Source organism: Streptomyces sp. SAI-127, assembly GCF_029894425.1.
Lineage (GTDB): Bacteria > Actinomycetota > Actinomycetes > Streptomycetales > Streptomycetaceae > Streptomyces.
Genome location: NZ_JARXYJ010000001.1, coordinates 9,195,451 through 9,253,121, shown reverse-complemented (window position 1 = coordinate 9,253,121; position 57,671 = coordinate 9,195,451). Strand labels below are relative to the sequence as shown.

General features: G+C 71.2%; 44 protein-coding genes and 2 pseudogenes. 19 read left to right on the top strand and 27 right to left on the bottom strand.

The genetic code is table 11. The features are described from left to right. Positions 1–1,096: 1,096 nt before the first annotated feature. Positions 1,097–2,014 (bottom strand): AraC family transcriptional regulator, encoded by a 918-nt coding sequence (locus M2157_RS42405; protein ID WP_280867832.1) that lies wholly within the window; start codon positions 2,012–2,014, stop codon positions 1,097–1,099. 87 nt (positions 2,015–2,101) lie between these two features. Here M2157_RS42405 and M2157_RS42400 point away from each other — a divergent pair, with 87 nt between their 5' ends. The 5 genes from M2157_RS42400 to M2157_RS42380 all read left to right on the top strand — a co-directional run bounded on the left by M2157_RS42400 (position 2,102) and on the right by M2157_RS42380 (position 9,116). Continuing rightward, the gene (locus tag M2157_RS42400) at positions 2,102–3,109 is read left to right on the top strand and encodes an aldo/keto reductase (RefSeq protein ID WP_280867831.1); all 1,008 of its coding nucleotides are present in this window, start codon (positions 2,102–2,104) and stop codon (positions 3,107–3,109) included. Positions 3,110–3,331: 222 nt separating this feature from the next. After that, the gene (locus tag M2157_RS42395; protein ID WP_280855832.1) at positions 3,332–5,503 is read left to right on the top strand and encodes an MMPL family transporter; all 2,172 of its coding nucleotides are present in this window, start codon (positions 3,332–3,334) and stop codon (positions 5,501–5,503) included. 108 nt (positions 5,504–5,611) lie between these two features. Further along, complete coding sequence (locus M2157_RS42390; RefSeq protein WP_280867830.1) at positions 5,612–6,373, top strand: DUF2071 domain-containing protein; 762 nt, start codon at positions 5,612–5,614, stop codon at positions 6,371–6,373. 560 nt (positions 6,374–6,933) lie between these two features. Continuing rightward, entirely contained in the window at positions 6,934–8,001 is a 1,068-nt protein-coding gene (locus M2157_RS42385) for a glycerophosphodiester phosphodiesterase family protein (protein ID WP_280867829.1), read from the top strand. A gap of 83 nt (positions 8,002–8,084) precedes the next feature. Continuing rightward, positions 8,085–9,116: a LacI family DNA-binding transcriptional regulator gene (locus M2157_RS42380; RefSeq protein ID WP_280867828.1), complete on the top strand. Its 1,032-nt coding sequence runs from the start codon at positions 8,085–8,087 to the stop codon at positions 9,114–9,116. Positions 9,117–9,350: 234 nt separating this feature from the next. On the opposite strand, the gene M2157_RS42375 is transcribed toward M2157_RS42380, so the two are convergent. Then, entirely contained in the window at positions 9,351–10,076 is a 726-nt protein-coding gene (locus tag M2157_RS42375) for an SDR family oxidoreductase (protein ID WP_280867827.1), read from the bottom strand. A gap of 83 nt (positions 10,077–10,159) precedes the next feature. Between M2157_RS42375 and M2157_RS42370 the strand changes: the two genes are divergently transcribed. Beyond that, the gene (locus tag M2157_RS42370; protein ID WP_280855837.1) at positions 10,160–11,023 is read left to right on the top strand and encodes a LysR family transcriptional regulator; all 864 of its coding nucleotides are present in this window, start codon (positions 10,160–10,162) and stop codon (positions 11,021–11,023) included. Between the two features lie 49 nt (positions 11,024–11,072). Here the strand turns inward: M2157_RS42370 and M2157_RS42365 are convergent, their stop codons facing one another. The 4 genes from M2157_RS42365 to M2157_RS42350 all read right to left on the bottom strand — a co-directional run bounded on the left by M2157_RS42365 (position 11,073) and on the right by M2157_RS42350 (position 17,820). Continuing rightward, the gene (locus M2157_RS42365; protein WP_280867826.1) at positions 11,073–11,720 is read right to left on the bottom strand and encodes a DUF6629 family protein; all 648 of its coding nucleotides are present in this window, start codon (positions 11,718–11,720) and stop codon (positions 11,073–11,075) included. Positions 11,721–11,792: 72 nt separating this feature from the next. After that, positions 11,793–13,082 (bottom strand): alpha-glucoside ABC transporter substrate-binding protein, encoded by a 1,290-nt coding sequence (locus M2157_RS42360; protein ID WP_280867825.1) that lies wholly within the window; start codon positions 13,080–13,082, stop codon positions 11,793–11,795. Further along, the gene (locus M2157_RS42355) at positions 13,079–14,296 is read right to left on the bottom strand and encodes a hypothetical protein (RefSeq protein WP_280867824.1); all 1,218 of its coding nucleotides are present in this window, start codon (positions 14,294–14,296) and stop codon (positions 13,079–13,081) included. The genes M2157_RS42360 and M2157_RS42355 overlap by 4 nt, the downstream gene beginning before the upstream one ends. Next, positions 14,200–17,820: a tetratricopeptide repeat protein gene (locus M2157_RS42350; protein WP_280867823.1), complete on the bottom strand. Its 3,621-nt coding sequence runs from the start codon at positions 17,818–17,820 to the stop codon at positions 14,200–14,202. The genes M2157_RS42355 and M2157_RS42350 overlap by 97 nt, the downstream gene beginning before the upstream one ends. Positions 17,821–18,016: 196 nt before the next feature. On the opposite strand from M2157_RS42350, the gene M2157_RS42345 reads away from it, so the two are divergent. Further along, positions 18,017–20,179: a serine/threonine-protein kinase gene (locus M2157_RS42345; protein WP_280855841.1), complete on the top strand. Its 2,163-nt coding sequence runs from the start codon at positions 18,017–18,019 to the stop codon at positions 20,177–20,179. Positions 20,180–20,227: 48 nt separating this feature from the next. Here M2157_RS42345 and M2157_RS42340 read toward each other — a convergent pair whose 3' ends face one another. Further along, entirely contained in the window at positions 20,228–21,370 is a 1,143-nt protein-coding gene (locus tag M2157_RS42340) for a S1 family peptidase (RefSeq protein WP_280855842.1), read from the bottom strand. Positions 21,371–21,586: 216 nt separating this feature from the next. On the opposite strand from M2157_RS42340, the gene M2157_RS42335 reads away from it, so the two are divergent. Beyond that, positions 21,587–22,297 carry a ThuA domain-containing protein gene (locus tag M2157_RS42335; protein ID WP_280855843.1) on the top strand — a complete coding sequence of 237 codons (711 nt, stop codon included), beginning with the start codon at positions 21,587–21,589 and terminating at the stop codon, positions 22,295–22,297. Next, positions 22,267–23,370, top strand: coding sequence for a Gfo/Idh/MocA family oxidoreductase (locus M2157_RS42330; protein WP_280855844.1), 1,104 nt, complete (start codon positions 22,267–22,269; stop codon positions 23,368–23,370). Before M2157_RS42335 ends, M2157_RS42330 begins: the two co-directional genes overlap by 31 nt. Here the strand turns inward: M2157_RS42330 and M2157_RS42325 are convergent, their stop codons facing one another. The 11 genes and pseudogenes from M2157_RS42325 to M2157_RS42275 form a co-directional block, all read right to left on the bottom strand. Next, a complete protein-coding gene (locus M2157_RS42325; protein WP_280855845.1) occupies positions 23,371–24,849 on the bottom strand; it encodes a glutamate-cysteine ligase family protein in 1,479 nt (492 codons plus the stop codon). It lies immediately after the preceding gene. A 109-nt stretch (positions 24,850–24,958) separates the two neighbouring features. Then, positions 24,959–26,974 (bottom strand): alpha-xylosidase, encoded by a 2,016-nt coding sequence (locus M2157_RS42320; protein ID WP_280867822.1) that lies wholly within the window; start codon positions 26,972–26,974, stop codon positions 24,959–24,961. Between the two features lie 5 nt (positions 26,975–26,979). Further along, complete coding sequence (locus M2157_RS42315) at positions 26,980–27,807, bottom strand: carbohydrate ABC transporter permease (protein WP_280855847.1); 828 nt, start codon at positions 27,805–27,807, stop codon at positions 26,980–26,982. Beyond that, complete coding sequence (locus tag M2157_RS42310) at positions 27,804–28,715, bottom strand: sugar ABC transporter permease (protein ID WP_280855848.1); 912 nt, start codon at positions 28,713–28,715, stop codon at positions 27,804–27,806. The genes M2157_RS42315 and M2157_RS42310 overlap by 4 nt, the downstream gene beginning before the upstream one ends. After that, positions 28,712–29,956, bottom strand: a complete 1,245-nt coding sequence (locus tag M2157_RS42305; protein ID WP_280867821.1) for a sugar ABC transporter substrate-binding protein — start codon at positions 29,954–29,956, stop codon at positions 28,712–28,714. The genes M2157_RS42310 and M2157_RS42305 overlap by 4 nt, the downstream gene beginning before the upstream one ends. A 45-nt stretch (positions 29,957–30,001) precedes the next feature. Continuing rightward, positions 30,002–30,946 carry a substrate-binding domain-containing protein gene (locus tag M2157_RS42300; RefSeq protein ID WP_280867820.1) on the bottom strand — a complete coding sequence of 315 codons (945 nt, stop codon included), beginning with the start codon at positions 30,944–30,946 and terminating at the stop codon, positions 30,002–30,004. A gap of 2 nt (positions 30,947–30,948) precedes the next feature. Next, the gene (locus M2157_RS42295; protein ID WP_280867819.1) at positions 30,949–33,555 is read right to left on the bottom strand and encodes a SpoIIE family protein phosphatase; all 2,607 of its coding nucleotides are present in this window, start codon (positions 33,553–33,555) and stop codon (positions 30,949–30,951) included. Positions 33,556–33,724: 169 nt separating this feature from the next. Beyond that, a complete protein-coding gene (locus M2157_RS42290; protein WP_280867818.1) occupies positions 33,725–36,919 on the bottom strand; it encodes an amidohydrolase family protein in 3,195 nt (1,064 codons plus the stop codon). 122 nt (positions 36,920–37,041) lie between these two features. Then, positions 37,042–37,642 (bottom strand): annotated as a pseudogene (locus tag M2157_RS42285) (hypothetical protein). 179 nt (positions 37,643–37,821) lie between these two features. Next, positions 37,822–39,150, bottom strand: coding sequence for an enolase C-terminal domain-like protein (locus tag M2157_RS42280; RefSeq protein ID WP_280855855.1), 1,329 nt, complete (start codon positions 39,148–39,150; stop codon positions 37,822–37,824). A 39-nt stretch (positions 39,151–39,189) separates the two neighbouring features. Beyond that, positions 39,190–40,527 (bottom strand): gluconate:H+ symporter, encoded by a 1,338-nt coding sequence (locus M2157_RS42275; RefSeq protein ID WP_280855856.1) that lies wholly within the window; start codon positions 40,525–40,527, stop codon positions 39,190–39,192. A 151-nt stretch (positions 40,528–40,678) separates the two neighbouring features. On the opposite strand from M2157_RS42275, the pseudogene M2157_RS42270 reads away from it, so the two are divergent. The 4 genes and pseudogenes from M2157_RS42270 to M2157_RS42255 form a co-directional block, all read left to right on the top strand. Then, positions 40,679–41,204, top strand: a pseudogene (locus M2157_RS42270) (IclR family transcriptional regulator C-terminal domain-containing protein); the annotation flags it as partial. A gap of 761 nt (positions 41,205–41,965) precedes the next feature. After that, positions 41,966–42,973, top strand: coding sequence for a substrate-binding domain-containing protein (locus M2157_RS42265; protein ID WP_280855857.1), 1,008 nt, complete (start codon positions 41,966–41,968; stop codon positions 42,971–42,973). Then, entirely contained in the window at positions 42,973–44,052 is a 1,080-nt protein-coding gene (locus tag M2157_RS42260) for an ABC transporter permease (protein ID WP_280855858.1), read from the top strand. The genes M2157_RS42265 and M2157_RS42260 overlap by 1 nt, the downstream gene beginning before the upstream one ends. 7 nt (positions 44,053–44,059) lie before the next feature. After that, positions 44,060–44,962, top strand: coding sequence for an ATP-binding cassette domain-containing protein (locus M2157_RS42255; RefSeq protein ID WP_280855859.1), 903 nt, complete (start codon positions 44,060–44,062; stop codon positions 44,960–44,962). A gap of 80 nt (positions 44,963–45,042) precedes the next feature. Here M2157_RS42255 and M2157_RS42250 read toward each other — a convergent pair whose 3' ends face one another. Both M2157_RS42250 and M2157_RS42245 read right to left on the bottom strand, forming a co-directional pair. Continuing rightward, on the bottom strand, positions 45,043–45,315 hold the full coding sequence (locus M2157_RS42250) for a hypothetical protein (protein WP_280855860.1): 273 nt from the start codon (positions 45,313–45,315) through the stop codon (positions 45,043–45,045). 129 nt (positions 45,316–45,444) lie between these two features. Beyond that, positions 45,445–46,362 (bottom strand): AraC family transcriptional regulator, encoded by a 918-nt coding sequence (locus M2157_RS42245; protein ID WP_280855861.1) that lies wholly within the window; start codon positions 46,360–46,362, stop codon positions 45,445–45,447. Between the two features lie 254 nt (positions 46,363–46,616). Here M2157_RS42245 and M2157_RS42240 point away from each other — a divergent pair, with 254 nt between their 5' ends. After that, positions 46,617–47,795 (top strand): MFS transporter, encoded by a 1,179-nt coding sequence (locus M2157_RS42240; protein WP_280867817.1) that lies wholly within the window; start codon positions 46,617–46,619, stop codon positions 47,793–47,795. A gap of 28 nt (positions 47,796–47,823) precedes the next feature. On the opposite strand, the gene M2157_RS42235 is transcribed toward M2157_RS42240, so the two are convergent. Together M2157_RS42235 and M2157_RS42230 are read right to left on the bottom strand one after the other, a co-directional pair. Then, complete coding sequence (locus M2157_RS42235; RefSeq protein WP_280867816.1) at positions 47,824–48,159, bottom strand: hypothetical protein; 336 nt, start codon at positions 48,157–48,159, stop codon at positions 47,824–47,826. Between the two features lie 107 nt (positions 48,160–48,266). Beyond that, positions 48,267–48,962: a type 1 glutamine amidotransferase domain-containing protein gene (locus M2157_RS42230; protein WP_266523954.1), complete on the bottom strand. Its 696-nt coding sequence runs from the start codon at positions 48,960–48,962 to the stop codon at positions 48,267–48,269. Between the two features lie 50 nt (positions 48,963–49,012). Between M2157_RS42230 and M2157_RS42225 the strand changes: the two genes are divergently transcribed. Together M2157_RS42225 and M2157_RS42220 are read left to right on the top strand one after the other, a co-directional pair. Beyond that, positions 49,013–49,963, top strand: a complete 951-nt coding sequence (locus M2157_RS42225; protein WP_280855864.1) for a LysR family transcriptional regulator — start codon at positions 49,013–49,015, stop codon at positions 49,961–49,963. A 77-nt stretch (positions 49,964–50,040) separates the two neighbouring features. After that, on the top strand, positions 50,041–50,775 hold the full coding sequence (locus M2157_RS42220; RefSeq protein WP_280855865.1) for a maleylpyruvate isomerase family mycothiol-dependent enzyme: 735 nt from the start codon (positions 50,041–50,043) through the stop codon (positions 50,773–50,775). Here the strand turns inward: M2157_RS42220 and M2157_RS42215 are convergent. Next, positions 50,772–51,152: a MarR family transcriptional regulator gene (locus M2157_RS42215; RefSeq protein ID WP_266523958.1), complete on the bottom strand. Its 381-nt coding sequence runs from the start codon at positions 51,150–51,152 to the stop codon at positions 50,772–50,774. The genes M2157_RS42220 and M2157_RS42215 overlap by 4 nt on opposite strands. A gap of 86 nt (positions 51,153–51,238) precedes the next feature. Here M2157_RS42215 and M2157_RS42210 point away from each other — a divergent pair, with 86 nt between their 5' ends. Beyond that, on the top strand, positions 51,239–52,726 hold the full coding sequence (locus tag M2157_RS42210; RefSeq protein ID WP_266523960.1) for an MFS transporter: 1,488 nt from the start codon (positions 51,239–51,241) through the stop codon (positions 52,724–52,726). A gap of 72 nt (positions 52,727–52,798) precedes the next feature. After that, a complete protein-coding gene (locus M2157_RS42205; RefSeq protein ID WP_280855866.1) occupies positions 52,799–53,086 on the top strand; it encodes a DUF6332 family protein in 288 nt (95 codons plus the stop codon). On the opposite strand, the gene M2157_RS42200 is transcribed toward M2157_RS42205, so the two are convergent. The 3 genes from M2157_RS42200 to M2157_RS42190 all read right to left on the bottom strand — a co-directional run bounded on the left by M2157_RS42200 (position 53,047) and on the right by M2157_RS42190 (position 55,760). Beyond that, positions 53,047–53,712 carry a response regulator transcription factor gene (locus tag M2157_RS42200; RefSeq protein ID WP_280855867.1) on the bottom strand — a complete coding sequence of 222 codons (666 nt, stop codon included), beginning with the start codon at positions 53,710–53,712 and terminating at the stop codon, positions 53,047–53,049. The two genes, M2157_RS42205 and M2157_RS42200, sit on opposite strands and share 40 nt — an antisense overlap. Next, complete coding sequence (locus M2157_RS42195) at positions 53,709–54,944, bottom strand: sensor histidine kinase (protein ID WP_280855868.1); 1,236 nt, start codon at positions 54,942–54,944, stop codon at positions 53,709–53,711. Before M2157_RS42195 ends, M2157_RS42200 begins: the two co-directional genes overlap by 4 nt. Before the next feature lie 123 nt (positions 54,945–55,067). Further along, complete coding sequence (locus tag M2157_RS42190) at positions 55,068–55,760, bottom strand: TetR/AcrR family transcriptional regulator (protein WP_280867815.1); 693 nt, start codon at positions 55,758–55,760, stop codon at positions 55,068–55,070. 132 nt (positions 55,761–55,892) lie between these two features. Here M2157_RS42190 and M2157_RS42185 point away from each other — a divergent pair, with 132 nt between their 5' ends. Beyond that, complete coding sequence (locus M2157_RS42185; protein WP_280867814.1) at positions 55,893–56,342, top strand: nitroreductase family deazaflavin-dependent oxidoreductase; 450 nt, start codon at positions 55,893–55,895, stop codon at positions 56,340–56,342. 34 nt (positions 56,343–56,376) lie between these two features. On the opposite strand, the gene M2157_RS42180 is transcribed toward M2157_RS42185, so the two are convergent. Next, complete coding sequence (locus M2157_RS42180; protein ID WP_280867813.1) at positions 56,377–57,648, bottom strand: geranylgeranyl reductase family protein; 1,272 nt, start codon at positions 57,646–57,648, stop codon at positions 56,377–56,379. Between the last annotated feature and the right edge of the window lie 23 nt (positions 57,649–57,671).

Genomic DNA, 57,671 nt, shown 5'->3' with positions numbered 1-57,671 from the left:
CGTCGAAAAACGCGGGTGAGAAAATAGTAGGACGTCCTAGTAAAATTGCGAGGCCGGGGTGAGGAGAAGCACACCAGGACGCTCCCAGAGCCCCTCGAACGGACGAAGCAGCCCTGCACGGCGGAGAGCCACACGCCGGTGCCGCAGGCGAAATCGTCGAGCCGGCGGGCGATACCGCAGCGGACGGGGGTCCAGGTCTCGGCGCGGCCGCATCGGCATTCGGCGCGTTGCCGGTCAGGGCGGCGACGGCCGCGGGTCCGCGGGCACGGCGCGAGGCGAGACGGCCGACGCGCCGTGAGGGGACGATGCCACAGCGGACGGGATCCAGGTCACCGCCACCGCGGCAGCACTCGACCGCCACACCGATCAGCACACCGACAGCCACGGCTCCCTGGGCACGGCGCGAGACCAGACAGCCGACGACCCTGAGCGCGCGACGCCCCAGCAGACGGGATCCAGGTCACCGCCACCGCGGCAGCACTCGACCGCCACACCGATCAGCACACCGACAGCGACGCCTCCGCGGGCACGGCGCGAGACCAGACAGCCGACGACCCTGAGCGCGCGACGCCCCAGCAGACGGGATCCAGGTCACCGCCACCGCGGCAGCACTCGACCGCCACACCGATCAGCACACCGACAGCGACGGCTCCCTGGGCACGGCGCGAGACCAGACAGCCGACGACCCTGAGCGCGCGACGCCCCAGCAGACGGGATCCAGGTCACCGCCACCGCGGCAGCACTCGACCGCCACACCGATCAGCACACCGACAGCGACGCCTCCGCGGGCACGGCGCGAGACCAGACAGCCGACGACCCTGAGCGCGCGACGCCCCAGCAGACGGGATCCAGGTCACCGCCACCGCGGCAGCACTCGACCGCCACACCGATCAGCACACCGACAGCCACGCCTCCGCGAACACAGCGCGAGACCAGAACGCACCGTGATGCGCCACCATTGCCGGGGCAGCAGGGCGGAGCTCTGGGCGAAAGCCGCGACAGTGTGCGACGCGGCGCTCACCGACGCCGACCCGCTGCGTGGGCAACGGCTGGATCTACGGGTACGACCCCGAGGCGGCACTCAGATGCACGACCCTCACGGCTTCGCGCCCGACCCGTCGTGCAGCAGGGGCACCTCCCGGGCCTCGACCAGCCGGGTGCGCAGCTGCGCCGCGTCCTGGCCGGGCGGCAGGCCGTAGGCGCGGCGGTACTCGCGGTTGAACTGGGTGGCGCTGACGTACCCGACCTCCTGGGCCACCTGAGCCGCCGTCACATCCCTGGTGAACAACAGCCGTCGGGCCTCCTGGAGCCGCAGATACTTCTGGAACCTCAGAGGGCTCATGCCGGTGGCCGCCTTGAAGTGCCGGTGCAGCGTGGCCGGGCTCATCCGGGCCACCTCGCTGATCTCGTCGATGCCGAGCGGTTCGGTGAAGTGGTCGCGGATCCAGCGGGCGGTCGTACGGATCCGTCCGGCGGTCGAGTCCGCGAGCGACCAGTGCCGCAGCACGGGTGCGAGCGGGCTGCGCAGCAGCCGGTAGAGGATCTCGGTCTCGATGCGGGACGCCAGCGGGCCGATGTCCTCCGGACTGTCGAGCAGCTGGACCCAGCGGGTGACCGCGTCGACGAGCTCCGGTGACATCGGCGCGGTCACCGCCGCGGCGACGGCGGCCGCCGGGGACTGCGGTCCGCTCTCCGCCAGCTCCAGCTGTACGGCGGCGAGGACCTCGCTGTCGATCCGCATGACGGCCGCGCGGTACGGCACCTTCTCGAAGGCGGCGGTGACCGGCAGGTCGAGGGTGAACAGGGCCATCTCGCCGCGTGGTGTGATCCAGCTGCGCTCGCCCACGGCGGTGCGCTTGGCACCGTCGGCGATGAAGCAGATCATCGGCTCGTACGTCACCTCGATCGGGTCCACGAACTCGTCGAGCGACACCAGAGTCAGCTTGGGCACCGCGGTCTGCGACCACAGCCCCGGGCAGTGCCGCGCGATGGCGTGGGCGAGCCGGTCCAGCATGAGAGCACCCTTCGGCTGAGAGGATCAGGCAATCCTATGCGACCGGTGCCCCATGACTCCCCGGCACCGCTTTCCTAGCGTTGAGGCATGACACAGCACGCCAGCAACCTCCCGCACCGCAGGCTCGGCACCCAGGGTCTGGAGGTCGGCGCCGTCGGCCTCGGCACCATGGGCATGACCATGGCCTACGGCACCTCGGACGAGCAGAGCAGCATCGCCACCCTCCGCCGCGCCTACGAACTCGGCGTCACCCTCTTCGACACCGCCGAGCTGTACGGCATGGGCACCGGCAGCAACGAGGAGCTCCTCGGGCGGGCCGTGAAGGACGTCCGCGACGACGTCGTCCTCGCCACCAAGTTCGGCTTCGACCTGAGCGGTGGGACGGTGGGCGGATTCGGCCTGAACAGCCGCCCCGAGCACATCCGCGAGGTCACCGAGAACAGCCTGCGCCATCTGGGCACCGACCACATCGACGTGCTCTACCAGCACCGGGTCGACCCGGACGTACCCATCGAGGACGTCGCCGGAGCGGTGGGCGAGCTGATCGCCGAAGGCAAGGTGCGCTACTTCGGCCTGAGCGAGGCCGGACCCGACATCATCCGCCGTGCCCACGCAGTGCACCCGGTGTCGGTGCTGCAGACCGAGTACTCGGTATTCGAGCGGGCCGTGGAGGCGGAGGTGCTGCCGGTCGTGCGCGAGCTGGGCATCGGTTTCGTCCCGTACTCGCCGCTGGGCCGCGGTTTCCTCACCGGCGCGGTGAAGCCGGCCGCCGAGTATCCGGCCGACGACATGCGCAGCTGGGACGAGCGCTGGCAGCCCGGGAACTACGAGAAGAACCTGGCCGCGGTGCGCGAGCTGACCGTTCTGGCGGAGTCCAAGGGCATCGCGGTGACCCAACTGGCCCTGGCCTGGCTGCTGGCGCAGGGCGAGGACATCGTGCCGATCCCGGGCACCCGCAGCCCGCGCCGCCTGGAGGAGAACGTCGCCTCTGCGTACGTCGACCTCACGCCCGAGGACCTCGCCCGCATCCAGGAGCTCCTCCCCCGCGGCTCGGCCGGCTCCCGTTACCCCGAGAGCATGATGCCGACCTGGTAGCCGCGGCCCACCCCGGTTCTCCGAGGGGCTCCCGCGAACGGCACGGCAGTTGAAGGTGCGGCACCTCCAGCGATCTTCACCGGTGATCCCTAGGATGAGAGCTCAAGACAACCATTCCGGCCGGTCCGACGGGGGACTGCCCAGAGGGACGGCCGGGGGTCGCCGATGCCAGGGACCGCTCCCCGGGTTGCGGTGATCTTCCTGTCCAGGAGGACCTTCCGCATGTTCCGAAGTATTGGCAACGCTGTCGTCCGGCATCCCGTCTGGACGATCGTTGCATGGTTATTCGCTGCGGTGGCGATCGTCGCCACCGCCCCGAGCCTGCCCTCGAACAGTGACGAGAGCAGTTTTCTCCCCAGAAGTTACGAGTCCATCAAAGCGGCGGAACTCCAGGAGAAGGCGTTCCCCAGCGCCTTCACCCCGTCCGCGATCGCGCTGTACCAGCGCACCGACGGCGGCAAGCTGACCGCCGCCGACCAGAAGGATGTCGCCCGGATCACCTCCGAGCTCGGCAAGAAGAAGATCGACCAGGTGCAGAAGGTCGTCCCCGGCCAGCCGTCCTCGGACGGCAGGTACGCCCTGACCCTGGTTCAGATGGACAGCAAGAACGCCGGTCAGCCCAAACAGGCCGACGCGGCCGAGGTGTTGCGCGAGGACGTCAAGCAACTCGCCAAGGGCACGGACCTCGACGTCAAGCTCGGCGGTTCCGCCGCGCAGGCCCTCGACCAGCAGGATTCGTCCAAGCGCGGCGAGGCGCTGATCGGCATCGGCACCTTCGTCATCATCCTGGTGACCCTGCTGATCATCTTCCGGGCTCCGATCCTGGCCTTCCTGCCCCTGATCACGATCGGGTTGGTGTCGGCGATCGCCAACGGGCTGATCGCCTACGCCACCAAGCTGTTCGACCTCCAGGCCAACAGCTCGATCTCGTCGATCCTGATCGTCGTGCTCTTCGGCGTGGGCACCGACTACTTCCTGTTCCTGATGTTCCGCTACCGCGAACGTCTGCGCCTCGGCGACGAACCGAAGCAGGCCATGATCAACGCGGTCGACCGGGTCGGCGAGGCCATCGCCTCCGCCGCCGGAGCGGTCATCATCGCCTTCCTCGCGCTGGTCCTGTCGACGCTGGGCTTCCTCAAGCAGATGGGCCCGGCCCTCGCGATCGCGGTCACCGTCACCCTGATCGCGGGCCTGACACTGATCCCGGCCGTCGTCTCCCTCATCGGCCCGAAGGTCTTCTGGCCGTCCAAGTCCTGGCAACGCGAGCCGGAGAACGCCCGGTTCGCCGCCCTGGGCCGCGGAGTGCAGAACCGCCCGGCGCTCACCGCCGCGCTCTCGGGACTCGTCCTGGTCGCGCTGTCGCTCGGGACGTTCGGCTACAACGCCACGTTCGACCTGGCGGCCGGCTCCATGCCGAAGACCAAGGAGTCGATGGTCGTCCAGGACGAGATGCAGAAGGCGTATTCGGCGGGTGCCGCCGCACCGACCGACGTCTATCTCTCCAGCACCGACGGCAAGCCGATCGACACGACGCTCTTCGACGCGTACGTGAAGAAGCTCGGGGCCGTGGACGGCGTGGCGAACGCCCGCCTGTCGCAGTTGAACAAGGACGGCACCACCATCGACTTCACCGTCACCCTCAAGTACGAGGCGTCGACGGACAAGGCCATCGAGGCGGTGGGCCGGGTCCGCGACGTCGCGCACTCCGACGCCCCGGACGGCACCGAGGCCGTGGTCGGCGGGATGTCCTCGATCTACAAGGACATCGGCACCGCGGTCAACCACGACTACAAGACGGTCTTCCCCGTCGCGGCCGTGCTGATCATGCTCATCCTGGGGCTGCTGCTGCGCAGCGTGGTCGCCCCCTGGTACCTGATCGCCTCGGTGGGCCTCGGTTTCGGCGCCACGCTCGGTGCCACCGTGTGGATCTTCCAGGAAGGACAGGGACACTCCGGCCTGATGTTCATGCTCCCGGTGATCATGTATCTCTTCGTGGTCGCCATCGGCACCGACTACAACATCCTCATGATCGCCCGGCTGAGGGAGGAGGCCCGTGAAGGCCGCGAGCCGCGCGAGGCGGCCAGTATGGCGCTACGGCATGCCGGTCCCACGGTGGCAGCGGCCGGCTTCATCCTGGCGGCGACCTTCGCCACGATGATGCTGGCCGGCAACGTCCTGCTCACGGAGATGGGGTTCGCGGTCTCCTTCGGCATCGCCGTCGCCGCGTTCGTCATGGCGATGTTCTTCACGCCCAGCCTCACGGCCCTCATGGGCCACGCGGCCTGGTGGCCGGGGCACGCGGACCGGGCGAAGGAATCACCGGCCGCCCCCGCACCGGTCTCCGGCGGCGGCCGGGACACGGTGGTTCAGGATCCGGCCGGTCGCCGCAACTGACGCCGAGGTCACGCAACGGCGTCCGCCGGGCCGCATGGCTCGGCGGACGCCGTCCGTCCCGGCACACCGCCGGGCCTGACGCGATCGGTGTCTGCCACCCTGGACCCCGTGCCGAACCCCGCTCCCGTCACCCCGGACGCTCCCGCCCTCATACGGACCCCGCTCCTCACCCAGCAGTGGCTCGACCTCGCCTTCATCCACTGGGCTGTCGAACCTGCGGTCGTGGCGGGGCTGCTGCCGCGCGGCACGGTCCCCGACACACACGACGGGCTGACGTACGTCGGGCTGGTCGCGTTCCGGATGCACCGGGTCGGCTGGCTGGGGATGCCGGGGGTGCCGTATCTCGGGACCTTCCCGGAGACCAACGTGCGGCTGTACTCGGTGGACGCGCACGGACGGCGTGGCGTGGTGTTCCGCTCGATGGACGCCTCCCGGCTGATCCCGGTGGTGATGGGACGCGTCGGCTTCCGGCTGCCGTATCTCTGGTCCCGGATGAGCGTCCGCACCGCCGGGGACACCGTCACCTACACCAGCTCACGCCGCTGGCCCGGACCGCGCGGCGCCCGCAGCCTCATCACGGTACGGACCGGCGAACCCATCGGGGAGCCGACCGACCTGGAGCATTTCCTCACCGCCCGCTGGGGCATGCACAACGCCTTCTTCGGCGGCCCCGAGTCACTGGCCTACCTGCCCAACGACCATCCGCGCTGGCCCCTGTACCGCGCCGAACTGCTCACGTGCGAGCAGGACCTCGTCACCGCGGCCGGCCTGCCCGCCCTCACCGACGCCCCGGTCAGCGTCCTGTACTCCCCCGGCGTCCCGGTCCGCCTCGGCCGCCCGGCACGCCCGGCGGGCATCCCTACGCCCTGACGACAGGGGAGGTGAGTTCGCGGGGCCAGGCCATCTCACCGTGCCCGGGGGACAAGAGGCGAGGCCGTATCCATGTCGATGAAGGGGCGGGTCTGCCGGAGCCCCTGGCGACCGGCGCGGTGATCTCCGGCAGAGCGCCCTCGAAACCAGCCGGACGGCGGCATGGCGGCCACTTGGACGTCGTACCCATCACCGTCCCGCCCCTTCACGTGCACGACGAAGACGTCCCGTCGGCCGCGCGCAGTCCGTCGCCGACGCAGAGGAGCGCGCCGAGCGGGCCCGGGCCACCCCGGGCGAGGGACTCGCCGGTGCGCACGGCAGGCATCTGCGCGTCCCGGTACGGCGCATCACCTGGGCGGGGCCGAGCTGTCGCGGGCGATGCGGCACAGGCGCCGCTGTGTGCCGGGCCACTCCACGCGAGGGAGCTCCACCTCGTCCCGTACCCCCGACAGGAACGTCGTTCCTCGGACATTCACGGCGGGATCACGTCCGAGAGGTTGAACCGGTCCGCGTCCTCACTAGCGTCTGTGGGCGTCCCGACCCATAGGAGTGAGGTGTCGATGTTCTCAAGACGTGTCCTCGCCGGGCTGGCGCTGGTGCCGGTGCTCGCGCTGTCGGCCGCCACGCCCGCGACGGCGTACGACGGCCACCAACCGCCGAAGGCCAAGCCGCACTTCGACCTCCAGGCCCACCGCGGCGGCATCGGCATGACGACCGAGGAGTCCCTGGAGGGCTTCGGCAAGGCGCTGCGCCTCGGGGTGTCCACGCTGGAGCTGGACACCCATGTCACCAGGGACCGGAAGGTCGTCGTCAACCACGACCGGCAGATCAGCGCGGTCAAGTGCCGTGACACGGGACCGGTGACGGCCGGCGACCCGATGTATCCGTATGTCGGCAAGTACATCAAGGATCTGACGCTTGCTCAGATCAAGACCATGGACTGCGGTTACCAGCAACTGCCCGGCTTCCCCGAGCAGGAGGTGGTCAAGGGCTTCCGGATGGTCGAGTTGAAGGACGTCCTGAACCTGGTCAAGAGCTACCGCGCCAAGCAGGTCAAGCTGAACATCGAGACGAAGGTCGAGGCGGGCGCGCCCGAACAGACCGCGCCGCGTGGGCTGTTCGTACGGCGGGTCTACGAGGAGATCCACCGCTCGGGCATCGAGAACCAGGTCACCATCCAGTCCTTCGACTGGGGCGCGCTGAGGGCGATGCACAAGCTGGCCCCGAAGTGGCCCCTCGTCGCGCTCACCAACTACGACTTCCTCCAGGTCGGCCTGCCGGGTGCCTCCCCGTGGCTCGGCGGGATCGACGCCGACGACTACGGCGGCGACTTCGTCAGAGCCGCCGCCACGATCCCCGGCGTCAGGGCCCTCTCCCCCAACTACGGCTTTCCGCAGAGCGGCAAGGTCGGCGACCCCGGCTTCCGCTTCTACGCCGACCGGACGATGGTCCGGGAGGCGCACGCCCGGGGCCTGAAGGTCATCCCGTGGACCTGCGACGACCCCGCCACCGTGGAGGCACTCATGGACATGGGCGTGGACGGCATCATCACCAACTACCCGAACCGCGTACGGCAGCTCATGGCCGACCGCGGCATGCCGCTGCCGAGGGCGTACCAGCCCCGCTGACGGAGTCGGGCCGCCGGAACATCACGGAGCCGCGCCCACGATGTTCTCTTGACGTTCCGCTGGTGACCGGCCACAATCCTGGGATGAATGTGACCGGTCACACCCGCAGTTCGGCGAGCATCCGGGACGTCGCCGCGGCCGCTGGTGTCTCCTACCAGACCGTCAGCCGGGTGATCAACGGCCACCCCAGCGTCAGGCAGTCGACGCGGGAGCGGGTTCTCGCCGCCATCGACGAGCTGGGCTTCCGGCGCAACGCCACCGCGCTCGCCCTGGCCAGGGGCCGCAGCAGGGCCGTTACCGTGCTCACCGCCAACACCACGCACTACGGCTACGCCTCGATCCTCCAGGGCGTCGAGGAGGCGGCCCGCGCGGCAGCCTACTCGGTGGGTGTGGGCGTCCTCGAATCGGCCGACGAGGCCGCCGTCACCGTGGAGGTGCAGCGTGCCGCCGACGCGGGTGGCGGGCTGATCGTGATCGCGTACGATCCCGCAGGCGTCCGGGCCCTGGAAGCGGTCCCGGCCGGGCTGCCGGTCGTCGGCGTGGTCGAGACCCCGACGAGCGCGCCCACCGGCGACCGGCCGTGGGTGTGGACCGACGACCGCGAGGCCGCCTACGAGGTGACCCGGCATCTGCTGTCCCTGGGCCACGAGACCGTGCACTACGTCGCCATTCCCTCCAGCACCCGTCGCACCAGCGCCCGCACCGGCGGCTGGCGCCAGGCACTGAAAGAGGCGGGCGCGCCGGAACCCCCTCCCGTGCAGGGCAGTTGGGGCCCCGCAGGCGGCCACGCGGCGGGCCTGGAGCTCGCCCGGGATCCCTCCGTCACCGCGGTCCTGTGCGGCAACGACGACCTCGCCCTCGGTGTGCTGCGCGCCCTGCACGAGGCCGGCCGCTCGGTGCCGGGCGAGGTCAGCGTGGCCGGGTTCGACGACGCCCCGCACTCCGCCTATCTGACGCCGTCCCTCACGACCGTACGTCTGGACTTCACGGGCCTCGGCCGAGCCGCGTTCGCCCTGCTGCACGGAGTACTGGAGGAGTCCGCGCCGATCGCCCCGCGTCCGGTCTCCGTGCCGGAACTGGTGGTCCGGGAGAGCTCGGGGCGGCCGCCCGCCTGAGCCGCCTGCGCTGATCGGCATCCGAACAAGGGGCAGGAGCCGGGCATGCGCGCCTACGTCCTCGACGCGCCCTGCTACCGGACCCGCCCGGCAGGCTCACTTCCTGCACCGCTTATCCCCCGGCCCGCCGCGACCGTCAGGAGCGCCACGGAGATGTTAGGGGTCGGCGACGCGACCCCGCGCCGGACGGGAGGGACGGCGGGGCGGGCACCGTCCCTGCCGTCCGTCCGGGGGTCACCAGGGGACGACGCCCCCGTCGTCGAAGAAGCCGCCACGCGGTCCGTCGTCCGGCAGGGTGGCGAGCCGGACTGCGATCGCCGCGCCCTGCTCGGGCGTCCGCGGCGCGTTGAAGCCGGTGAAGTCGGTCGCCACATAGCCGGGGCAGCAGGCGTTCACGATGACGTTGGTGTCGGCGAGTTGGCGGGCGTACTGCGCCGTGACGCTGTTGAGCATCGACTTCGACGGTGCGTACGCGGCCATGACCGGTCCGGTCTGCAGCGTCAACGAGCCCATGCTGCTCGACACGTTGACGATGCGCGGCGAGTTCGCGCGGCTGAGCAGCGGGAGCATCGCGTTCGTCACCCGGACGACCCCGAGGACATTGGTGTCGAGGACGGTGCGGACGACCTCGAGGTCGAGCGTCGTCGGGTCCTGTGTGCCGTTTTCGATGGCGCCGGAGATGCCCGCGTTGTTGACGAGCACGTCGAGCCGCCCTGCCGTCCGTTCCACGGTCGCCGCCGCCTCGGCGACGCTGTCGTCCGAGGTGACGTCGAGGGCGACCCCGAACGCGTCGACGCCCGCGGCCTGCAGTTCCTTGACGGCCTGCTCGCGCCTGTCGTCGTCGCGAGCTCCTACCGCGACCGTGAAGCCGAGGGCCCCGAGACCCTGGGCGATGGCGAAACCAATTCCCTTGTTCGCGCCGGTGACCAGCGCGGTCTTCATGTCGTTCACGCGATTCATGCTGGGCGAGCCGCTCATTCGCCGTCCAATATCGAACCGGTGCACTGTGATACTCGCCGGGTATCAGTCGGTAGGCTGTCCGTGTGGACGATCTCGAGACCCGCGAGCTCCGGTACTTCGTCGCCGTCGCGGAGGAACTGCACTTCGGACGCGCCGCCGGCCGGCTCGGGATCGCACAACCACCGCTCTCCCGCGCGATCGCGAGGCTGGAGCGGCGGCTCGGTGTCCGGCTCCTCGACCGGGACCGTCGCGGAGTGGCGCTCACGGATGCCGGCAGCGTGCTGCTTCGGGAGGCCGGAGCGGCTCTGGACGCGGTCGCGGCAGCCGCGCGTCGAACGCGGCGTGCCGGGGACCCGAAGCGGCCGCTGGTCCTCGCGACGAAGGCCGGGGCGTCCCACGAAGTGCTGCGGCAGCTCCTCGACACGGTGGCGAGCGAACCGGAGGCGCCACCGATCGAGATCCTCCTGTGCGAGGTCGGTGAGCAGGCACGGCTGCTCCGCGACGGGCACGCCGACGTGGCACTCATGCATCACCCCTACGACGACCTCGCCGGGTTCGACTCCGAAGACCTCCACGTCGAAGGCCAGGTCGCGATCGTGCCCGCCGGGCATGCGCTCGCGTCACGCGCCGAGCTCACGCTGGCGGACGTCCAGGATGTGCCGGACCTGCCGATCGCTCGCTGGCCCCGGCTCGACGGGTCCTACCCCGACGGGCCCGGACCCGAGGTCCGTACCCAGTCTCAGCTCGCCCAACTCGTGGCGCTCGGAAGGACGTTGCTCGTCATCCCTGCCTCCAGCCGTGCCTGGCAGTGGCCCGAACACGTCGCGGTGCCCGTCGTCGACGCGCCGGAGGTGACCACGGTGATCGCCTGGCCACCGAGCAGTCGCTCGCCGGCGGTCGCGTCACTGGTCGGCGTCGCGGCCGACATGATCATGTCGGCGACCTGACCCGGGCACCACGAACGAACGGCCCGCCCGGGACCGCCGCGCGCACTGATCAGTGCCGGGCGTCCCACGCGGGGAGTACCGGCCTCGGCGTGGGTCGTGTGCGCACCCATCCGTACAGGACCACCGAGCAGACCGCCGCCAGCGCGCACCAGGTCGACACGAACTCCAGCCGCCACAGCAGCCAGCACATCAGCGCACCCGCCCCGGTCAGGACTCCCAGTCCCGTCAGGCGGCGGTCGCCGGAGAGCAGCAGCGCGCCGACCGTGGCGATCAGGTAGCCCACGACGAGCAGTTCCGCGTGGGGCAGTCCGATGACGTAGGCCATGGTGTGGCCGCGGATCTCGGCCCGGACGGGGCGGGTGGCGAGGGCGTGCGCGAGGAAGGCGGCGGTCACGACGCCCACCGCCACGACCGCCGTCACCCGGCGTCCGGTTCGGCGTGGGACCGCGCACCACACGCCCACCGGCACCCACACCGCGAGCACGGGCAGGGCGATCACGGCCCAGGCGACGGTGGCCGCGCCGGTCCCTCCGCCGGTGTGCCAGATCTGGGCCTCCACCAGTTGATGGGCGCCGAGCAGCAGGGGCAGCGCGGCGAGGGGCAGATCTCCGGCGCGGCGGGTCCGGGCCACGCAGACCGCCCCGACGGAGGCGATGGCCGTGCCCGCCACGAGATCCGCTGTCGCACTCCAGCACATGACACCACCATGTCAGGCCAGGCCGTCGGCAGTGCGCTCCGCCACGACGCGGGCGGGGCCGGGGCGGGCGGCTCACTCGCAGATGGTCTGCGGTGGGCGGAACGTGCGGTCGGTGCCGGCGTCCGTGTTCACCTGCACGCGTACGGTCTCCAACTGCTCCAGCAGCGAATCGAGTTGCCGCTGGGTCGGGTCACGGAAGAACTCCAGGACCGCGCGGTGGAAGGCGTCCCGGAGTTCGGGCTGCATCACGTCGGAGGCGTCGAAGCAGAGGATGCGGGCGCGGGTGCCGAGCAGGGAGTCGATCTCCCGCTCGACCGGGCTCGCGGAATCCGGCGGCGACAGTCCGGCCGAGTCCGGGAACAGCGGCCGTACCGCGGGCTCCGCCTCCGCCCGCCAGAGCTTCCGTCCGGCCGGGCTCGAGAGCCGCTCCACGAGTTCCTGGGCGTCCGGGTCGTCGCTGAACACGGCGGCCATGTCGCCCGCGACCTCGAAGGCGTCCCGATACGCGGGCTGCCCGTCCAGATAGCGGGCCGACGGTTCCACGGTTACGTCGTCGTCCGCGTAGACGTACCGGATGAAGGCGCTCTGATGCTCGTGCGTGCAGTCGAAGCCGGGCGAGTCGAGCAGGCCGCGCGGATCTCCCCGCGCATCGGACACCCCCTCGAACGACGTGGTCAGGGACCGCTCGACCGACGCCGGGGAGCGCTTGCCGAGCAGCCGCGCCCAGCTGGTCCAGGCACGCTCGACGGCCGGGTCGCGCCAGTCCAGGCTGCCCGTGGCCCATTCGGTGTAGAGGCCGGGGCCCGCCTGATGGAGCACCAGGTCCTCGATCCAGTCGGTGCCGGGCCAGCCGGAGGTGGCCTGTGAGGCGAGACCCACGCACCAGGTGGGCCGTTCGCTCGGGGCGCCCTTCTTGCTCCACACGAGGCTCTTGAGGTCGACCTTCAGCGGCACCCAGTACACGCGCCGCAGGTGGTTCACCAGCATGATCGGCGACCAGGGCGAGTAGGCACGCTCGGCACTCGCCTCGGCGAGGGGCTTCAGCTTGCCGCGGCGGGCGTACTCGGTGAGTTCGCCCATGCTGTTGAGGACCGCCACGTCCGGCGGGTCGTCGGCCTCCAGCTGCGAGACGAGCGTCTCGCGGAGTGAGCGGGTGCCCTCGTAGGTGTACGTCCGCCCGGTCCCGTCGTCCAGTTTGTCGAGGACCGCTTCGAAGGCCCTGCCCTCCTCACCGGTCCAGGGGCCGAGGACGACCAGCGGGTCGCGGGTGTCGGACCCGCAGCCGGGGACGAGGGCGAGCAGACAGACCGCGAGAAGTACGCGCAGGAGAGCGCTCATGCGACGGCCCGTGCGATGCCTCATGCGACGGCTCCCGGGCGGGCGACGACGAGGTATTCGCGGCGGTAGGCGTGCAGGGCGCCGGCGATCACGGCCGCGGCGGTCAGTCCCGCGGGGAACACGAACGGGGCGATGCCGTCCAGGAAGGCGAGCCGCCCGTCGGCGAGGCCGTCGTCGATCCGGGCCTGGAGCGTCTCGATGGCCCGCGGATCGGGTCCGGCGAAGGGGCGTTCCTCGGCGACCGTCTCCGTCCTCGGGGAGGTCCGCTCGGCCAGCGCGTCCGCGACGGGGACGGTCTCATGCTGGGCGTCCAGGGCGAGCAGGGCGTCGGCCGTGAGGAACGGTACCGCGAGCAGCGGCAGGGCGGCGGCCGCGAGGGGGATGCTCAGCCGGATCCGGAAGCGGCGGCACAGGAAGGCCACCGTCCGCCACAGCCCGGCGGCGAGCAGGGCGAAGGCGAGCGCGGCGATCACCGCCGCGGTGATCGTGCCCGCGCCCCAGGCGGCCCGCTCGGCGAGCCGCGCGCGCAGCCGCCCCTCCAGGCCGGTCACCCGGTCGACGATCGACGTCGCGGCGGAACCGGTGGCGGCTGTGCAGGCCGGATAAGGGTTCGCGGTGGTCGGGGTGAGGGCCTTCGAGCAGAGCATGGTGCGCGCGTAGGTGAAGTCGGCATCGCGCAGGACCGGATCGGTGGCATGGCCCTGGGCCCGGCCGATCCAGCTGGTGTAGTCGACGACCAGCGCGGACACGACCCGCAGTTCCTGTTCCTCGGCGACGGTGAGGGCTCCGCTGCGGGTGACCTGGTTCAGGCTCTGCGTGGCGCGGGCGATCCGGGTCCGGTACCGCTCGCTGAGCCCGCTGAGTTCCGCCGCGCGCCCCTCGTTCAGGTTCCGCTGGGCCTCACCCTGCGCGATGAGCAGCGAGGCCCGGGCGTCCGCGAGGTCGACCAGCGCGGGCGCCGCGCGTTCCCGGATGTAGGCGGAGTCGCCGCGCACGCCCGCGTAGGCCCACCCGAGCGCCCCGAAGGCCACCACGGCCAGCAGCGGCAGCGCGAAGAGCCGGTCCCGCAGGTAGACGCGGTTGCGGTGGCCCGCGGTGGAGGGCCAGGCGTAGCGGCGGATACGGCGGGCGAGTTCGGTGGCTACGGCGGCGACTGCCCGCGTGAGGCCGAGGGTGTCCTGTGCGAGGGCGCGTAAGCGACCGTCCGGAGCCAGTGGGCGACTCTCTTGCCGAGCCATGGGCTGTCCCTGTGGTGTCGGAAGGCGAGCGGGCGGACCTCGTAGGCACGGTCCAGGAGGATTTCGGCCACGGCCGCGTCCTCGGGGGCGGCGGAGCGGGCAGCCTGGTGGGCGAGGGTGACATAGCGGCGGGAGAGGTCCTCCCGCAGGCCGTGTTCGTCGGACGGGAGACCGAGTCGGGGGTCCGCGCCGGCGGACAGGGCTGCGAGGCCTGCCGCGTCGAGGGCACCGCGCGCGAGGGCGCCCTGTACGGCCTCCCATGCCTCGACGGTCATCCGGACCCTGGCCTCCTCGTCGGTCAGGCCGTGCGCGTGGAAGAGCAGAGCCAGGCGCCCCAGCACCTCGCCCAACCGCTGCGGCGCCTGGTCGTCGCACTCGCCCGTCCGCACGTACTCGATACCGATCCGCACGGCCGCGGTACGCGCGGCGGTCCGGTGCCGCGAATGCTGCGGTACGGCGTCGAGTTCGCGTACGGCGTCCTCGCGCGCCGTTTCCCCGCCCAGCGCGAGGCGGGCCCGGGCGGCGCCGAAGGCCGCGCTGCCCAGGGAGGGGTTCCGCAGTCCGACCGCCTCGTAGAACGTCAGGGCCTCTTGCCGTCGTCCGAGGCGTTCCGCGCACTGGCCGAGGGCCAGCTTGGGCGCGTACTCGCCGGGGATCGCCGCGTACACCCGGTCGAAGTGCCGCCGGGCCGCGGCGACTTGCTCCCCGGCGAGCGCGAGCAGGCCGTGGTGCCAGTCCAGCCGCCAGTCGTACGGGGCGCGGCGAGGGCCGATCCGTGCCTCGGCCGCCCGCAGTTCCCGTTCGGCGGCCTCGGGTCCGTCGGCCGGGTTCCGCAACCGCAGCCGGCAGCGCAGCAGATGGACCTCCGTGGAGTCACGCCAGTCGCCGATGTGCTGGAGCAGGGCCTCCGGGGCGGCGTCGGCGAGCCTGCTCAGCTCGGCGTGGTGCTCGTCGTGCGGGTCGGGGCGCGGGACGGGCAAGCGCTGGGCGACCTCGGCGGGAGTGGGCGGGGCGAACGGGGACGGGGCGTCGGGGGCGGCCCAGTGGGCGAGGGGTGGCGCGGAGCCGAGGGCGCCGTCGAGGGCGTAGGGGGACTGGAGGAAGAGCGGCGAGGGTTCGAAGGTCTCGGTGCCGGTGCGCAGTGACCTCAACTCACGGAACACACCCCGCAATTGCTGGTCCATCTCACGAGCGTCGGCGAACCGTCCGGCGGGCTCGCTCGAGGTCGCGCGGTGCAGAACACGGGCGAGGGAAAGCAGGCCGAGGCCTCGCGGCACGGGGGCGGTGGCCTCGTGGGGAGCCCACGGTTCCTTGGCCGGCGGCGGCACGGGGGCGGTGGCCTCGTGGGGAGCCCAACGTTCCCTGGCCGGCGGCGGCACAGGGGCAGACGGTTCTTCACCGCCCACCGACAGGACTTCGGGGCGCGGCTCCTCCTCGTCGGCGTGCGCCGCCCCTGGGACGCACCCGTTGCCGGCACCTGGTGCCCCGCCGCCGTCCGGTGCGCCCTCGACACCCGCGGTCCGAGCCGCGCCGGCCGTCTCACCGCCGCTCAGTGTGCCCTCGGCGCCGGCTCCCTGAACGACACCCGACGCCCGAGCCACACCCGCCGACTCACCGCCGCCCGGCGCCCCTTCGGCACCCAACGCCCGGCCGACAGCCGACGTCCGGTCTGCACCCGCTGTCTTACCGTCGCCCGGTGCCCTCTCGCCGCCCGGTCCCTGGACGACGCCGCCCGACTTCTGCTTGGCGTCCGACGTCTCATCGGCACCGGATTGGTCCCCCGGGCCTGATCGCTGCGCAACGCCCAGTGTCTCCTCGCCTCCCGAGGTCTCCCCGACCCCTGACGTCTGGACGGAACCCGGTGTCTGGGCGACGTCCACTGTCCCGCCGCCGTCCAGTGCCCCCTCGGCGCCCGAGGCCCGGGCAGCACCCGACGCCTCTCCGCCCTCCGAGGCCCCCTCGGCACCCGATACCCGGGCAGCATCCAACGCCTCCCCGCCACCCGAGACCCCCTCAACACCCGAAGCCACCTCAGCCCCCGCCGACCCCCTGCCACCCACTCCCCCGGCAACCCCCAATGCCTCCCCGCCACCCGAGGCCCCCTCAACACCCGAAGCCACCTCAGCCCCCACCGACCCCCTGCCACCCACTCCCCCGGCAACCCCCAATGCCCCTCCGGCCCCCGAGACCCCCTCAACACCCGAAGGCACCTCAGCGCCCGAGGTCTGCCCCCTGCCCGCTGTCCCACCGACGTCCAGCGCCCCCTCGGCGCCCACTGCCCGGGCGATACCCGACGTCTCCCCCGTGACCAGGGCCTCCGGCACGCCCGGCGTCTCGCCCGCGGCCAACGCCTCCCCGGCAGCCCGTACTTCATCGCGCACGACGAAGGCCTTCCTGGCAGCCCGTGCCTCGTCACCCCCAACCAAGACGTCCCCGCCGGCCCGAGCCACATCACCCCCCGCCAACGCCTCCCCGCCGGCCCGTGCCGCGTCACCCCCGGCCGCCGCTCGGGCGTCCCGTGCCGCGTCACCCCCCGCCAACGCCTCCCCGCCGGCCCGTGCCACATCACCCCCGGCCGCCGCTCGGGCGTCCCGTGCCGCCCCCGCACCCGCCCCGCTCGCGGGATCCTCCCCCGCCGCCCCACCGAGCGTCCCCAGATCCCCCAACCGCGCAAGATCCGCCGCCGACCTGCCAAGTCCGCTCAGTCGCCGCAAGGTCTCGCCCAGGCTGAAGAGGTCGTCCTGCTCCCTGGACTCGCCGTTCGGGCCCACGGTCGGTGCGCTGAAGCCCTTCGTGGTCATGCCCGGCGCCCCGACCGGGCGTACGCTGCCCACGTCGATGATCTTCGTCGTGGTGCCGTCGTGCATGACGTTGTCCGGCTTGAGATCGCCGTAGACCTTGCCGGGCCGGTCGGCGTGCAGATACGCGAGGGCGGACAGGATCCGCACACCGTAGGCGAGCACGAACTCGTGGAAGCGGTGGCCGCCGAACTCCCCGGGGTTCAGTTCGGCCCGCGCCCGCACCTCCTCCAGCGTGAGCCCGTCCACGTACTGGAGGACGAGGAAGTCACCGGCCTCGGGGTGATGACCGTAGTTGAAGACACGGATGATGTCGTCGTGGCCGAGGTCGACAAGCGCCCGCCGCTCCCGGGCCAGCGCGCCCGCCGCGGCCGCCGCCTGCTCCGGGTGAAGCATCTTGATGGCGACCTCGCGGTTGTCCACCTTGGTGTCGAGCGCGAGGTAGACCTCGCCCATGCCGCCGTAGCCGAGGGGCCGGATCAGCCGGTACTGGCCCGCCAGCAACTGCCCGTGAGGCAGCGGCAGTTCCCCCGGATCGCCGCCGGGGTCCCAGCCGCGTCCCAGCAGCGTGATCGTGGGCAGCACCGTCGGATCGGGGTTCTCCGCGGGGAGGTCGACGTGCGCCGCCCTCAGGTACATCGGCTGTCCGGCGACAACCAGCGGACCGAACGATCCCTCGGATTCCGGTACTTCACCGAACGCACTCCCGCCCCGAGCCCCCTTCATGCCTCCTCAGAATAGGGCCAGGTGCCGGGATCGACCCCTCGCTTTCCCCCTGAGAACCGTGATGCCGCAGGGTTCGGCCGGTCGGCAAGGCCGAGATCCCTGTCCCTCGCGGACCGGCGCCCCTCTAGAGTGAGGGGTCCCTGTCAGAAGAGTCCGGACCGCAGCCGTCCTGGCCAGCAGCGGTGGAGGAGACGCGGTGACCCTGCGCGAGAACGATCCGGAGTCTGTCGGCGGCTACCGGATCGAATCGCGGATCGGGACCGGCGGCATGGGTGTCGTCTATCTCGGCCGATCGGCCTCGGGACGGGCCGTCGCCGTCAAGGTGGTCCACACCCGGTATGCCGACAACCCCGAGTTCCGGGCCAGGTTCCGGCAGGAGATCGCCGCCGCGCGCCGGGTCAGCGGCGCGTTCACGGCTCCGGTCGTGGACGCGGACCCGGAGGCGGAACGGCCCTGGATGGCCACGGCGTTCGTGCCGGGCCGTACGCTCGCGGACCGTGTCGACGAGTCGGGACCGCTGGACTGGCCCGCACTGCGCCGCCTCGGCACCGAACTCGCCGAGGCCCTGCGGGAGATCCACCGCGCGGAGGTCGTGCACCGGGACCTCAAGCCGAGCAATGTGCTGCTGCTGGAGAGCGAGGGCGACGACGGGGCCGTACGCGTCATCGACTTCGGCATCTCGCGCGCGGCCGACAGCGATGTCCGTACCCAGACCGGCATGGTGATGGGCTCTCCGCCGTTCATGGCGCCGGAACAGTTCAGCCGCCCGCACGAGGTCGGCTCCGCGGTCGACGTCTTCTCGCTGGGCGCGGTGCTTGTGTACGCGGCGACCGGGCACAGCCCCTTCGAGGCGGAGAACGCCTATCTGGCCGCGTACAACACCGTGCACGGCGAGCCCCGGCTGGGTGAACTGCCTGAGCGGCTACGCCCGTTGGTCTCGCGCTGTCTGGCGAAGGAACCCGCGGACCGGCCGACGTCGAGCGAGGTCCTGGAGCTGCTGGCGGGTCTGCCGGAGGAACTGTCCGACGGGAGACCGGCCGAGGAGGTGTCCCGCGCCCCGGAGATGCGCACCACGGACGTGGTGACCTCGCCGCTCGGTCACGTGGGGCCGGTCCGGCGGAAGCGCCGCGGGAGGAAACTGTCGGCCGCCGTAGCCGTCGTGGCACTCCTCGGCGGGGTGGGGGCGGCCGCGGTCGCCGTGGTGGAGGACGAGCCGGCGAGTACGGTCGACGAGTTCGACGCCCTCGCTCCGCGGACGACGCCCAGCGGGACGGCACCGGCGGGCTGGAGGCCCTGGCGCAACGCGCTGGGGTCGGGCGGAAAGGGCCAGTCGACGGGGGTCGGCGCCTCGTGCACTCCGGACGCTCTCGGCGTCTTCTGCGCCTCCGAGCAGGTGGCGCTGATGCGGCTGAACCCGGCGACGGGAAACGTCGAGTGGACGAAGTCCATGAGCCGCAAGCAGGTCAGCAGCTTCTCGATGCGCGAGCCCGTCGTCCATGACGGTGTGGTGTTCGTCTACAGCGCGGACCGCTCGCAGGGCGTCGACGCCTACGACGGCAAGACCGGTGAGCGGCTGTGGCGGCTGAAGGGCCCGCTCGGCGAGTTCGAGGCGCTGGGTGGGGTGCTTCTCGTGCGCCTGGACGAGCTCGGTCCCTCCGACACGGCGCGCTATGCGGCCTACGAGCCGCGCACGGGCAAGGAGTTGTGGCGGCGCGAGCTGACCTCCACCTCGTCGAGCCCCTTCTACGAAGGCCCCAAGGACACGCTTTACGCCGATCTGCGCGGCGGCGAAGGCGGTATCGCCCGCATCGACGTGCGGACCGGCAGAACGCTGGGCAGTGTCGACGCCCCGAAGGGCGACCTGTGGCTGGCGACGGTCCACGACGGCACGGCGTACTACGCGCGCTGGGAGGACGACTCCGGTGTGTCCGCAGCCTTCTTCGTCCAGGATCTCAACAGCGGCAAGACCCGCCGGATCGACTTCCCCTGGAGCGTGGAGCCCGAGGCACCGCCGCTGGTGCAGGGCGACACCATGTACATCTTCGACTACGGCAACGAGACCCTGCTCGCCCTCGATGTGAAGCAGGGCAAGCCACTGTGGTCCAGCTCGCGCGACCTGCGCGTTTTCAGCGAACCCTCCTACCACGCGGGCCGGTTGTACGTCACGATGCCGGACACCAGCATCGTGGCCCTCGATCCGAGGAACGGGAAGGAGATCGGCCGTACCAATCCGTCCTTCGACACCACGGGCCGCTCCTTCGAGGAACTGTCGCCGAGTTCGGTGCCGCCGCTGCTGGTGGGTGATGTGCTGTACGGGGTCAGCGGGTCGGGGATCTTCTCGGTGGCCGACGTCACCTGAGCGAAGGCGGGTGGAGGCCCTGCCCGAAGGCAGGGCCCCCACCTGCGATCAGGCGGTGTGCAGGGTCAGGCCGTACCGGTTGAGGATCTCGTTGACGGGCTGGAACCAGGTCTCGCCGCCGCTGGAGCAGTTGCCCCAGCCGCCGGAGGTCACGCCCTGGGCCTGGTCACCGCTGATGAACGAGCCGCCGGAGTCGCCGGGTTCGGCACAGACGCTGGTCTTGGTCATCTGGTGCACGGCGCCCTGGCTGTAGTTGACGGTCTCGTTCATCGCGAGGACCGTCCCGCAGTGCCAGTGGGTGGTCGATCCTGAGCGGCAGATCGAGGAGCCGACGGGCGCCACGTTCGACCCGCGCACGAGCTGGTCGGAGACGGTACCCCAGCCGAGTACGACCGGGACGGTCCACCAGCCGCTGCCCACATTGACCCAGGCGTAGTCGTTGTCGGGGAAGGACGAGCCCTGGAAGTTGCCGACGTAACTGCGGTCCCAGCCGTAGACGGCGCCGGTGTGCTGGTCGCAGTGGCCGGCGGTGACGAAGCCGCCGTGGACCGAGAAGCCGATGGAACAGCGGACGTTGCCGGTGTAGTAGGGGTCGCCGCCGACGGTTCCGGCGGCGAAGGTGGTCGGTGCGGCGGCCACCTCGCGCACGGTGACGGGGCCCGCCTCGCGGGCGCGGGCGACGAACTCCCGGACATCGTTGTCAGCCTGCCGGCCGCTGACGATGTTCACCACCACCGTGTTGGCCTTCGGGTCGACGTGCCAACTGCTGACGGCGTCCGGCGCGGAGACTTTGTCGATCCGGGCCTGGGTGGCGGCGAGTTCGCGGGCGCTGTGGGTGACGGTGCGGACCGTGGCACCGGTGGCACGTATCTCGCGGAGGGTGGTCGCGGAGGTGTCGTGGGTGACGGCGACGGTCAAGGTCCCCTCGGCGGCGTCGAACCAGGAGCCGCCGTACGAAGTACCCGCGGTCCGGCGGACCTTGGACTCCAGAGCGGTGGCCCGCCGCTCGGCGGCGAGCCTTGCCTCGGCCTGCTGGCGCGAGAGACCGAAGTCCCGCTGCATGGCGGAGAGGAGACCGGCGGAGGCGGGCGCCTTCTCGTCGGCGGTGGCGGGAACCGTGCCCGCGGCCGCCCCGGCGCCGAGCAGGAGCAGCACGGCCAGGCCCGCGCGCATGATTCTGGTGCGTCTCATGGAGATTGCCCTTCGTCGTTCCAACGGGGTGGGGGTGGAACAGCAGAGTTCTCTGAGAGCGCTCTCAGTGTGGCCCGGCAGAGCCTAGCCGCTGATTATTGACAGGTCCATACCAATACCGAGGTTGGCGAAATCCCGGCACGCGGAACGTGGATTTCCTTCGGCCCGTCCGGGGGATCTCCCCCAGGAACCTGTCGTGCCCCACAAAGGAACAAGATGACGCGAAAGAAAGCACTGGTGGTCCGAGGCGGCTGGGAGGGACATCAGCCGGTCAAGGCCACGGAGCTGTTCCTGCCCTTTCTGGAGAGCAACGGCTACGACGTCCGGATCGAGGAGTCGACCGATGTCTACGCCGACAGCGCCGAGATGGCCGCCACCGACCTCGTCGTGCAGTGCGTGACCATGTCAGAGATCACCGCCGAGCAGGTGTCGGGACTGAGCACGGCCGTCGTGGCCGGTACCGGTTTCACCGGCTGGCACGGCGGAATCGCCGACTCGTTCCGCGCCTCCTCCGACTACCTCCACCTGGTGGGCGGCCAGTTCGCGACCCACCCGGGCAAGGAACCGTGCGAGCGGCGGGGCGGCGAGGAGGACAACTTCCTGCCGCACACCGTCACGATCACCGATCTCGGCCGCGAACACCCCGTCACCGCGGGCATCGAGGACTTCGAGCTGCACACCGAGCAGTACTGGGTGCTCCACGACGACCTGATCGACGTCCTGGCCACCACCACCCACCCGGCACAGCCGTGGCAGCCCTGGCACCGGCCGGTCACCTCCCCGGCGGTCTGGACCCGTCAGTGGGGTGCCGGACGGGTCGTGGTGACGACACCCGGGCACAGCCTCGACGTCCTCGAGAACCCCGCCGTCCGTACCGTCATCGAGAGGGGCATGCTGTGGGCGACGCGCACCGCATCGGCGTCGTAGGGCTCGGCGTCATATCCCGCGCCTACCTGGACACGCTCGTCGGTCACCGCGCCGTGCGCGTCACCGCGGTCGCCGACCTGGACGCCTCCCGGTCGGCCGCCGTCGCCGCCGAACTGCCCGGGGTGCGGGCGCTGTCCGTCGAGGAACTGCTGAGCAGCCCGGACGTCGACACGGTCCTGAACCTCACCGTCCCCGCGGCGCACGCCCAGATCGCCCTCGGTGCCATCGGCCACGGCAAGCACGTCTACGGCGAGAAACCGCTGGCCGCCGAACTCACCGACGCCCGCACCGTCCTGGATGCCGCGGCGAAGGCGGCGGTCGGAGTGGGATGCGCGCCGGACACGGTCCTGGGCACCGGCGTCCAGACGGCACGGGCGGCGGTGGAGTCCGGGGCCGTCGGCCGCCCGCTGTTCGCCTCGGCCGCCATGGTCACCCCCGGACACGAACGGTGGCATCCCCACCCGGACTTCTACTACACGGCCGGTGGCGGCCCCCTGCTGGACATGGGGCCGTACTACTTGTCCTCCCTGGTCCATCTGCTGGGTCCGGTGCGTGCCGTGATCGGGGCGTCCAGCCGGCTCCGCCCCGAGCGGGTCATCGGGTCCGGCCCGCGCACCGGCGAGCGGATCCCGGTCGAGGTGGACAGCCATGTCTCCGGGGTCCTCGAACACGAGGGCGGGGCCCTGACGACGATCACGACGAGCTTCGACGGCGTCGCCACCACGGCCGCGCCGATCGAGGTCCATGGCGAGAGGGGCACCCTCTCGGTCCCGGATCCGAACAACTTCGACGGCGAGGTACAGCTCCTCGAACTCGGCGCGGGCGAGAAGGGCTGGCGCACGCTTCCGCCGTCCGCAGGCTACGCCGGCGCCGCCCGGGGCGTCGGTCTGCTCGACTTCGTCGCGGCCGACGGACGGCGGGCACCGCGCGCGAGCGGTGAACTCGCCCTGCATGTACTGGAGACGATGACCGCCCTGCTGCGTTCGTCGGCCGAAGGGCGGCGGATCGAGCTGACGACGTCGGTCGAGCGGCCGGCTCCGGTGCCGCTGACGCCTCCGCAGGAGTGGCGGTGATCAGTCCACGGGCCAGGTGTGCACGGGTGCGTTGAGGTGCATGTAGTCCATGTATGCCGTCGTCATCCGCCGCAGCGCCTCCTGGCGGTCGCCTGCGCCGGCCTTCTCCAGGTGGTGGACCGTCTCCGCCTGCCACAGGGCGCCGTTGCGGGCGGTGACGCAGCGCTGCTCGATGACGCCGAGCAGGGGCTCACGCCACTCCGCGTCCATACCGGCCAGTTCAAGGCCCCGGTGCGCCAGGGGCAGCAGTCGCCGCAACACCAGTTCCGTGACCGGCACTTCGCCCGCTCCCGGCCAGTACAGGCGGGCGTCGATGCCGTCACGGGCGGCGGTGTGCAGGTTCTCCTCGGCGACCGAGAAGGACATGCGCGTCCACACCGGCCGGTCCTCGTCGACCAGGGCGCGCGTCAGGCCGTAGTAGAAGGCGCCGTTGGCGATGATGTCGGCCACCGTGGGCCCGGCGGGCAGGACCCGGTTCTCGATGCGCAGGTGCGGGCCGCTGTCCGTGACGGCGTAGATCGGGCGGTTCCAGCGGTAGATCGTGCCGTTGTGCAGGGTCAGTTCGCCGAGCTCCGGGACACCGCCGTTGTCCAGTGCTTCCTGCGGGTCCTCGTCGTCGCAGATCGGCAGGAGCGCGGGGAAATAGCGCACGTTCTCCTCGAAGAGATCGAAGACGCTGGTGATCCACCGCTCCCCGAACCACACCCGGGGCCGTACGCCCTGTGCCTTGATCTCCTGGGGGCGGGTGTCGGTGGCCTGCTCGAAGAGAGGGATACGGGTCTCGCGCCACAGCTCCTTGCCGAAGAGGAAGGGCGAGTTGGCCGCGAGGGCGATCTGCACGCCCGCGACGGCCTGTGCCGCGTTCCAGTAGTCCGCGAACTCCTTGGGGGCGACCTGGAGATGGAACTGCGTGCTGGTGCACGCGGCCTCGGGGGTGATGGCGTCGGCGTACATCGCGAGGCGGTCCACGCCCTCCACTTTGATGCGCAGGTCCTCACCGCGCGCCGCGAAGATCTGCTCGTTGAGCAGCCGGTAGCGCGGATCGCCCGACAGGGCGGTCTCGCCGACGTCCGCCTCGCCCAGCGTCGGCAGAATGCCCACCATGATCAGGTGCGCGCCGACGGCCGAGGCGCGTTCCTCGGCGTGGTTGAGGGCGTCACGGATCTCCTGCTCCCAGGAGCCTGGCCCGCCGGACAGGAGCCGGCGCGGCGGAATGTTGATCTCCAGGTTGAAGCGGCCCAGCTCGCTGGACCAGGCGGGGTCGGCGATCGCCTGGAGCACCTCGGTGTTCCGCATCGCCGGGAGGCCGTCCTCGCCCACCAGGTTGAGCTCGATCTCCAGCCCGACCTGAGGCCGCTCACTCTCGAAGCCGGACTCGCGCAGCATCTGCGCGAGGACGTCGAGGCAGGTGTGCATCTTGTCCCGGTACCGTCGGCGGTCCTCCCGCGTGAACACCAGGGCCGGCACGTCACGTCCCATCGGGCCCTCCCGAGTCCCCTCGGCGGTTACCTCTCCCGTCCCAGAGTCCCACCTCGAAAGCGCCCCGGACAGTCGGCGCACGCCACCGGGGCGGTGTGCGACCTCTTGCTCACAGAACGTGCGCTCCGGCCCGTAGCCAGAGCGGGGCGGCGGTGAGGGGGATGCGGACCCGACGCCAGGCAGGGCCGGTGATCGGCCCTCCGGCGCCCGCGTACGGCAGCCACTCCCCCGGCGGGAACCACACCTGTCTGCGTCCGCCCGGTGCGTACAAGGGGGCGACCAGCAGGTCGGGGCCGAGCAGGTACTGGAGGTCGGCCGCGTGGGCGTCCGGGCGGTCGGGGTGGTCCAGGGCCATGGGGCGGGCGAGTGGTTCTCCGGTGCGGACCGCGTCGGCGGCGGCGCGGTGGACGTACGGCAGCAGGCTCGTGCGCAGCCGGGCCGCGTGCAGGACGGCCGTGTACGCCTCCTCGCCGAAGTCCCAGGGCAGCCGGGACGTCATGCCGTGGAACCGGCTGAGGGGTGACAGCAGGCCGAACTGCGCCCAGCGGACGAAGAGTTCGGGTTCCGGCGTGCCATGGAAGCCGCCGATGTCGTGGCTCCAGAAGGGGTGACCGGAGAAGGAGAGCGAGAGGCCCGCGCGCAAGGTCGACGCCAGGTCCTGCCAGCTCGCGTTGGGGTCGCCGGTCCACTTGGCGCCGTGTCGCTGGCCGCCGGTCCAGGTGGAGCGGCCCCAGGTAAGGCCGTGGCCCGCGGCCTCCTGGGTGACCTCGGCCACGAGGTCGTTGAAGAGCAGGGGGTAGAGGTTGTGCAGCCGGTCGCCGGTCATGCCGTCGTACGCCACCGCCTCCGCGGGCACCGCCTCACCGAAGTCGGTCTTGAGTACCGAGATCCCGGTGGCCAGGACCTGGCGGACGCGGTCCCGGAACCAGTCGACGGCCCCTGGGTGGGTCAGGTCGAGGACGGCCGAGTCCGGGTGCGCGCCGCCCCAGACCTGGCCGGTCCAGGTGGAGCCCGAAGGGGTGTGCAGGAACCAGCCGTTGCGGTCCGCCTCGGTGAAGTACGGGCTGTCGACGCTGATGTACGGGTTCATCCAGAGCGAGACGTGGAAGCCCTGTCCGGCCAGGTGGGTCATCAGCCCGCCGGGGTCCGGGAACGCCTCGGTGTCCCACTCCATGTCCGACCAGCAGCCGCGCCGCTGCCAGTAGGTGTCGATGTGCAACACGTCACAGGGGAAGCCGAGTTCGCGGATACGACGGGCTCGCTCGCGCACTTCGGCCGCGCTGTCCGGGCGGAAGCCGCCGGAGATCCAGGGGCCGAAAGCCCAGTCCGGGGGCAGCAGGGCGGGGCCGGTCAGGTCGCGGTAGGTGCGCAGGCACTCGGCGGGGGTGCCGGTGATGAGGTAGTAGTCGAGTTCCTCGTCGGGGACGGTCAGGGACCAGGCGCCGGTGTTGCTGTGGGCGAGGTCGAAGGAGGCCGCGGTGGTGGTGTCCACCAGGACGGCGTAGCCCCGGCTGGAGAGCAGGAACGGGACGGCCTTGTAGGAGCGGGTGCCGGTCGAGCCCTGGGCGTCCTCGACCCAGCAGTCGACGCGCTGGCCGCGCAGGTCGGGGCCGGTGAAGCGTTCACCGAGGCCGTAGAAGTGCTCGTCGGGCTCGGTGAACCAGCTGTCGTGGTAGGCCAGTCGGCCGTCCGCGAGTTCGGTGACGCCGAGGGGCAGGACGGTCCTGCGGTCGCTGGGATCGCTCACATCGGTCGCCTGTTGTAGTTGACGGTCCGTCAGTTCCATGGCCAAAGGCGCCAGACGGGCTCGGAGACACAGCGACTCGAGGTGGAGGGTGACAGCGTCCGGCGACTGCTCGACCGTGCAGCGGGTGTCCGTCGGCGCGGTGACGACGGACACCCGGGGCGCCGCCGGAACGCCGTCCAACCGCAGCGTGATCCGTAGGCAGTTACCCGTCGCGGGGCGCAGACGGAGGACGCCGGGATGTCCGGCAGCGGTGCGTACGTCGAGGGTCACGCCGTCCTTGCCCGCCGAGGCGACGGAAGCACCGGCCAAGGGATCCGGCGCGGCCGGGATGAAGGGTGGAGGCGGTGCCACCCAGGGCGCGCGGTCACGAGGATGCATGGCGCTCAGCCCCTCACGCTGCCCGCGGTGAGCCCGCCGACGATGAAGCGCTGGAAGACGGCGAAGACGCAGACCACCGGGATGCTGATGAGAGTGGCGGTGGCCATCAGGGCGCCCCACGACGTCCCGTGCTGCCCGATGAAGGCATTGAGCAGGACGGTGACGGGCTGGACGCCGGGCCCCTCGGCGAGCGTGAGCCCGAACAGGAACTCTCCCCAGCCGATCAGGAAGGACAGTCCGGCCGCCGCCACCACACCGGGCACCATGAGCGGCAGGACGACCCGCAGCAGCACACCGGGAAGTCCGCAGCCGTCGACCAGGGCCGCCTCCTCCAGCTCCGGGGACACGCTGCGCATCACGGGACGCAGCACGATCACCGTGAAGGGCAGCGTGAGCGTGGTGTCGGCGGCGATCAGGCCCAGGTAGGTGTCGGTGAGACCGGCCCGGCGTTCGAGGATGAACAGCGGGGCAGCCAGCACGATGGCGGGCGGGAGCTGGGCGACGAGGAGGGCGAGCACCATCGTGCCCGAGCCCCGCATCCGGATGCGGGCGAGGGCGTAGGCCAGCGGGACGCCGAGCAGCAGAGTGAGTGCGACCACCCCGCAGGAGATGACCAGACTGTTGAGCAGAGCCCGGGTCAGGCCCTCGTACCCCAAAGCCGTCGAGTAGTTCTCGCCGGTGACGGGACTGGGCGCCCACTGCGGGTCCGGCGTCTGGATGCGGTCCGGCCGGGTGAGGCCGGTCTTCACCATCCAGTACACCGGCAGCAGGAAGACGGCGGTGATCAGCGTGGCGATCGCGGTCAACAGCCAGGGGTGGCGCGGTGGTCTCATGCGGCACCTCCCGCCGGCGCCTCGTCCTCGCGCCGCAGCCGTCGTACGTACCAGACACCTGCCAGCAGGGGTACGACGAGCAGCAGCAGGCCGGCCGCGGCTCCCTGGCCGAACCGGAAGAACGTGAAGAACACCTCGTAGACGTAGAGGGAGAGCACGCGGGTGGCGTCGACGGGGCCGCCGCCGGTCATCACGAAGACGAGGTCGAAGACCTTGAAGGTGTAGAGAAGGCCGAGGAGGAGGACGGTCACCGAGACGGGCCGCATCAGCGGGAGGGTGATGTGGCGGAAGCGCTGCCAGGCGCTCGCTCCGTCGATGGCGGCGGCCTCGTGGAGTTCGGGGTCGATGGTGTGCAGTCCGACCAGGAGCAGCAGCATGTTGAAGGGCACGCCGACCCAGACGTTCGCGAAGACCACCCCCGCCATCGAGGTGGACGGGTCGGTGAGCCAGTCGTGGGAGAGACCGCTCAGGCCGACTGCCTGGAGCAGGGCGTTGTAGGCGCCGGACTCCGCGTCCAGCATCCAGCGGAAGAGGGTGCCGCTGACCACCGGGGGCAGCAGCCAGGCGACCAGCAGGAGGGAACGCAGCAGGCCGTTGAAGGGGAACGGGCGGGCGAAGAGCAGGGCCAGGGCGAAGCCGATCGTGAACTGGAGCAGCAGCGAGGCGAGGGTGAAGACCAGGGAGAGGCGCACGGAGTGCCAGAAGCCCGGGTCGTCGGCCACGGCCCGGTAGTTGTCCAGTCCGTTGAACCGCTCGGCCCCGCCGAGGAGTTGGCCCAGGTCGACGTCATGGACGGACGTCCAGACGTTGTAGAGGAGCGGGTAGGCCAGGAAGAGGGCGAGGAAGGCCATGCCCGGCAGGCAGAAGAGGTAGCCGGTGCGGCGGCGGCGCGCGGAGGGCCGGCTCATTGCTCGCTCAGAGCTTTGTCGATCTTTCCGGCCGCGGTCCTGGCCGCGGCGGACGGGGACGCGGATCCGGTGAGTACGGCCTGCTCCGCCTCCGCGACGGCTTGCGAGGCTTCGGCGTAGTGGGCGCCGTACTGGCGCGGCCGGGCCAGGGGCAGCTGGCTGAGGAAGAGCCGCAGGGCCGGGTCCGAGGCCCAGCTGCCCCGGTCGGCGAGGTCCTTGCGGGCGGGGAGTTCACCGAAGGCCACCAGGTACGGCACCAGGACCGAGGGGCGCTGCGTGTACTCCAGGACCTCCCACGCCTTGTCCACGTGCTTGCTGTTCGCCATCACGACCCAGTTCTCGCCACCCAGGCAGGTGGCGGCCTTCTTGTCGCGGGGCAGGGCGACGACGTTCCAGTCGAAGTCGGCCTTCTTCAGGGTGGGGATCTGCCACGGGCCGTTGATCTGCATCGCGGCGCGCTGGTTGAGGAAGCGGGTGTTGACGTCCTGCTGGGTCCAGCCCACGCACTGTTCGGACAGGGAGCCCTTGGCGATCAGTTCGTCCAGGAAGGTGAGCGCGGTGGCGCCGTAGGTGCTGAAGGTGTCCAGGTCGCCGCCCGCCTGCCAGAGGAACGGCAGGAACTGGAAGACACCTTCCTCGGTCTTGATCGCGCTCAGCGCCAGGCCGTAGCGGTCGCCGCTGGTGAGTTTCTGGGCGGCTGAGGCCAGTTCGTCCCAGGTGGTGGGGGGTTCGACGCCGGCGGACTTGAGCATGCGGGTGTTGCAGTAGAGGGCGAGGCAGTTGCTGTTGTTGGGGATGCCCAGAGTCTTTCCGCCCACATGGCAGCCCTCCCAGGGTCCCTTGTAGTACTGGTCGGCCTGGCCCCATTTCTCCACTCTGGCGGTGAGGTCGGCCAGCAGACGGCTGCCCCCGAGGGTGTTCATGGCGACGTTGTCGACGATGGCGAGGTCGGGAAGGTCGCCGGAGATGGCGCCCAGGGTGATCTGCCGGTCCAGCTCCGCGAACGGGAAGGTCCGCCGCTCGATCCGCACGTCCGGGACGCCGGCCTCGATGTCCTTGATCAGGCGGTTCATTCCGGGCTGGAAGTTGTCCAGGGTGAAGTAGTCCCACCATTCGAGGGTCACCGGGCCCGACGTGTCCGAGCTGCAGGAGGTCAGGGCCGCGCCTGCGCCGAGGGCGGCAGCGGCCGCTGTCGCGCCCGAGGCGCGGAGAAAACCGCGGCGGTCGAGGGGGTACGACATGTTCTGCTCCCAGGGTTCGATGATCGGGTCACAGAAACGGACGTATCAGAAGTCCAGGTCCAAATCGGGGAAATCGGGGAGTTCATTCTCGGGTTCCGAGCCCGGCACCGGCCGGCACTGTCCCGTGCTGCCGCGCAGAGTGATCAGCGGTTTGAGCAGGACGTGCCGGGGCGGCGAGTCCGGTGAGCGCAGCCGCCGCATCATCAGGTCGACGGCGACCCGGCTCATCTCCTTGGCGGGTATCTCGGCGGCGGTGAGCGGCGGATTCACCTGTTCGGCCCACGGACTGGCCGCGACGCCGACGACGGAGAAGTCGCGCGGCACGCTGAGGCCGTGCCGGGTGAGTCCGCGGTAGACGCCTTCCAGGGCCGCCTCGTTCATGGTGACCAGCGACGTCGTCGCGGGGTCCTCGCTCAGGATCCGCTCCACGACCTCCTCTCCCGAGGCGAGGTCGTCGCCGCAGAGGTAGGCGTGCGGGGTGAGCAGCAGTTTCTTCATCATCTCGGTGTAGCCCTCGTCCCCGAGCCGCGCGAAACCGTAGCCGCTGTTGAACAGCTGCTCGGACCGGTTGACGAAGGCGATTCTGCGGTGGCCGAGATCGGCGAGGTGCTGGACGCAGCCGCCGGCCAGGCCGGCGAAGTCCAGGTCGACCCAGCCGGCCACGTCGGCCCGGTGGTTTCGGCCGATGGCCACGAAGGGGAAACCCGCCTCGGCCAGATGCTCCACGCGGTCGTCCTCCCGGCGGATCTCCATGACGATCACGCCGTCCACCCGCCGGTCGTCGATCATCCGCGGGAAAGAGGGGTCGTCATGGCCGCCGGCGGGGGCGAGCAGCAGGTCGTAGCCCTGCTGGGCAGCGGCCTCGGCCACCCCGCCCACGAAGGAGAGCTGCATGGTGGTGTAGTCACGGAGGCGGCCGGCGGGCGGGTAGAGGAGCCCCAGCGTGTGGGTGCCGCCGCCGGAGTCGTCGGTTCCGGGTCGCGCTGCCATGGTCAGCCGGCCGGGAGGGATTGTTCGGCCCAGATGGTCTTGCCCAGGGGGGTCTGGCGGGTGCCCCAGCCCTGGGTGAGCTGGGCGACCATGTGCAGCCCGCGGCCGCCCTCGTCGTAGGTGCGCGCCCGGCGCAGATGCGGGGCGGTGTTGCTGGCGTCGGAGACCTCGCAGATCAGGGTCCGGTCGCGGATGAGTCGGAGGCCGATCGGAACGGCGCCGTAGCGGATGGCGTTGGTGACCAGCTCGCTCACCACCAGCTCGGTGACGAACGCCGCCTCCTCCAGCCCCCAGGCGGTGAGCTGGCGGGTGGTCTGGGCGCGGGCGTCGGCCACGATCGACGGGTCGGAGGGCAGGGACCAGGCGGCGACCTGGTCGGCGTGCAGGGCACGGGTGCGGGCGAGGAGCAGGGCCACGTCGTCGGAGGGGCTCCTGGGCAGCAGGGCCTTGAGAATGGTGTCGCAGGTCGTTTCCAGTGAGGCGACCGGACCGACCAGGCACTCGCAGAGCCGGTCGAGCCCGAGGCCGAGGTCACGGTCGCGCGCCTCGACCAGGCCGTCGGTGCAGAAGGCCAGCAGACTGCCCTCGGGCAGCTCCAGCTCGGTGCACTCGAAGGGCAGCCCTCCGACGCCGAGCAACGGCCCCGGCGTCAGCTCCACCACCCGGGCCGTGCCGTCGGGGAGCAGCACGACGGGCGGGACGTGACCTGCGCTGGCGAAGGTGCACACGCGGGAGACCGGGTCGTAGACGGCGTACAGACAGGTCGCCCCGACTTCGCCGCTGACGACGTACGGCTCGTCCGGAGCGAGGTCCTCCTCGTCCGTGGACAGGTGGGTGACCAGATCGTCCAGGTGGGTGAGGAGTTCGTCCGGGGGGAGGTCCACGTCGGCGAGGGTGCGGACTGCGGTGCGCAGCCGGCCCATCGTGGCGGAGGCATGGATGCCGTGCCCGACCACGTCCCCCACGACCAGGGCCACGCGGGTGCCCGACAGGGGCACGACGTCGAACCAGTCGCCGCCCACGCCCGCGCCGGTGCCGGCCGGCAGGTAGCGGTACGCCACCTCGACGGCCGCCTGTCTGGGCAGGTCCCGGGGCAGGAGGCTGCGTTGGAGGGTGAGGGCGTTGGTGCGCTCACGGGTGTAGCGGCGGGCGTTGTCGACGCCGACCGCGGCCCGGCCCGCGAGTTCCTCGGCGAGGATCAGATCGTCCGGTTCGAAGGGCGGGGAGCCGCTGCTGCGGGTGAAGACCGCGACGCCGAGGGTGATGCCCCGGGCGCGCAGGGGGGTGGCCATGACGGAGTGGAACCCGTACTCCGCCACACGTGCGGTGCGTGTCTCGTGTCCGGCGATCCAGGCGGCGAAGTCGGGGTCGCCCGCGCCGCTGAGCACCGGTTTCCCATCGGCCAGGCAGCGGGCGGGCGGGGAGAACGGCGGGTAGGTGTCCACCCCGCCGAGGTCGACGGCCGCCTCCGGGACGCCCTCCCCCTCGGCGGCGGACTGATGGGCGACCCTGCGGAGCACCACGGCCGCGTCGACCGGTCCCGGCACGGGTTCGTCCCCGCGCAGCACGGAGTCGAGGAGGTCCACACTGACGAAGTCGGCGAGGCGCGGGACGGCGAGATCGGCGAGCTCCTGGGCGGTGCGGGCCACGTTCAGGGTGGTGCCGATGGAGGTGCCGGCCTCCTGCAACAGGGCGAGCCGCTGCCGGGCCGCGTGCTGGTCGCTGCTGTCGAACGCGGCGGTGCCCACGCCGACGACCTCACCGGTCGCGGGGTCGCGGACGGGCCAGAGCTCGATGACCCAGGCGCGGTGGTGGGCGGAACTGCGGGGGACGGCGCCGGGGGGACAGGCCGGCTCCGGGGCCAGACACTCGTAGCGCATCGGGGCGCGTTCTTCGGCGACCCGGCGGACACACCGGAGGAAGCCTTCGTCGGCGGGGGCGGGCGCCTGCGGCTCGTATCCGGCGTCGCGGGCCACTCCGCGTGCGGCTTGGCGCACCGCCGGTTCACTCCCGCCCCTGGTAGCCGGCTCGTCTCCGTCTCCTGCCGGCAGCTCCCCGCCCTCGGCCCCTGCCGCTCGGGCTCCACCGTCGGCCCCCACCGCCCGCTCCTCGGCCCCCACCGCTTGCGCTCCGCCTTCGCCCCCAGCCGGTCGCGCTCCGCCGTCGAGCCGAACCGGTCGCGCGCCACCCTCGCCCCCAGCCGGTCGCGCACCGCCCTCGGCCCCCGTCCCTCGCCCCCCGCTCTCCGCCGTCGCGTTCCTGCGCCACGAGCCGGACGTCACGCTGTGGGTGGTGAGCGCGATCGAGGCCTGGTCGAAGGCCCACTCCACCATGGATCGGTCGGGACCCGGGGAGAGTGCCACGACGAAGGAGTGGGCCATGCCGTCGCCGCCCAGCGACGGCTGGGCGTGCAGGGCCGTTTCGACGCGGTGGCCGTCCCGATGCCGCAGTGCCGCCGTGCCCCTCCATTCCTGGGAGCCGGTGAGGGAGAGCCCGGTCGCCCCGGGCGCTCCCTCACCGAGGAGCAGATCCGTCGCGGCGCGCCCTACGACCTCCGGGGCTCGATGGCCCAGCAGTCGTCGAGCGCCCTCGCTCCACCCCGTGACCACGCCGTCCAGGCTGAGGGTGACCGTCGCGACATCGGATGACCACCCGCTGTGACCGTTCCCTTGATCAAAAGTGGCCATTCTTGCTCAATTCGCGCGGTGAGGTGCCTCACAGACCCAGAGTGCGCGCCGCACAGGAATCGGACAAGTCAGATCCAGGGACCCGCAGGCGTCACAGCGCGGACCCCGGATCGCAGCATCCCTCACGCCGCAGCTGCTGGCTCACCCCGAGCCATTCCGCCTCCGAGGTCGCGTCGGAGGACACACCGGAGCGCCGCACCGAGTCGAAGGCGTCCACGAGGTCCGCCTGCTCGAAGTGCACACCTCCGCGCAGCACCGCCACCGTACGGATCAGGGTGTCGAAGTCGGTGAAGGGGTCTCCGTCCACGACCGTGAGATCGGCGAGCTTGCCCTCCTCCAGTGTCCCCAGGTCGGCGTCCGCGCCGAACACACGGGCGGGCAGCAGGGTGGCGGTGCGCAGGGCCTCGGTGGGAGTCAGCCCGCCGCGGTGCAGCGCCCGCAGGGCCAGGTGCAGATGCAGACCGACCGGCACGAGCGGCTGGTCCGTGCCGAGCGCGACCTGACCGCCGTCGGCCAGGATGCGCCGATACACGGTCAACTCCCGTTCGAGGGTGGCCAGTTGATCAGACGTTGGTGCCTGACCGGCCTGCTGGCGGACCAACACCGTGTCCCACGGCGGCATCAGGGAGGTGACACGGCGGTCCTCCGCGAGGGCGGGGTCCGCGCCCAGCAGGGCGAGCGCCGTGAACGGGGTGGCGACGAGGTGGAACCCGGCCTTGGTGTAGATCTCCTGGACGTCCTCGTGGACGCGGCCCGTGGCCGTGGTCGCATGCCCGAACTCCAGCCGCTGCGTGGCTTGGAGATGGGTCGTCAGGTCCTGCCCGAGCTGAACGCCCGGCGTACAGAGATGGCTGCCGCTGCGCACACCGAGCCGCTCGTGTGCGAAGTCCGCAGCCTCCTTCATCACCCAGCCCGGGGCGCGGACGTACGTCTTCACGAAGTCCCAGTCCAGCGCCGCCCCGCGCTCCAGCGAGCGCCGCAGCCCCTCAGGGGTGCGGTGCGCGCGGCCCATGCTGTAGGCGACGCGGGCCCCGTCGAGCAGTTCACCGGTGGCCAGCAGCCGTGGCCCGGCGAGTACTCCGGCGGCGACCGCCTCCCGGATCCGGGCCTGCTCGTAGGCGAAGCCGCCCAGGGAGACGGCGGTCGTGATGCCGTAGGCGAGTTGGAGCGCGGTCTGACGTCCGCCGTAGGTGCTCTGCCAGGGGTGGGTGTGCGCGTCCCAGAGTCCTGGGAGCACGGTGCGGTCGCTCGCGTCGAGTCGGCGGGCGGCCGATCGCCCGGTGCGGTGCGGGGAGACCTCCGCGATACGGCCGTCACGGATCAGGAGGTCGATGTCCTCGCGGACGTCCGGTCCGGTGCCGTCCCAGAACCGGCCCGCGTGCACGAGGGTGTCGGCCGGACGGGGGCGGCGGTAGTCCAGCGGCACCTTGACGGTACGGGCCTTGCCGCTGCGGACGTCGATCAGGCGCAGGGTGCCGGCGGAGAGATAGAGCAGCGTGTGGGCGTCGGCGGACCAGGAGGGGTGGTCGGCGGGCTCGGAGGTGAGGCGGCGCGGCTCACCGTCGGGGGTGCCGTCCGAGCGGACCGGCAGCAGCCACAGAGCGGACTCGGCGACCACGGCCATCCAGCGGCCGTCCGGGGACCAGACCGGGCCGGAGTCGTAGCGGTCGGAGAGGGAGGTGTGCGGGGCGAGGGCGTGCAGGGCGGCGGTGCCGGTGGTGGTGTCGACGACCCGGATGAGGTTGTAGCCCTCACGGAAGCGCTGGTTGAGCCGGTTGCGATCGCACAGGGCGACGTACCGCCCGTCGGGAGACCAGCTGGGGCGACCGGGCAGACCGCCCGCGCCGAGCGGTGCGACGAGGGTCCGTTCGCTGCCGTCGGACAGGTCGCGCACGAGCAGGTTGCCGGACATGTCCAGGCAGGCCAGCCGGGTCCCGTCGGGCGAGAGGGCGGGGAAGACCCGGCCGCCGTCGGCGAGCACGGTCTCCTCGCCGGAGTCGAGGTCCCGGCGCCGTACGGCGAACAGTCCGTCCCGGTCGTCGGCGAAGACCAGCCCCGTGCCGTCGGGTGTCCAGGTCGGCCCCAGCACATAGCGCGTGTGCGGGACCCGGAGCACCCTGCGGGGTGCGCGCCCGCCCGATGTCCCGGCGGTCCACAGGGAGTTGAGCGCGGCGAAGGCGACGCTGCGGCCGTCGGGCGAGAGGGCGGGCAGATGCAGGGCGCGCACGGGCCGGGTGCCGGCGCCCTCGAAGTCGTACGCCTTGCCGCGGTAGCGGGGCCGTCGCACGGGCATCGCGGCCGTGAACGGGATCTCCTCCCCCGCCGCGGGCGCCTCGGGGTCCGCGAGGCGGAAGTGGCCGTCCACCGCGAGCAGGAGCCGTTCGCCGTCGGTCCAGCGGGGCGGCGCCGGAAGGACGTCTCCGTCGACGGCGATCGGCGTGCCGTCCACGACGAGGGTGCACGAGGCGCTGGGGGCAGGCGTGGTGCGCAGATACGCGAGGCGGCCGCCTGGTGAGACGGCCGGGGTCATGAGCTGGGCGCCGGAGTCGTCGGTGTGCTCGACGGTGACCGGTCCCGAACCGTCGGCGGCCACCGAGGCGAGGGCGTCGGCGCGCAGGGTGCCCGTGGCGGTGACGGCCGCGCGCACGAACAGCACGCGCTCGCCGTCCGCCGACCAGGTCGGGTCGAAGTCCTCCCAGGCACCGTCCTGCGCCGGGCCCTGCTGGGCGGCGCGTCCGGTGAGCCGGGTCAGTGCCCCGGAGCGCACGTCGACGACCCAGATGCGGTACGGGCTGCCGGTCACGGTGTCGCCGCCGCGCTCGGAGGCAAAGGCGATCCGGGTGCCGTCCGGCGACCAGGCGGGGCCGCGGTCGTCCCAGGGCCCGTCGGTGAGCTGTCGTACGTCGCTGCCGTCGGACCGCAGTGTCCAAAGGTGGAAGCCGCCGCCGCGGTAGGCGCACACGACGAGGCGGCCGCCGTCGGGCGAGAACTGCGGACGGGTGGGTTCGAGGCCGGGCGAGGTGAGCGCGACGGCGGTGCCACCGGTACGTGGAATCGACCAGAGCACGTTCTGTACTTCGGCGACGAGCCGGTCGCCGGCCGGGGAGAGCGTCGCGGAACCGCCGGTGGCAGCGGTAAGGGAGAGGGTGGCCGAGTGGGAGGGGGCGGCCGAGGCGGGTGAACCGGCGGCCGCGACGGCGGTGGCGGTGACACCGGCGGCCTGGAGGAATCTGCGGCGGGAGAGCGGACCGGGCCGGAAGGTGTCATGTGTGCCGTGCGCGTCCAAGGGAGCCTCCAGTGCGCGGGTGAGGTACCGGTCGACAAGGGCCCTTCCCCGCAGGGGCCGGTCCTGCGCCCGAACACCGTGTCCGGGAGCGGTTTTTCGCCCCCGGACACCAAGCCCTCAGCTCACAGACCGTCACGCACCATCGCGGCGACGATCCCCACGTGGCGGTCGGCCGCCGTGCCGGAGAACTCGTTCTCGTAGTTGAGGCCGTACGGCCAGAAAGTGCCCACCGCCGGTGGACAACTTGGCCGAGGAACCGTCGAACTGCCGGACAAGGGCGGTCGCCTGAGCACCCGTCCAGGTGCCACTGCCACCGAGGGAGGACCAGCCCGAGCTCGTGCCCACGCCGATGGTGTGGGCGATCTCGTGCAGAGCGGTCCGCTCGGTCATGTAACTGCGGTTGCCGCCGAAGCGGATGGTCCCGTTGAGGTTGCCGTCCGCGGTGGGCACGCTCGTGTCGTAGCGGACGGTGATGGACTTCCCCAGGTCGCTGAGGTTGTTGTAGCGGGCCACCGCGGCGTTCATCGCCGAGGTGATGAGGGTGTACGCCGCCTGCTGGTCCGCGGTGGGGTTGCTGGCCCGCTCCAGGGTCCAGGTGATGGTGGCCGCCGCGACCTGTTCCTGGGGTGGGGGCGCGGCGGGCGGAGCGGCCTGGGCGATACCGGGGCCGGCCAGGAGCAGGGCGGCGAGCGCTGCCGCCACTGCGATCTTCCGTGGGTTCATGTGGGGGTCCTCTTGTGGGGGTGGATCCTGTGGGGGGGCGGATCCCGTGGGGGGAAGTCGAGGCATGAACTGGAAAGCGCTTTCCAAGGCTTCACGGATGCTAATGAGCTGTCTTGACCATGTCAACGAGTTCGGCACACGCGGAACTCGGCACACGCGGCGGTCAGCGCATGCGGAACTCAGCGCACCAGGCACGGACGCTTCGCGTCGAAGGCCCAGCCCTTGATCAGGTACTGCATCCCGGCGGCGTCGTCACGGCCCGCCGAGGCCACCTCCTCGTGCAGTTCCTGAGCGGCCCGGAGCCGGTCGCGGTCCAGCCGGACCCCGAGGCCGGGCGTGTCCGGGACGGCGACCTCGCCGCCGGTGATCCGCGGCGGCTCGACGGTGAGCCGTTCCAGGCCTTCCTGCCAGATCCAGTGGGTGTCGAGGGCGTTGTACTCGCCCGGGGCGGCGGCACCGCAGTGCGCCATCATCGCGAGCGAGATGTCGAAGTGGTTGTTGGAGTGGCAGCCCCAGGTCAGCCCCATGGCATGGCACAGCTGGGCGACCCGGACCGAGCCCTGCATGGTCCAGAAGTGCGGGTCGGCGAGCGGGATGGACACCGACTGCAGGGCCAGGGCGTGGGTCAGCTGCCGCCAGTCCGTGGCGATCATGTTGGTCGCGGTGGGCAGTCCGGTGGCCCGGCGGAACTCGGCGAGGATCTCCCGGCCCGAGTAGCCGCCTTCCGCACCGCACGGATCCTCGGCATAGGCGAGCGTGCCGACGAGCGGACGGCACAGTTCGACCGCCTCGCGCAGGGACCAGGCGCCGTTCGGATCGAGGGTGATGCGGGCCTCGGGGAACCGCTCCTTGAGCGCGTGTACGGCCTTGACCTCCTCGCTGCCCGGCAGGACACCGCCCTTGAGCTTGAAGTCGCGGAAGCCGTAGTGGTCGTAGGTGGCCTCGGCCTGGCGGACGATCGCCTCGGGGGTCAGTGCCTCCTCGCGCCTGATGCGGTACCAGTCCGCTTCCGCGCCGGGCTCACGGACGTAGGCGAGGTCGGTGCGGTCCGGGTCGCCGACGTAGAAGAGGTAGCCCAGGACCCGTACGGCATCGCGCTGCCGTCCGTCGCCGAGCAGCGCCGCGACCGGGACGTCGAGGTGCTGTCCGAGCAGATCCAGAAGCGCCGACTCGACGGCGGTGACCGCGTGCACGGTCGTCCGCAGATCGAAGGTCTGGGCGCCGCGGCCGCCCGAGTCACGGTCGGCGAAGGTGTCGTGGATGGTGCGCAGGACCCGCTTGTAGTCGCCGACGCGGGCACCGACGACCAGGCGCTCGGCGTCGCGGAGGGTCCGTGTGATGCCGTCGCCGCCCGGCACCTCGCCGAGGCCGGTGCGTCCCTCGGAGTCCTCGAGGACGACGACGTTCCGGGTGAAGTACGGGGCGTGGGCACCGGAGAGGTTCAGGAGCATGGAGTCCCGGCCGGCGACTGGGTGGACGGAGAACTTCGTGACGACGGGTTGGCTCATGGCGAGGCGGTGTCCTTCTGATGGTTGATGAGGGGGAGGTCAGACCTTCAGGGCGTCCAGCACCTGTTCCAGGACCAGTACACCCCCGAGGCCCAGGACCGCGAGTACCGTCGTGTACGTGGTCCGTGCCTTGATCGCGTCGATGACGGACAGGTTGAAGTACTCCTTGAACATCCAGAAGCCCGGGTCGTTGACGTGCGAGAAGGCGATCGACCCGCAGGAGACGGCGAGCACCATGACCTCGGCGTGGACCCCGCTTCCCGCGAGCAGCGGCAGTGCCACGCCGGAGGCGGTGACGACGGCGACGGTCGCGGAACCGAGGGCCACCCGCAGGATCGCGGCGATCAGCCAGGCCAGGATGATCGGCGAGATGGACCAGCCGTCGGTCGCGTCCTTGATGTAGTCGGAGATCCCGCCCTCGACGAGGACGTTCTTGAAGGCCCCGCCCGCGCCGATGACCAGCAGGATCATCGCCATCGCCTGGGCGGCCTCCTTGCACGAGGTACTCACCTCGGCCAGGCTGCGCCCCATGCGCGGCCCGAAGACCCAGACGGCCACGAGCAGCGTCAGCAGCAGGGCGATCGGCGCGGAGCCGATGAAGGCGACGAAGTGCAGCCCGGCGCTGTCCCCCGAGGTGGCCAGGTCGGTCACCGCGGCACCGGCGATCAGCACGACGGGCAGCAGGGCCACCGCCAGCGACCAGCCCATGCCGGGCATCTCCTCCTCCTCGAAGACCCGTTCGCTGACCAGGCCCTTGGGGATCTCGGGGTTCATCCGCCGGACGAACGGCAGGCGCGGCCACAGCAGCGCGATGAACGCGCCGACCGGGACCGCGATGAACAGGCCGTAGAACAGGGTCAGTCCGACGGAGGCATGGAAGGTGGCGGCCACGGCCGTGGGGCCCGGGTGGGGCGGCAGGAAACTGTGCATGGTGGACAGGGCGATCGACATCGGCAGCCCCACCCACAGGAGGTTCACCCGGGTGACCCGGACGAGGGTGAACGCCACCGGCACGATGATCACGAAGGCGACCTCGTAGAACATCGTCACGCCGATGAGCATCGCGGACAGCACCATGGCGACCTGCACCCAGCGCGGGCCGCAGACGTCGAGGAGCTTGCCGGCGATCCGTTGCGCGGCACCGGAGTCCCCCATCACACGGCCGACCATGGCGCCGAGCCCGATGGTGAGCATCGTGTCGCCGATCTGGTCACCGATGCCCTCGGAGAGGACGTCCGGTATCTCCTCGAGGCCGATGCCGCGTACCAGGGCGACACCCACGGCGACCAGGAGGAGAGCGGCGAAGCCGTTCAGTCTCAGCTTCGTCATCAGAAAGAGCAGGACGAGGACGCTGATCCCGACCACGACGAGCGGCATGTGTCAGTTCTCCTTTGAACTGGCAGTGCGGTGAGGTGAGTTCACCGGAGCACCCGTACTAGTCACTCCGCTGAACACGATCCTCATACAAAGACGTTGTCTACATATGAGGACGGAGGCTAGATGCGGAGCTCACCGGGGTCAATGGGGTGTGCACGAATCGACTCAGGATCGGCCCATGCCGCAGCGCGCGGGCGTACCCGAGGTGAAATCGACGGTCCGTACCGTCGCGGCATGCGCGGTTGCGGCGAACTCTCCGAGGCTGGTGCGGCCGTATCTCGACGAGGCGTCGGACGCGCTCGGCGAGACCATCCGCCTTGCGCGACTGGACGGTTCGGACGTGGTCTACCTGGCGACACGGGAGTCGCACGACTACCTGCGCACGATCAGCCGCGTGGGCCGACGGGTGCCCGCGTAACGCCGGGGCATTCGGCAAGGCCCTGCTCGCGGAGCGTCAAGACGACGAACTCCCGCTCGGTGACGAACCGTTGAGGGCCCTCACGGCCAACGCGCATACCGCTCGGGCCACTCTGCTGGCCGATCTCGCGGAGGTAAGGGCGCGTGGCTACTCGGTCGACCGGGAAGAGACGGTCGTCGGTATCGCCGGGTTCGGGTCCGCCCTGCGGTACGACACGCCGGCCGTCGATGCGATCAGCTGCTCGGTGCCGCTGTCCCGGCGGAGGTTCGCTCGAAGATCGAATCGGCGGTGCCGCGGTCGGCACAGTGAACGCCTGCACGGGTTCTCAACCGCCCGCTGCCACAGAGAGACGGCCAGGCCGGCCAGGGCGCTGGCGATCCGTAGCGGCCTCTCGGGAGTCGCCGCATGACGATCGGGCCGATACAGCCGCCCGGTAGGCAACCAAGGCCCAGCGCGGCCACGGCCGTCCCAGTCGACGGGGCCAGGAAGGCGTAGGCGACGGCCGTCACGCTCGCGGCGCCGGTGGCGATGTTCCTCACCGCGTCGGTGACCGGCAGGGGCTCGTTCACGGAACAGGGACAGATCACCGTGGGCCGGGTGCCCGTCGGGCACGATCTCGTCGCCACCCGTCCCGAGCAGGCCTGGCCCACATCCTGGCGGCCGGCACACATCACCGAGGCGGCCGCGGCCTCGCCGGGGCCACAGCCCACAGCCCGCAACCCGCAACCCGCAGACCGCAGACCGCGAGGAACTCGGGGCGACCCGCGGAGCTTGTCGATACGTCCTGACAAATCTATTGACATCACCAGCGGGGCATTTCATAGTACGACCACCTAGCGCGCACTAGTAACGCGCTCTAGTAGCCCGATGCGCGGCCCACACCCACGGCTGCCGCGACGACATCTCCCGCCGCACAAGGCGCTCCAAGCCGCTTGCCCGCGCTCTCCGGACCGGGCGGAACTCCTTTGTCGACGCCGGATCCTCATTCCCATTCGAACAGCACAGCGAGGTGCAAGGGACATGCACAGAAACCACCGAGCCGCCGCCCTGGCCGCGACCGTCCTGGCGGGCACCCTGCTCGCCGCCGGCTGTTCCAGCAGCTCCGGCGGCAAACAGTCCGAGGACAACAGCGCGGACGGCGCCTCCGCGGGCAAGGCGAGCACCCCCCGGATGACCATCGCCATGATCACCCACGCCGAGCCCGGCGACACCTTCTGGGACCTCATTCGCAAGGGCGCTCAGGCCGCGGCCGCCAAGGACAACATCAAGCTCGTCTACTCGGCCGACCCCAGCGCCGGCGCCCAGGCCAACCTCGTCCAGAACGCCATCGACCAGAAAGTCGACGGCATCGCCCTGACCGCCGCCAAACCCGACGCCATGAAGGCCGTCGTGGCCAAGGCCGAGAAGGCCGGCATCCCGGTCACCGGCTTCAACTCCGGCCTGGACGACTGGAAGAAGCTGGGCATGCTGGAGTACTTCGGCCAGGACGAGAACATCGCCGGCCATGCCTTCGGCGAACGCCTCAACACCCTCGGCGCCAAGCACGCCCTGTGCGTCGTCCAGTCCCAGGGCCAGGTCGCCCTGGAATCCCGCTGCGCGGGCCTCGCCAAGGGCTTCTCCGGCAAGACCGACAAGATCTACGTCACCGGCACCGACATGCCCTCCGTGAAGTCCACCATCACCGCCAAGCTCCAGCAGGACTCCAGCATCGACCAGGTCGTGACCCTCGGCGCCCCCTTCGCCCTCACCGCCATCCAGTCCATCAAGGACGCCGGCAGCAAGGCCAAGGTCGCCACCTTCGACCTCAACAAGGACCTCGTCGCCGCCGTCCAGAACGGCTCCATCGAGTTCGCCGTCGACCAGCAGCCCTACCTCCAGGGCTACCTGGCCGTCGACGCCCTGTGGCTCTACAAGAACAACGGCAATGTCAGCGGCGGCGGAACAGCTCCGGTACTGACCGGCCCGGCCTTCATCACCAAGGAGAACGCCGCCACCGTGGCCGAGTTCGCGGCGAAGGGCACCAGGTGATGGGTATGACCCAGCACGCCGAGCCGGCGGTGACCACACCGCCGGCCTCCGGCCCGGGCAAGGTCAAGGACGGCCGGACCGCGGAACGATCCCTGGCGCTGCGCCTGTTGGCGCGTCCGGAGGTCGGGGTGTTCCTGGGTGCGGTGGCGGTGTGGGTGTTCTTCCTGATCGCCGCTCCGCCGGTGCGGGACGGCAGTTCGATGGCGAACATCCTGTACCAGTCGTCCACCATCGGGATCATGGCGTTGCCGGTGGCGCTGCTGATGATCGGCGGGGAGTTCGACCTGTCGTCGGGTGTCGCGGTGATCACCTCCGCGCTGACCGCGAGCATGTTCGCCTTCCAGCTCACCCTGAACGTGTGGGCGGGCATCGTGGTGGCGCTGCTGGTGGCGCTGGCGATCGGGTTCCTCAACGGCTGGCTGGTGGTCAGGACCGGTCTGCCCAGCTTCCTGATCACGCTGGGCACGTTCTTGATCCTGCAGGGTGTCAACCTGGCGGTGACCAAGCTGGTGACCGGGAACGTGGCCACCGACGACATCAGCAACATGGACGGCTTCGACCAGGCCAAGAAGGTCTTCGCGAGTTCCTTCGAGGTCGGCGGCGTCCAGATCAAGATCACGATTGTGTACTGGCTGGTGTTCGCCGCGATCGCCACCTGGGTGCTGCTGCGCACCCGGTACGGCAACTGGGTCTTCGCGGTGGGCGGCAACAAGGACTCCGCGCGGGCGGTGGGCGTGCCGGTCACCTTCACGAAGATCAGCCTGTTCATGCTGGTCGGTTTCGGGGCCTGGTTCGTCGGCATGCACAACCTGTTCTCCTTCAACACCGTGCAGTCCGGCGAGGGCGTGGGCCAGGAACTGATCTACATCTCCGCGGCGGTGATCGGTGGCTGTCTGCTGACCGGCGGCGCGGGCTCGGCGATCGGCCCGGTCTTCGGGGCGTTCATGTTCGGCATGGTCCAGCAGGGCATCGTCTACGCCGGCTGGAACCCGGACTGGTTCAAGGCCTTCCTCGGCGTGATGCTGCTCGGCGCCGTCATGATCAATCTGTGGGTCAGCCGCACCGCGACCCGGAGGTAACCGCACTATGACAACGACCCACGAGAACACGCTCACCAGGGACACGGGAGTCCCGGACGACACCCCGGTCGTCGAACTGAAGGCCACGGGCAAGTCCTACGGCAACATCCGCGCCCTGCACGGAGTCAGCCTGAAGGTGCACCCCAGCCAGGTCACCTGCGTACTGGGCGACAACGGCGCCGGCAAGTCCACCCTCATCAAAATCATCTCCGGCCTGCACCAGCACACCGAGGGCGAGTTCCTCGTCGACAACACCTCGGTACGGTTCTCCACCCCGCGCGAGGCCCTCGACAAGGGCATCGCCACCGTCTACCAGGACCTCGCCGTGGTCCCCCTGATGCCGGTATGGCGCAACTTCTTCCTCGGCTCCGAGATGACCAAGGGCCCCTGGCCCGTCCGCCGCCTGGACATCGAGAGGATGAAGAAGACCGCCGACCACGAACTGCGCGAGATGGGCATCATCCTCGACGACCTCGAACAGCCCATCGGCACCCTCTCCGGCGGCCAGCGCCAGTGCGTGGCCATCGCCCGCGCCGTCTACTTCGGCGCCCGCGTCCTCATCCTGGACGAGCCCACCGCCGCACTGGGCGTCAAACAGTCCGGCGTGGTCCTCAAGTACGTGGCCGCCGCCCGCGACCGCGGCCTGGGCGTCATCTTCATCACCCACAACCCCCACCACGCCTACATGGTCGGCGACCACTTCAGCGTGCTGCGCCTGGGCACCATGGAACTGTCCGCCTCCCGCGACCAGATCACCCTGGAGGAGCTGACCAACCACATGGCCGGCGGCGCCGAACTCGCCGCCCTCAAACACGAGTTGTCCCAGGTCCGCGGCGTCGACACCGAAGCCCTCCCCGAGGAGCAGGACCTCACCGCACCCGTGGCCGCCACCGAACCCTCATCGCCCTGACGTCCGCGACCGCGGCAGCCGCCTACGGCTGTCCGGTGGGTGTCCATGACCGCGTCCTCGGCCATGGACACCCAGGAGGCCTACGAGAGCTCTCGGCTCTTCCTGATGAGGTGGAAACCGGAGACGATCCGGTGGACGCCGTAGAGCATCGGCAGCCAGACCACGAAGTAGACGCCCGCTCCCTGGGCTTGCCCAAGGGTGACGACGGCGACGAGCAGGCCCCCGATGAACCAGGCCGCGCCGAACTCGATGGCGCGCCTGCCCCTCGTCTCCAGTACGGCCCGTTGCTCCGGGGAGACGCCGTGGGGCGCGGCGGGCGAACTCCTGCACGGCCGTACGCCGTTGTCGGTCAATCCGGTTCCTGAGTCGATGGACGTGTCCTGGCCGGCCGGCATCATCTGCGGGCGTCGGACGGCGTGGGCCGACCGGTCGGACGGTCCCCCGCGCCATCCGACCGGCCATCGGTTGTACAAGCGGGCACGCTATAGGCCCGCAGTCGACGCGGTCTTGGACAAATTTGCACTCGTGGTGAGAGCCATCGCCCCCTCCACGCGTCGCGAGGCCACCATCTGTCCGGGCGTGGTCCCGGCGATCGCCCGGAACTCGCGGTTGAGGTGCGCCTGATCGTAGAAGCCGCAGGCCGTGGAGATCTCGGTCAGGCTCGTGGCCCCGCGACCGAGCAAGGCCACGGCGTGACGGAAGCGCAGCACCCGGGCGGACGCCTTGGGGGTGAGCCCGATCTGCTGAGTGAACCGGCGGATCAGGTATCCCTGGCTCCAGCCCACTTCGGCGGCGATACGGGCGATCGGGATCGTCCCCGCGCTGCCGGCGAGCAATTGCCAGGCGCGTCCCACCTCGGGCGTGGGCTGCGGGCCGTACTCGAGCCGGGCGAGCAGCGCCGCGTCCAGCAGGTCGAACCTGGCGGCCCAGTCGGGAGTGTCCGCCATCCGCTCCACCAACACCCCGGCGTCGGGACCCAGAACGTCCCGTATCCCGACGGCCAGATTCGTCAACTCGCTCATCGGCAGGCCGAACAGCCGGTACGCACCCAGGGGCGTGAACTCCACCCGGATCGCCTCCTGGCCGCCGGGATGGGTACAGATCGCGGGCCGGTCCTCCAGTCCCACCACCAGCGACCCGATGTTCCCGCTGCCCGCGTCCGGCACGCCCAGCCGCCGCACCTGCGAGAACGGCTCAGCGAGACTGATCAACAGGGTCGCGCGCCCCGTCGGCACCAACCGTGCCTCGTACGGTGTGGCCACCGCTTCCCAGTAGCCGACGTAACTGCGTAAGTACGGCCGTAACCCCGGATGCCAGGGCCGGCTCACCCGCCACAGCCCACCGAGCCGCGCGACCTCGACGGGACCCGCCCCGGCCATGACACCACGTGCTCCAGGCACCACCAGGAGCGCTCCTCTCGCCCTCAAGGAACCGCCCTGAGCCAACCGCCTGGCAGCTCCGTGCCTTCCAGCATCCAACGTCACCGCGCGCGACTCGCCAGTAACCGAGTGAAATTGGCATGCAGATGGGTGCAGATCTGATGGCGGTGGTCATCGGGTCCGTCGGCCGGACGGCCCACACCCCCGCTCACCCGAACACCCTTGCCGACAATCGAGCACACGCCTACGCTGACTTTGTGCCGCTAATAAACAAAATGCGAACGCGCATCGCCGTGCCGGACAACAGCCTCACCCGACTCCGTATCGCCCTCACCGTCTTCTTCGCCCTCGACGGCTTCGTCTTCGCCGGGTGGGTCGTCCGTATCCCCGCGATCAAGGAACAGACCGGCGCCTCCGCCAGCGCCCTCGGCCTCGCCCTCCTCGGCGTCTCGGCCGGTGCGGTGATCACCATGATGCTCACCGGCCGCCTCTGCCGCCGTTACGGCACCCACCGGGTCACCGTCGTCTGCGCCGTCCTGCTCTCCCTCAGCGTCGCGCTGCCGCCGCTCACCCACTCCGCGGTGGCACTCGGGGCCGTACTGCTGATCTTCGGCGCCGCGTACGGCAGCATCAACGTCGCGTTCAACAGCGCCGCGGTCGATCTCGTGGGCGCTCTGCGGCGGCCCATCATGCCCAGCTTCCACGCCGCCTTCAGCCTGGGCGGAATGCTCGGCGCCGGGCTCGGCGGGCTGGTCGCCGGAGCCCTGTCCCCCACACGGCACCTGTTCGGCCTCACCGTGATCGGTCTGCTCGTCACCGCCGTCGCGGGCCGGACCCTGCTGCGCATCCCGGCCCCGGCACCCTCGCAGGACGCGCCCCGGCAGACGTCCGCGCCCCGTCGCCAGGGCACCCGCACCCGCGGTCTCGTCATCACCTTCGGCCTGATCGCCCTGTGCACGGCCTACGGCGAGGGCGCGCTGGCCGACTGGAGCGCCCTGCATCTGGAGCACGACCTGGACGCCACTCCCGGCGTCGCCGCGGTCGGTTACTCGTGTTTCGCGCTCGCCATGACCATCGGCAGGCTGACCGGTACCAGGCTGCTCGAACGACTCGGCCAGACCCGCACGCTCGTGGGCGGCGGCACCACGGCCGCGCTCGGCATGCTGCTCGGCGCCCTCGCCCCCTCCGTCTGGGCGGCACTCCTCGGCTTCATGATCACCGGGCTCGGTCTCGCCAACCTCTTCCCCGTCGCCGTCGAGCGCGCGGGCAGGCTGGCCGGGCCCGACGGAGTGGCCATCGCCTCCACCCTCGGCTACGGCGGCATGCTCCTCGGCCCGCCCGCCATCGGCTTCATGGCCGACTGGTTCTCCCTCCCCGCCGCCCTCACCAGCGTCGCGGCGCTCGCCGCCACCGCCGCGGTCATCGCACTGCTGACCCGACGCGCGGCGGGCTGAGGCGCGCACAGGGCGTAGGCCCGCCGGATCACTCCGGGTGGGCCACCGCCTCCTTCTGCAACTCCACGGCCGCCAACAGGCTCAGCTTCGGCTCCGCCTTGCGCAGTGCCCGCACCGCCGCGACCGAGGTGATGTCGCCCGTGAAGCCGACGGCGGCCCACCGGGAACGGACCCAGCGGGCGCGCAATCCGGCCTCGGTGGCGGCGGCGGTGGACTCGACGAGTGCCATGGCGCGTTCCAGCCCGGGGCGTTCCTCGGGCGGAGCCTCGGCCAGCGCCTGGCGCAGGGCCGCTCCGACGACGTCCGCGTCCCGGACGAGCAGCACGAAGTTGTGTTTCTTGTTCAGTCCCACGATTCCCGACATGCGGCTCATCGTGACGGTCATGTTCCGTGCCCGCCAAGCGACTTGAGGAGCCTCAGAGGCTCGGACCCTGCCCTTCGCTCAGGCCGTCGGGGTCCGAGCCCGAGGAATCAGCCCAGCTTCTTCAGCAGTTCGACGGCGAGGGGCGCGGAGGACGCCGGGTTCTGCCCGGTCACCAGGTTGCCGTCGACGATCACATGCGGTGCCCAGGGCTCGGCCACGTCGACCTCGACGCCGGCCTCGGTGAGCCGGTCCTGGAGCAGCCACTTGGCCTTGTCGGCGAGGCCCGCCTGGGTCTCCTCGGCGTTGGTGAAGGCGGCCACCCGGCGCCCGGCGAACGCGTTGGAGCCGTCGGTCTTCGTCGCCGCGAGCAGGGCGGCGGGGGCGTGGCAGACGACACCGAGGGGCTTGCCGCTCTCCAGGGCGAGGGTGAGCAGCCGGCCCGAGTCCGCGTCGACCGCGAGGTCCTCCATCGGGCCGTGGCCGCCGGGGTAGAAGACCGCCGCGTAGTCGTCGAGGTTCACGTCCTCCAGCCGTACCGGCTGCTGGAGTTCGGCGGCCGAGGCGAGCACTCCGGCGATGCGGTCGGCGTTCTCCTGGCCGCCGTTGGCCTCGGCCGCGAGGCTGCCCTTGTCCACGGTGGGCACGACACCGCCCGGGGTGGCCACGACGATCTCGTGTCCGGCGGCCTTGAAGGCCTCGTAGGGGGCGACGGCCTCCTCGGCCCAGAAGCCGGTGGGGTGCTGGGTGCCGTCGGCCAGGGTCCAGTGGTCGGCACCGGTCATCACAAAGAGGATCTTCGACATGGTGAAACCGTAGTCCCGTCCCGCCATAGAAATCCAATAGGCTCACGCATATGAGGGATAGGAACACCAATGGCTCCGAGGTGCCGGGCCCGACCGTCGGCGCCCCGCTGGACCTGAACCTGCTGCGGACTTTCCTGACCGTGTACCGCACCGGCTCCTTCACCGCCGCCGCCCGTCTGCTCGGCCTGTCCCAGCCCACGGTCACCACCCAGATCCGCACTCTGGAGCGGCAGTTGGGCCGGGAGCTGTTCGAGCGCCGGGCGCGGGGCGTGACCCCGGCGCCCTACGCGGACGAGCTCGCCGCCAGGATCGTGCAGCCCCTGGACTCGCTCGCCATGGTGGCAGGGCCCGCCGGGGGCGCGGAGGACGCCCAGGCCGAGCCGGTGCATCTCGCCGGCCCGGCCGAGCTGCTGTCCCGGTGCGTCCTGCCCGGTCTCGCTCCCCTGGTGGACCAGGGGGTACGGCTGCGCATCACGCCGGGTCTGACCGAACCGCTCCTGGACGACCTGCGCGCGGGCCGCCACGACCTGGTGATCGCCACGTTCCGGCCACGCGGCCGCACCCTGACGGCCGTGCCCCTCAACGACGAGGAGTTCGTGCTGGTCGCCTCTCCCACCTGGGCACAGCGGCTTGGCGTACCCGCGTCCGTCGCCGCCGCGGGTGCGCTGCACGCTGTCCCGCTCGTCGCCTACGCCGACGATCTGCCCATCGTGCGCCGCTACTGGCGGCATGTCTTCGGCCGACGTCTGGTCCGGCAGCCCGCGGTCACCATGCCGGACCTGAACGCGGTCAAGGCCGCGGTCGCCGGCGGCACCGGGTTCACCGTGCTCCCCCGCTATCTGTGCGTCGAGGAACTGCGGGCAGGGACGCTGGTCCTGCTCCACGACCCCGACGACCCGCCCATCAACACGAGCTTCCTGGTGCAGCGGCCCGGCACCTCCGGCAACCCGCACGTGGCGCTGGTCCGCGACCACCTGCTTCAGGCCGCCCGTGACTGGTGACCCGGTCGGTGTCATCCCTTGACGACGAAGTGCTGAAGGCGCCCGAGCGGGGCATCGCCCTGGGGCACACTCACTCCATGGAGACTGCCGAGTTCATCCACATCCTGAACCGGGAAGGCCTGTTGCTCGCGTCGGCCGCCGAGCAGGCCGGTCCGGACGCCAAGGTGCCGACCTGCCCGGACTGGCAGGTGCGGGACCTGTTGAAGCACACCGGGACAGTGCACCGCTGGGCGGCCGCGGTCGTGGCCGGGGGACACTCCGACCACGTTCCCTTCCCCGACCGACCCGAACTCGACGGTGCGGAGTTGCTCGCCTGGTTCCGCGAGGGACACCGCCTCCTGGTCGGCGCTCTCGGCTCCGCCGACCCCGGCCTGGAGTGCTTCCAGTTCCTGCCCGCCCCGTCGCCGCTCGCGTTCTGGGCCCGGCGGCAGGCGCACGAGACAGCCGTGCACCGCTTCGACGCGGAGGCAGCCCGCGGCGGCACCCCCGAGGAGCTCGGCCGGGACTTCGCGGCCGACGGCATCGACGAGTTGCTGCGCGGCTTCCACGCCCGCGCGAAGAGCCGGGTCCGCACCGACGAGCCCCGGGTGCTGCGGGTGCGGGCGAACGACACGGACGGCGCCGTGTGGACCGTACGACTGACGCAGGAACCGCCCGCGGCCGCGTACGGCGATGCGGGGGACGCCGACTGCGAGGTGTCAGGGCCGGCCGCGCGGCTGTATCTGGCGCTGTGGAACCGGCTGCCGTTCCCGCGGGTGACCGGGGACGTGTCGGTCGCCGGCCTGTGGCGGGAGAAGTCCGCCATCGGCTAGGACGGTTCCAACATCCTTGTCAGGACCGCGCGTTGCACCGGCAGTGCGTCGCCGTGCAACGCGCGTCCCTTCGATGTGAGGGACACTCGCACGCCCCGCCGGTCCTCCGCGCACATCCCGCGCTCGACGAGCCCGTCCTTCTCCAGTCGGGCGATCAGCCGCGACAGCGCGCTCTGGCTCAGATGGACCCGCTCGGAGATCTCCTGCACGCGGTAGTCGCAGCCGCCGTCGGCCAGGACGTCCAGTACCTCGAAGTCGCTGCCGCACAAGCCGTGTTGATGAAGAGCACGGTCCAGCTCGCACTGCGTGCGCGCGTGCAGCGCCAGCATGTCCCGCCACTGTTCCGCGAGCTCCTGCTCGGGCTTCTTCGCCGCCATGGGCGGCACCGTAGCAGAGGAGAAGAATTATTGCATCAGAATTAAATGCGTTTGCATTCGATGCACGCGCATGTAGTGTCTTCGGCATGACCTCTCCGCTCACCACCCCCGCGGACCCTTCCTCAGTGGTCCGCTGGACACCCAGGCTCTGGGGCACCCTGCTGGTGCTGTGCGCCGCGATGTTCCTGGACGCGCTGGACGTGTCGATGGTCGGCGTCGCGCTGCCGTCCATCGGCGCCGACCTGGGCCTTTCCACCTCCACGCTGCAATGGATCGTCAGCGGCTACATCCTCGGCTACGGCGGTCTGCTGCTCCTGGGCGGCCGGGCCGCCGACCTGCTGGGCCGGCGCCAGGTCTTCCTGGTGGCCCTCGGCGTGTTCGCGGTCGCCTCCCTGCTCGGCGGCCTCGTCGACTCGGGCCCGCTGTTGATCGCCAGCCGGTTCATCAAGGGCCTGAGCGCGGCCTTCACCGCGCCCGCGGGCCTGTCCATCATCACCACGACGTTCCCGGAGGGCCCGCTGCGCAACCGCGCGCTCTCCATCTACACCACCTGCGCCGCCACCGGCTTCTCCATGGGCCTGGTGCTGTCCGGCCTGCTCACCGAGGCCAGTTGGCGCCTGACCATGCTGCTGCCCGCGCCCATCGCACTGATCGCGCTCGTCGCCGGACTCAAGCTGCTGCCGCGCAGCGCCCGCGAGAAGGACCACAACGGCTACGACATCCCCGGCGCCGTCCTCGGCACCGCCTCGATGCTGCTGCTGGTCTTCACCGTCGTCCAGGCTCCGGAGTCCGGCTGGGCCTCGGCCCGCACCCTGCTGTCCTTCCTCGCCGTGGCCGTACTGCTGACGGTGTTCGTCCTGGTCGAGCGGCGTTCGCCGGGTCCGCTGGTCCGGCTCGGCGTGCTGCGCTCCGGCACCCAGATTCGCGCCCAGCTGGGTGCCATGGCCTTCTTCGGCTCGTACGTGGGCTTCCAGTTCCTCGTGACCCTGTACATGCAGTCGCTGCTCGGCTGGTCGGCGCTGCACACCGCGCTCGCCTTCCTGCCCGCGGGCGCCCTGGTGGCGGTGTCCTCGACGAAGGTCGGCTCGATCGTCGACCGGTTCGGCACCCAGCGGTTGATCCCGGCGGGCTTCGCACTGATGGTCGTCGGATACGCGCTGTTCCTCGGTGTCGACCTGAACCCCGGGTACGCCGCCGCGATCCTGCCGTCGATGCTGCTCATCGGTGCCGCCTGCGCACTGGTCTTCCCGTCGCTCAACATCCAGGCCACCAACGGCGTCGAGGACCACGAGCAGGGCATGGTCTCCGGCCTGCTCAACACCTCGGTCCAGGTCGGCGGTGCGATCTTCCTGGCCGTCGTGACCGCCGTGGTGACCGCGGGCGCTCCCGAGAACGCCACCCCGCAGGCCGTCCTCGACAGCTACCGCCCCGGCCTTGTCGTGGTCACGGCCATCGCCGCGGCCGGGCTGCTGATCACCCTCACGGGACTGCGCACCCCGCGCCGCCCGCAGCGGTCCGTCGTGGTCGCCAAGTCCACTGTGCAGGAGGCGGAACGCGTCACCGTACGCGACTAGGGGGGCGCCTCCGACACCGTGTGCCCGGCGGACTGCTTGCTCCGCCGGGCACACGGCTGTGAGACTTCAAAGATGGAGACTTACGGGGGACGCCGGAACCAGGCCGAACGGGACGCCATCACCGTCGAGATCGGATACGCGCTGTGCAGTGCGCTGTTCGCGGCGGCCGTCCTCTTCGGGGCGGTGGCCGGACCGGCGCTGCTGTTCGAACTGCCGGGGACGGTCGAGAAGTTGCTGCTGCGCATCGGGCTCACGATCGCGCCCTTGGTCTTCTTCGCCCGGGTGATCAGTGTGCTCGTGCGCTTCCGGCAGCAGCGCCCTCAGCCCAGCCAGCCCGGCCGCACCAACCCCGACTCGTAGGCCAGCACCACCAGTTGGGCGCGGTCGCGGGCGCCGAGCTTGACCATCGTGCGGCTGACGTGGGTCTTGGCGGTGAGGGGGCTGACGACCAGGCGGCGGGCGATCTCCTCGTTGGACAGGCCGATGCCGACCAGGGCCATCACCTCCCGCTCCCGCTCGGTGAGTCCGGCGAGGGCGCCTTCGGCCGCGGGTTCCTTGGAGCGGGCCGCGAACTCGGCGATGAGACGGCGGGTCACGCCCGGCGAGAGGAGCGCGTCGCCGTCGACCACCGCCCGTACGGCGCGCAGGAGTTCCTCCGGTTCGGTGTCCTTGACCAGGAAGCCTGAGGCGCCGGAACGGATCGCCTCGAAGACGTACTCGTCGAGTTCGAAGGTGGTGAGCATGACCACCTTCACGTCCTTCAACGCGTCGTCCTCCGTGATGCGCCGGGTCGCGGCGAGGCCGTCGAGCAGCGGCATCCGGATGTCCATCAGGACGATGTCCGGCCGCAGTTCGCGCACCTCGGCCAGCGCCTCCTCGCCGTCGGAGGCCTCACCGGCCACCTCGATGTCCGGCTGCGCGTCGAGCAGGGCCCGGAAGCCGGCCCGCACGAGTGACTGGTCGTCGGCGAGCAGTACGCGGATCACCGGTCGTCCTCCTTGGCCTTCACCTTGAGCGGCAGTACGGCGAGCACCCGGAACCCTCCGTCGGGACGCGGGCCCGCCTCGATCGTGCCACCGAGTGCGGCGGCCCGCTCCCGCATTCCGGCCAGACCGTTGCCGCTGCCGCCCGCGTCGGTGCCGGTCGCGGGTCCGTCGTCGTCGATACGCAGCCGTAGCGCACCGCCGTCGCGATCGAGCCGCACGCGCGCGTGCCGCGATCCCGAGTGCCGTACGACATTGGTGAGCGCCTCCTGGACGATACGGAAGGCGGCGAGGTCCGCGCCGGGAGGCAGACCCGGCGCCGATCCCTCCAGCTCGACCGTGAGGCCCGCGCCCGCCGCCTGCGACACCAGCTCGGGCAGCCGGTCGAGGCCCGGCGCGGGGGCGCGCGGCGCGTCACCCGGCGTGCGCAGCGTGTCGAGCACCTGGCGCACCTCGCCGAGCGCCTCCTTGCTGGCGGCTTTGATGGTGGTGAGCGCGGTGCGGGCCTGTTCGGGGTCGGTGTCGAGGAGAGCGAGGCCGACGCCGGCCTGGACGTTGATGACGGAGATGCTGTGCGCGAGCACGTCGTGCAGCTCGCGGGCGATCCGCAGCCGCTCCTCGTCGGCGCGGCGCTGTGCGGCCCGGGCACGTTCGGCGCGGTCCCGGGCCCACTGTTCGCGCCGGGTCCGGGCCAGCTCCGAGACGGCGACGATCGCGACGACCCAGGCGGCGATCACCCCCTCCTGCCCCCAGGGGGCGGCCGGATCCCCGGAGGGCGGCAGCCACTGGTAGAGCCAGTGGGCCACCAGGACGTGCCCGGCCCAGAGCATCCCGAGCGCGGTCCAGGCGGCCTTGCGGTGCCCGGCCACGATGGCGTTGAAGCAGGCGAGTGCGACGGCGAGGAACACGGGCCCGTACGGATATCCGGCACCCAGGTAGACCATCGCGGCAGCCGCCGTACCGAAGACGACGAGCACCGGCCGCCGGTGCCGCCACAGCAGCAGCCCGGCGCCGATCACCAGCAGCACCCGCGCGAACGCATCGAGCTCGGCCCGGTCGCCGGCCTGCTGCCGGGCCGCGTAGTTCGACCCCGCGAGCACGAAGAACGTGAGCAGCAGGGTGGACGGCCACGGCCAGCGGGCTCCCTGCCCCTCGCCGGAACGCCGCCACCACGACGCCCCGCGCCACCGCCACCGCGGCGGCTCCTCCCCGCGTACGCCCTGCTCACCGTCCATGACAGCCACGCTAGACGCCCCGGCCCGGCCAGGGCGTCCCCCGAGCGCGGTGATCACGCGTACTCCCGGCGAAGTACGGCGGCCCGCGCGACCCGGTGTGTCCACGGCCGGGCCGCACGCCCCCTACCGCAGCCCCACGCCCCGTCCCAGCTGCCGTACCGCGTGCCGGAAGAACGGCTCCCGGTCCTCCACCACTCGGTTGAACTGGCCGAAGAGCTCGAAGCCGACCAGTCCGAAGAGCTGGGCCCAGGCCACCACCAGGGCCGCGGCCACCTCGGGCGGAAGGTCCGGGGCGAGGTCGGCGGCGATGCGGTCGGCCTCGGCGTGAAGGTCCTCGGGGACCGGGGGCAGTTCCTCCAGGCCTCCCGGGCCGTGGTGGGCGTCGCGCACGACGCCGATCAGGAGGAGGCCCACGCGGGCGGCGGGCGGGACGGTCGTCTGGGGGGCGGTGTAGCCGGGGACGGGAGAGCCGTAGATGAGTGCGTACTCGTGCGGATGCGCCAGCGCCCAGTGGCGCACGGCCTCGCCCACCGCGGCCCAGCGCTCCAGCGGGTCCGCCCCCGCCCCCGCCTGGTGCGCCCGCTCCGCGCTCTCCCCCAAGGAGTCGTACGCGTCGATGATCAGCGCGGTGAGCAGGTCGTCGCGGCTCGGGAAGTAGCGGTACAGCGCCGAGGAGACCATCCCCAGCTCACGCGCCACGGCCCGCAGCGAGAGCTTCGCCGCGCCCTCCGCCGCGAGCTGCCGACGCGCCTCGTCCTTGATGGCGGCGGTGACTTCGATCCGGGCACGGGCCCGGGCGCCTTGTGCGGTGCTCATAGGGCCAGTGTCCCACAGAAGCAGAGCAGTGCACACAATCGAGAGCGGTGCTCTTGCTTTGTCCCGCCGATCCGTGCAGACTGGTCCCACGAAAGCGAGAGCACCGCTCTCGCACATCTGATGGGGGTCACCATGTCGCAGCCGTACTACCTCAAGGGCAGCCCGCTCAACGTCCGCCTCAACGGCGTCATCGGCTGGCTGGCCCGGCACGGCTTCAGCCTGGCCGGTACCGCGGAGATGTCGGTGCGCGGCCGCAAGAGCGGGCAGATGCAGCGGATCCCGGTCAACCCGCACACGTACGAGGGCGGGCAGTTCCTGGTCTCGGCGCGCGGTCACTCCCAGTGGGTGCGGAACATGCGTGCCGCCGGCGGCGGGGAGCTGCGGGTCGGCCGCAAGGTGCGCGAGTTCACCGCGGTGGAGCTCCCCGACACGGAGAAGCTCCCGATCCTGCGGACCTACCTGGAGAAGTGGGGCTGGGAGGTCAACCAGTACTTCCAGGGCGTGACCGCCAAGTCCTCCGACGAGGAGATCATCGCGGCCGCGGGCGACCACCCGGTCTTCCGGATCACGGTCAAGAAGTGACCGGTGAGGAAGTGACCGGTGAGGAAGTGACCGGTCAGGACGTGGCCTCGCCGCCCGCCCCGCGCTCGGCGGGACGCGGGTCCAGCGCGGCCAGCGCCCGCTGGGCCATCGGCCGGCCCCGGACGAGCTCGCCCAGCGACGTCGAACCCTGGGTGATCTCCCTGAACGCGTTCCACGCGGGCCGGAAGCCCGTCAGTGCCGCGTGGAACAGGCCGGGACGGCGCTCGAACGCGGTCAGCATCCGCTTGCCGACGCTCATCTCCACGCCGAGCCCCGCCTTGACGGCGAACGCGTAGTTCAGCGCCTGCCGCCGGGCGTCCACCGCGTCGTGGGCCTCCGCGATCCGCACCGCCCACTCCCCCGCGAGCCGCCCGGAGCGCAGCGCGAAGGAAATGCCCTCGCGGGTCCACGGCTCGAGCAGCCCCGCCGCGTCACCGCACACCAGCACCCGCCCGCGCGAGAGCGGCGAGTCCTCGGCACGGCAGCGGGTCAGGTGGCCGGAGGAGATGCTCGGTTCGAACCCGGCGAGACCGAGCCGCCCGATGAAGTCCTCCAAGTACCGCTTGGTGGCCGCGCCCTCACCACGCGCCGAGATCACCCCGACCGTCAGGGTGTCCCCCTTGGGGAAGACCCAGCCGTAACTGCCGGGCATCGGGCCCCAGTCGATGAGCACCCGCCCCTTCCAGTCCTCGGCGACCGTCTCCGGCACCGGGATCTCCGCCTCCAGGCCGAGGTCCACCTGGTCGAGCTTCACCCCGACATGCGCTCCTATCCGGCTGGCGCTGCCGTCGGCCCCGACGACCGCCCGCGCGAGCAGCGTCTCGCCGCCCTGGAGGACCACGGCGACCGTACGCCGGTCGGGCACCGCCGAGCCGTGCTGCTCGACGCGCTGGACAGTGACGCCCGTGCGCAGCTCGGCGCCGGCCTTCTGCGCGTGCTCGACGAGCTGCTGGTCGAACTCGGGCCGGTTGATCAGCCCGAACAGCATCTGCTTGGAGCGCCGGGTGCGGGTGAAGCGGCCGTTGTTCGAGAAGGTGACCGCGTGCACCCGGTCCCGGAACGGCAGCTCGAAACCGGGCGGCAACGAGTCCCGTGAGGGGCCGATGATGCCGCCGCCGCATGTCTTGTACCGCGGCAGCTCGGCCTTCTCCAGCAACAGCACACGCCGTCCCGCCACCGCCGCCGCGTAGGCAGCCGAAGCCCCCGCGGGTCCCGCGCCCACCACGACGACGTCCCACACCCGCTGCCCGTCGTCCTGCACGCCGTCCGCCGAAGAGTCGTCCGCCGAAGTGTTCTCGCTGCTCACGATGGTCTGCTGCTCCCGATCAA

Coding starts and splice junctions, on each gene's coding strand:
- M2157_RS42235 (WP_280867816.1), bottom strand. CDS start 48,159: ATGTCGGGAATCGTGGGACTGAACAAGAAACACAACTTCGTGCTGCTC.
- M2157_RS42265 (WP_280855857.1), top strand. CDS start 41,966: ATGCACAGAAACCACCGAGCCGCCGCCCTGGCCGCGACCGTCCTGGCG.
- M2157_RS42320 (WP_280867822.1), bottom strand. CDS start 26,974: ATGCATCCTCGTGACCGCGCGCCCTGGGTGGCACCGCCTCCACCCTTC.
- M2157_RS42395 (WP_280855832.1), top strand. CDS start 3,332: ATGTTCCGAAGTATTGGCAACGCTGTCGTCCGGCATCCCGTCTGGACG.
- M2157_RS42220 (WP_280855865.1), top strand. CDS start 50,041: ATGGAGACTGCCGAGTTCATCCACATCCTGAACCGGGAAGGCCTGTTG.
- M2157_RS42205 (WP_280855866.1), top strand. CDS start 52,799: ATGGAGACTTACGGGGGACGCCGGAACCAGGCCGAACGGGACGCCATC.
- M2157_RS42375 (WP_280867827.1), bottom strand. CDS start 10,076: ATGAATCGCGTGAACGACATGAAGACCGCGCTGGTCACCGGCGCGAAC.
- M2157_RS42325 (WP_280855845.1), bottom strand. CDS start 24,849: ATGGGACGTGACGTGCCGGCCCTGGTGTTCACGCGGGAGGACCGCCGA.
- M2157_RS42380 (WP_280867828.1), top strand. CDS start 8,085: ATGAATGTGACCGGTCACACCCGCAGTTCGGCGAGCATCCGGGACGTC.
- M2157_RS42385 (WP_280867829.1), top strand. CDS start 6,934: ATGTTCTCAAGACGTGTCCTCGCCGGGCTGGCGCTGGTGCCGGTGCTC.
- M2157_RS42360 (WP_280867825.1), bottom strand. CDS start 13,082: ATGAGGCATCGCACGGGCCGTCGCATGAGCGCTCTCCTGCGCGTACTT.
- M2157_RS42300 (WP_280867820.1), bottom strand. CDS start 30,946: ATGGCAGCGCGACCCGGAACCGACGACTCCGGCGGCGGCACCCACACG.
- M2157_RS42350 (WP_280867823.1), bottom strand. CDS start 17,820: ATGAAGGGGGCTCGGGGCGGGAGTGCGTTCGGTGAAGTACCGGAATCC.
- M2157_RS42210 (WP_266523960.1), top strand. CDS start 51,239: ATGACCTCTCCGCTCACCACCCCCGCGGACCCTTCCTCAGTGGTCCGC.
- M2157_RS42340 (WP_280855842.1), bottom strand. CDS start 21,370: ATGAGACGCACCAGAATCATGCGCGCGGGCCTGGCCGTGCTGCTCCTG.
- M2157_RS42230 (WP_266523954.1), bottom strand. CDS start 48,962: ATGTCGAAGATCCTCTTTGTGATGACCGGTGCCGACCACTGGACCCTG.
- M2157_RS42335 (WP_280855843.1), top strand. CDS start 21,587: ATGACGCGAAAGAAAGCACTGGTGGTCCGAGGCGGCTGGGAGGGACAT.
- M2157_RS42365 (WP_280867826.1), bottom strand. CDS start 11,720: ATGTGCTGGAGTGCGACAGCGGATCTCGTGGCGGGCACGGCCATCGCC.
- M2157_RS42400 (WP_280867831.1), top strand. CDS start 2,102: ATGACACAGCACGCCAGCAACCTCCCGCACCGCAGGCTCGGCACCCAG.
- M2157_RS42190 (WP_280867815.1), bottom strand. CDS start 55,760: ATGAGCACCGCACAAGGCGCCCGGGCCCGTGCCCGGATCGAAGTCACC.
- M2157_RS42260 (WP_280855858.1), top strand. CDS start 42,973: ATGGGTATGACCCAGCACGCCGAGCCGGCGGTGACCACACCGCCGGCC.
- M2157_RS42195 (WP_280855868.1), bottom strand. CDS start 54,944: ATGGACGGTGAGCAGGGCGTACGCGGGGAGGAGCCGCCGCGGTGGCGG.
- M2157_RS42280 (WP_280855855.1), bottom strand. CDS start 39,150: ATGAGCCAACCCGTCGTCACGAAGTTCTCCGTCCACCCAGTCGCCGGC.
- M2157_RS42240 (WP_280867817.1), top strand. CDS start 46,617: ATGCGAACGCGCATCGCCGTGCCGGACAACAGCCTCACCCGACTCCGT.
- M2157_RS42275 (WP_280855856.1), bottom strand. CDS start 40,527: ATGCCGCTCGTCGTGGTCGGGATCAGCGTCCTCGTCCTGCTCTTTCTG.
- M2157_RS42215 (WP_266523958.1), bottom strand. CDS start 51,152: ATGGCGGCGAAGAAGCCCGAGCAGGAGCTCGCGGAACAGTGGCGGGAC.
- M2157_RS42310 (WP_280855848.1), bottom strand. CDS start 28,715: ATGAGCCGGCCCTCCGCGCGCCGCCGCCGCACCGGCTACCTCTTCTGC.
- M2157_RS42185 (WP_280867814.1), top strand. CDS start 55,893: ATGTCGCAGCCGTACTACCTCAAGGGCAGCCCGCTCAACGTCCGCCTC.
- M2157_RS42355 (WP_280867824.1), bottom strand. CDS start 14,296: ATGGCTCGGCAAGAGAGTCGCCCACTGGCTCCGGACGGTCGCTTACGC.
- M2157_RS42225 (WP_280855864.1), top strand. CDS start 49,013: ATGAGGGATAGGAACACCAATGGCTCCGAGGTGCCGGGCCCGACCGTC.
- M2157_RS42305 (WP_280867821.1), bottom strand. CDS start 29,956: ATGTCGTACCCCCTCGACCGCCGCGGTTTTCTCCGCGCCTCGGGCGCG.
- M2157_RS42405 (WP_280867832.1), bottom strand. CDS start 2,014: ATGCTGGACCGGCTCGCCCACGCCATCGCGCGGCACTGCCCGGGGCTG.
- M2157_RS42315 (WP_280855847.1), bottom strand. CDS start 27,807: ATGAGACCACCGCGCCACCCCTGGCTGTTGACCGCGATCGCCACGCTG.
- M2157_RS42255 (WP_280855859.1), top strand. CDS start 44,060: ATGACAACGACCCACGAGAACACGCTCACCAGGGACACGGGAGTCCCG.